We start from the raw sequence: 41,679 nt of genomic DNA, 5'->3' as shown, positions 1-41,679 counted from the left end.
CACGTCCGGGCACGTCCGCGAGGAGTCGATGATGAGCGAGTCGCAGGAGGTCGGCGCCCGGGGCCTCACCGCGCAGCAGGTCGCGGTGCTGCAGGCCCGGTGGGGGCCCAACCGGGTGCCCCGGAGGCCGCCGCGCGGCGTCGTACGCCGGGTCCTCGAGCAGCTGCGCGACCCGATGATCCTGCTGCTGCTCGGGGCCTTCGCCGTGGTGGTCGCGCTCGGCGACCTCAGCGACGCCTCGATCATCATCGCCGTCGTCGTCCTGAACACCGCGATCGGAGTCGTGCAGGAGGTGCGCGCCGCGAACGCGTTGGACGCCCTCGACCAGCTGGCGGCGCCTGCTGCGACCGCACTCCGTGACGGGCTGGTCGTCGTCCTGCCGGCGGCCGACCTGGTGCCGGGGGACCTGGTCCGGCTGGACGCCGGCGACGTCGTACCGGCCGACGTCCGGCTGGTCACCGCCGCGGGCGTCGAGGTCGACGAGTCCGCCATGACGGGCGAGTCGGTGCCGGTGGGTCGGAGCGCCGGCAACGAGCTCCTGGCCGGCACCGTCCTGACCCGGGGCCACGCCGAGGCGGTGGTGGTCCGGATCGGGACGGCCAGCGGACTCGGCGCGATCGCGGCCGCGGTGCTCGCCGCGGGCGTGCGGCCGACTCCGCTCCAGGTGCGGCTCGGGCGGCTCTCCGCCCAGCTCGTCTGGCTCACGCTCGGTCTGGCGACCCTGGTGCTGCTGCTCGGAGTGGCCCGCGGCGAGGACCCGGTGACCATGGTCGTGCTGGCGGTCAGCCTGGCGGTCGCCGCGATCCCGGAGTCGCTGCCGGCGGTCGTCACCGTCGCCCTCGCGCTCGGTGCCTACCGGATGGCCCGCCGGCACGCGCTGGTCCGGCGCCTGCCCGCGGTCGAGACCCTGGGCTCGGTGACCGTGCTCGCCTCGGACAAGACCGGCACGCTCACCGAGGGGCGGATGCAGGTGCGCGAGCTCTGGACCCCGGAAGGGCCGACCGGCCCGTCCCCGTCCGAGCTGCTCCGCGACCTCGTGCTGTGCAACGACGCCGAGCTGCGCACGCCCGTGGGCGCTGCCCCGGAGATCGCGGGGGATCCCACCGAGAAGGCCCTCCTGGTGGCCGCGACCGATCGGGACCCCGACGCCCTGTCCGCGCGCGAGGCCTGGGAGCGGGTCGAGGAGGAGCCCTTCGACAGCGCGGCGAAGCGGATGGTCACGCTGCACGCGGGACCGACCGGTCGCCTGGCGATCTGCAAGGGCGCCCCCGAGTCCGTGCTGCCCCTGATCGGGGAGGACCTGCTCGCCGCTCGCGTCTCCGACGCGGCGGGCCGCCTCGCGGCCGCCGGCCACCGGGTCCTGGCGGTCGCCGACCGTGCCGTGCCGGTCGCCGGACCCACCTGCCCTCCGCTCTCCGCGCTCCTCGATGACCCGCGCGACTGGGCGCTGCGGGGCCTGGTCGCGCTCGTGGACCCGCCGCGGGCGTCGGCGCGCGAGGTGGTGGCGGCGTGCCGCGAGGCCGGCATCCGCGTCGTGATGATCACCGGCGACCACCCGGAGACCGCTCGGGCGATCGCCCGGGAGCTCGCGATCGTCGACGGCGCGCCCGAGGTCGCCACGGGCCGCGACGTCGCCCGCGGCTGGCACCGCGAGCGGGTCGCCCGGATCGGGGTCTACGCACGGACCCGACCCGAGGACAAGGTCGACATCGTCGCCGCCTGGCAGGCGCGCGGCGACGTGGTCGCGATGACCGGGGACGGCGTCAACGACGCGCCCGCCCTGCGCAACGCGGACATCGGCGTCGCGATGGGCGGCCGTGGGACGGAGGTGGCCCGGCAGGCCGCGGACCTGGTGCTCGCGGACGACGACCTCCGGACGGTGGTCGTGGCGGTGGCCGAGGGACGCCGGATCTACGCGAACATCCGCCGGTTCCTGCGGTACGGGCTCTCCGGTGGTCTCGCGGAGGTGGCCGTCCTGATGGTCGCTCCGTGGATCGGCATGCCGGTGCCGCTGACCGCCGGGCAGATCCTCTGGATCAACATGATCACCCACGGGGTGCCCGGGGTGGCCTTCGGCGGGGAGCCGGGCGATCCCGCGGACATGGCCCGCCCCTCGCCGTCGCCCGAGCGCTCGGTCCTGGGCGGGCTGCTCGCGCCGATCGCGGTCACCGCGGCGCTGATCGCGGCGGCCTCCCTGGCGGTGGGCACCGCCGCCGCGACGACGGCCGTCCAGCAGACCTCGGTCTTCGTGTGCCTGGGACTGGCCCAGCTGTGGCTCGCGCTCGCGCTCCGGGCGCCTCGGGCCGGGCAGGGGTGGCGGGCGCGGGGCCTCGAGGCGGCGGTGACGGTCGCCGCGGTGCTGCTCCTGGCCGCGACGGCGTGGGCACCGCTGCGCGACCTGCTCGGCACGAGCGCGCTCGGCACCCAGCGGCTCGTGGCGATCGCGGTCGTGGCGGCGGCGCCCGCGATGGCGGTCCTCGCCCTCGATCGGTGGCGCCGGCGTCGCGATCGGGTTCAGGAGGGCTCCTCCGGGACCACGGCCACCGTCGTGTGAGCCCGCTCGACGACGGAGGTGGCGATGGACCCGATGACGACCCGGGAGAGCGAGGTCATCGGGTGCCGGCCGACGACCACCAGGTCCCAGGTCTGACCGCGCGGGGTCAGCGCCTCGTCCACCAGGCCGTGGTCGAGGCTCAGCGTCACCTCCACCTCGGGGTAGGTCTCGGCGTACCCGGCGATCGACTCGGCGAGCATCGCCTCGAGCTCGGTCAGGTCGGGCGCATCGACGTCCTCGCCGCGGGAGCGGTGGTACAGCGCGGCCGCGGCGACCGCGTCCCAGAAGCAGTGCCGGACCGTGAGCGGCAGCCCGTGCAGCGCCGCCTGCCGGTAGCCGAAGTCGAGGACCGGCCGCGACTCCGGCGTCCCGTCCGCGCCGACCAGCACCCCGCGCCCGCGAGGGCGAGGGTGTTCGTCGGGCCTGCAGACGACCACGGGGCAGGCGGCGTGAGCGACGACGTAGGCACTCACCGAGCCCAGCAGCATGCTGGACACGGGCCCACGTCCACGTGAGCCGACGACCAGCAGGTGCGCCCGGGCCGACAGGTCGGTCAGCACCTGGCGGGGGTCGTCGCCCGAGATCAGCGCGTCGATGGCCAGCTCGGGTGCCAGCTCGCGCACCCGGGCGACCGCCGCGGTCGCCACGGCCCTGGCGTCGTCGCCGGCCGCCACCAGCGTGAGTCGCCGACCCTCCGCCCGCGCCTCCTCGACGGCCCACGTCAGGGCACGCAGCGCGTGGTCGGAGCCGTCCACCGCGGCCACGATGGTGCCGGCCACGCTCTCCTCGGGCGAGCGTCCCACCGTCACGGCCGGTCCGTGACGTGCTCGCAGCCGATCATCCGGTCGAGGGGGTCGGGACGCGGGCCGACGTAAGCCGTGTCGTCGCCCGGCCCGCAGACGACCAGGTCGACCCGGTCGTCGACGCCGATGAAGACCGCGTCGCTCCCGCGACCGAGGTGCAGTCGGTCAGCTCCGGGACCCACGTAGGCGACGTCGCTGTCCGGGCCGCCGACCACGGTGTCGGCCCCACGGCGGTCCTCCAGCGTGTTGTCGCCCGGCCCGCCGATCAGCAGGTCCGCGCCGCGGCCGCCGACGAGCACGTCGAAGCCGGGGCCGCCGCGCAGGACATCGTCGCCCGGCCCGCCGAGACCCGTGTCGCCGCTCGGTCCCGGGCGCAGCGGGTTGGGTCCGAGCCGCAGCACGTCGTCACCTGCGGCGCCGAGCACGCGGTCGGCGCCGGCCAGGGCGCGCACCACGTCATCGCCCGCGAGGGCGTGGACGAGGTCGGGTCCCGGGGTGCCGACGAGGTGGTCGTCGCCAGGGGTGCCGTCGATGCCGGCCGCCCGGGCCGGTGTGGCCACCAGCGCGATCGGGACGGCGCAGGCGAGTGCCAGCAGGATGCGCAACGGTCGGGTGGATGCGGACATGGCTCCTCCTCAGTGGGGTCAGCGGTCGGCCAGCACGACGGGCGGCGACCGGTAGTAGAGGGACGGCTCCGTGGGCAGCGGCGTCGGCCAGGTCCGGCTCGCGCGCTCGCAGGCACCGGTGAGGTCGCAGCGCACGACGGCCGCGCCGCCGCTGTCGCCCTGCGCCAGGGTCAGGACGTGGTCGTCGTCCTCCCAGACCGCGTGCCAGTCGAGGCGCCCGGTGATCCGGGCCTGGCGCGCACCGTCGTGGCCGTCGACCACCCACCAGCGGTCGGTCCCGGCCGCATCGAAGTAGGTCCGGGTGGCGGCCGCGTGCGTCCCGTCGGGCGACCACGCGTACGGACCGGCGGTGCAGCTGCGCCACGAGGTGCGTCCCGGCGCCGCGATCGGAGCGACCCGAACGCAGGCGTCGTTCACCGAGGAGGTGCTGAGCACCACGTGGCCGCGCCGGGTGTCGGCGCGGATCGCGGCCTGATGGGCGACGGTGCGCAGGGAGTCGCGCTCGAGGTTCCACCACTGGGTGACCGGGTGGTGCCCGTGCAGGCGCCGCGCGAGCAGCACCCGGCCGCCCGTGACGGCGACGAGCGTCGCGAGCCGGAGCTCGTGCTCGGCGAGCACGCGTCCGCTGCGCGGAATCTCGACGCTCAGCAGGCTGCGCTGCCCCGCTCGCCCGGCGATCCGGCGGATCGCGACCCGACGTCCATCGGGGGAGACCGCCACGTCGATCCAGGCCCGTGAGCGCGCGACGGTCCGCAGCTTGCCGTCCCGGCCGAGGAAGACCACGCGCACCTGGTGATGCCGGCCGACGTCGTAGTCACGCAGGAGGTAGCCGCCGGCGACGGTCCAGAGGGCGTCGTGCCGGCCACGGGCGGTCGCCGCGAGACGGCGGTCGCCGTCGCGGAGCGTGTCGCGCACGAGTCGTGCGACGCCGGGGTCGGCGCCGCGCGGTAGCGCCGCCGGGTCGAGGTGCGCCGGGGCGGCGGCGGGCCGCGCCCGGGCCTGCGCGAGCGATGCCAGCCACTCGACCACCGGCGGACCGGCGACCTCGGCGGCGTAGATCGTGTCGTGGTCGGCGCCGGTCACCATCCGCACCGTGGTCCGGTGACCGCCGGCCTCGAGCGCCGCCGCGAAACCCTCGGTGAAGGACGGCGGCACGAGGTCGTCGTCGCGGCCGTGCAGCAGCAGGACGGGTACGGCGGGCCGCCGCGCGGCCTGCCGGACGGGGTTCGCTGCGGTCCATGCGGCCGGGTCCTCCTCCGGGGTGCTGCCGAGCAGCGTGACGGCCAGGTCCGGGACCTGCGCGATGTCGTAGGGGCCGCTCAACCCGATGAGGGCGTCGGGCCGGACGGCGGGCGCGCCGCAGGTCCCCGAGCGCTCGTCGCCGGTCAGCACGGCCAGGGCCGCGAGATGGGCGCCCGAGGAGTGCCCGAGGACGGCGACCGTCGTCGGGCGGACGCCACGCGAGCGCACCTCGTCGACGACGCCCGCGACCGCGCACAGCACGTCCCCGACGGGCGTCGGGTAGGTGACGCCGTCCTCCGCTGAGCGGACGTGCACGGTCGCGGCGGCCACGCCGTGGTCGGCGAGGTAGCCGGCCAACCCGATCAGGCCGGAGGGGTCCGCGGTCGCCCAGCCCCCGCCGGGCACCATCACCACCACCGGCACCCGCCGCTCGCCCTCGGGCAGGTAGACGGTGGCGGCGAGGCCCGGCGCGTAGGTCACCGTCGCCGACGCCGCCCGGGAGGTGTCACCGGTCTCGGCACCGGCACATCCGGTGGACGCGCCCACGAGGAGCACGAGGACGAGGACGAGGGCGCGCACCGCAGGTCCTCCTCGTCAGACGCCGGTGGTGGTCCGGCGGGCACCCTCCATGTCCGTCCGGTACCGGCCGTGGCGGGCCGCGCCGTTGAGCCAGGCGCGTTCGAGCAGCGCCTGCTGCGCCGCCTCGACGTTCTGCTCCTGGCCGGCCCAGGCGTCCAGCACCGGTGCCTGGAGGGCTCGCCCGTAGCTGAAGCTGAGCTGCCAGGGCTGGGGTGCACGCCGGTTGAGCGCGTCCAGGCGGGCGGTCGCCTGCTCCGGCGTCTGGCCGCCGGAGAGGAAGACGATCCCGGGCACCGACGCCGGGACCGTGTCCCGCAGGACCGCGAGCGTGCGGGCGGCGATCTCGTCGTCGTCGACGGTCTCGTGCGACGACGCGCCGGGCAGCACCATGTTCGGCTTGAGCAGCGTCGCGTCGAGGACGACCCGGTGCCGGGCCAGCTCGTCGTACACCGTGCGCAGCACCGTGGCGGTGACCGAGGCACAGGTCGGCAGGGAGTGGTTGCCGTCCATCAGGACCTCCGGCTCGACGATCGGCACGAGACCCGCCTCCTGGGCGAGGGCGGCGTAGCGCGCCAGCGCGTGGGCGTTGGCGGCGATGCAGCCCGGGGTGGGCAGCGCGGCCCCGATCCGGATGACGGCGCGCCACTTGGCGAACCGGGCGCCCAGGGCGGCGTACTCGGCGAGGCGGAGCCGGAGGCCGTCGAGGCCCTCGGTGACGACCTCGTCGGGGAAGCCGGCCAGCGGGCGGGTGCCCGCGTCGACCTTGATGCCCGGGATGATCCCGGCGTCCGCGAGCACCTGGGGGAACGGCGTACCGCTGGTGTCGTGCTGCCGGATCGTCTCGTCGAAGAGGATGACGCCGCTGACGTGCTCGGCCAGGCCGGGTGTCGAGAGGAGGAGGTCGCGGTAGCGGCGGCGTACCTGCTCGGTCGACTCGACCCCGATCCGGGAGAGCCGTTTCTCCATCGTGGGCAGGCTCTCGTCGGCGGCCAGGATGCCCTTCCCAGGGGCGACCAGCGCCTCGGCGGTGGCGTGCAGGGACATGGGGTGCATGACGACCTCCTCAGGGACGTCGGGGACGGGTCGAGGGGACGCCGGCGACGTGTCGCCCGACGTCGGGCCAGGTGAGGATGCCGACGAGCCGGCCGTCCTCGTCAACGACACCGATCGCGTCGGTCGCGGCATCGAGCATCGCGGCGACGGCGTCGGCGAGCAGCGCGTCGGCCGTGATGCGGAGCGGATCGGCGACGGTCACCGCGCCGACGGGCCACGACCGCGTGACGAGGCGGGCGAGCAGCGCCGTGGACAGCAGCTGGACCGGGATGACGTCGAGCAGCCGGCGCTCGCCGTCGACGATCACGACATGGGTGTGGCCGACGGCCAGGGTGCCGTCGATCGCGCTGCCGATGCTGGTCTCGCCGTCGACCGCGACGACGCGGCTGGTCATCGCGTCGCGCACCCGGGCGACGCGCCGGCTCCTGCTCGGCGCGGCGGTCATGGCAGCAGTCCTCGTCATGGCCGGGTCATCCGTTGAAGAGCGCGACCTTGAGCGCGCCGCTGTCGGCGGGACGTTCGAAGACGTCGTAGGCGTCCTGGATCTCGTCCAGCCCGAACCGGTGGGTCACGAGTCCCTCGGTGTCCAGGCGACCCTCGGCGAGCAGCCGCAGCAGCATCGGCGTCGACGAGGTGTCGACGAGACCCGTGGTGATGGTGACGTCCTTGATCCAGAGCCGCTCGAGGTGGAGCGCGGCGGGGGCGCCGTGGACCCCGACGTTGGCGACGGTGCCGCCGGCGCGCACCAGGTCGGTGCAGAGCTCGAAGGTCTCGGGGACGCCGACCGCCTCGATCGCGGTGTCGAAGCCCAGGCCGTCGGTCGCCGTCTTCATCGCGTCCAGCGCGGCGGCCGCGTCGGGGACGGCGAGGTCGGCCCCGGCCCGTTCGGCGGCCTCGCGGCGCCCGGGAGCGGGATCGACGACCACGATGCGCGACGGGGTCATCAGGCGCGCGGTGAGGACGGCGGCCAGACCGATCGGCCCGGCCCCGACGATGGCCACGGTCGAGCCCGGCGTGACGCGCCCGTTGCGGACGCCGATCTCGTACGCCGTCGGCAGGATGTCGGCGAGGAGCAGCGCCTGCTCGTCGCTGACCGAGGCGGGCAGGTGGTGCAGCGCGCGATCGGCGAACGGCACCCGCACCCGCTCGGCCTGGGTGCCGTCGATCAGGTGCCCGAGGTTCCACCCGCCACCCTGCAGGCACTGCCCGTCCAGGTTGTCCCGGCAGAAGCGGCACCGGCCGCAGCCCGCGACGCACGAGATGAGCACCCGGTCGCCGGCGGCGAAGCCGGACACCGCGGCACCGACGTCCAGCACCGTGCCGACCGCCTCGTGGCCGAGGACCCGGCCGGGCGTCACCTCGGGGACGTCGCCCTTGAGGATGTGCAGGTCCGTGCCGCAGATGGTGACCGCGTCGACCCGCACCACCGCGTCCTCGGGACCGGTGACGACGGGGTCGGGGACGTCGTGCCAGACGCGACGACCGGGGCCTTCGAAGGTGAGTGCTCTCATGACGTCCTCCTCCGTCCTGTGGCGACATCTCGAGCCTGCGCGCGATCCGGCGCGCGCGGCACGGCCGTGGGTCCCGTCGGCGTCGGGACGTTGTCCCCTCCCCGGCTGGGGCCGGCGGCGCGACCGTGGACCGGTCGACAGGAGGACGCCATGACCCACGACATCCAGGTCCACGACCTGCTCTCGCTCGACGGCGGGCTGCTGCCGTGACGGTCACCCGCGTCCCGGACTCCCTCGACCAGCTGCTCGAGCGGTGGGTCGAGGCAGGGGTGATCACGCCGGTACAGGCCGACGAGATGCGCGTCGTGGCCCAGTCGCCGGCGCCGCCGAGCCGGCGTACGCCGCTCGTGGAGGAGGCGCTGGCGTACGTCGGCGGCGCGGTCGCGCTCGCCGGGTGCGGACTGCTCGCGGCCTACTACTGGTCCGACCTCGCGTCCGGCGCCCGGCTCGGCGTCGTGCTCGGTGCCGCCGTGGCGCTGCTCCTCGGCGGTGCCGCCGTCCCCGACCGGCTGGGCAGCGCCGGCCGCCGGCTCCGGGGGGTCCTGTGGCTCGCGTCCACCGCGGCCTGGGCGGGTGCGGTCGCGGTGCTGCTCGGCGACGTGCTCTCGTCGGCGGACCTGCGCAACGAGACGGTCGTGGTCCTGGTCGCCGCGGCGACGCTCGCCTACGCGGCGGCGCTGTGGGCGGCGCTGCGCTACGGGCTGCAGCAGGCCGCCACCATGGCATCGGCGGCCCTCCTGGCTGCGGCCGTCGTGGATCGCCTCGACCTGCCGGGCGAGCCCGGCATGGGGGTGTGGGCGGTGGGTCTGCTCTGGGCGGCCCTGGGGCTCGCCCGCGTGCTGAGCCCGCCCGAGACGCCGGTGCTGCTCGGCGCCGGTACCGCCGTCCTGGGCGCGATGATGTCCTCGACCACGGACGCCGGGCTCGTCCTCGTGCTCGTCACGGTCGTCGGCGTCGTGGTCGCCGCCGTCGTCCGGCGCGATCTCGCCCTGCTCGCGCTCGGCGGCCTCGCGGCCCTGGTCAACGTCCCGGCGGCGATGGCGCGGTGGTTCAGCGACTCGACCGCCGCGGCGATCGCGCTCGTCGTCGTCGGTGCCGCGCTGGTCGCCCTGTCGGTGGTCATGGCCCGCCGCGGGGCCGGAGCCAGGTCCCCGGGGCCGGAACGATCGAGAGGAGCACGGTGATGGCCGACAGCGGATCGGGGGCCGCCGCGGGCGGTGGCGCCATCTACGGCCTGGGGATCTTCGGTGCGTGGGTGTGGTTCTGGCAGCAGGCCGACGGGTTCTGGTGGCACGTGCTGGCGGTGCTCGAGGGGCTGGTCTGGCCGGCGTTCGTGGTCCACGACGTGCTCGCGGCGCTCGACTGACGGGTCCCGACGAGGCGACCTGGCCGCGCCGGGCACCTGGTCCCCGCAGGCCCGGGCCCATCGGCCCTCGGCCGGCCCGGTGGTGCCTGCCTAGCGTCGGTGCATCCGATCAGCCCACGCCGATGTCGAGGAGTCGCACGTGAGCCACTCGTCCAGCAGCACCCCGTCCGCCCGGGTCATCCGGTGGCGCTACGGCACCGCCGTGCAGGCCGCCCGGATGCTCAACCGGATCGCCACCCCACGCCCGTGCGGCCCGCATGCGGCGGCGGAGGCCGGGGCGCGGCGCACGGTGTCCGCGCCCAACGACTGAGGGGTGCTCAGGGGAGCTGCACGTAGCCGTTGCGCATCTTCCACAGGAAGTAGCGCTCGAAGGCGACCTTCATCGCGTGCGACTGCGGCCCCGGGATGAGCAGGCCGTGCTTGCGGGGCGGCAGCATCTTGTCGGCCAGGATCACGACGCCGTTGTTGCCCGCGTCCATCACGCAGAGCGCCGGGATGTCCCCGAAGGGCTTCTCGTGGGTCGGCAGCTCGCCGCGCACCTGGGCGGCGATGTTCTCGGCCGCCGTCGCGGCCTGGGCCTCGGTCGGGAAACCGGTCTTCGGGATGCCGACCGGCACGGGGGTGGTCCACGGGACCTGCACTGCCGCGGCCACGCCGACGGCGTACACGTCGTCGAGCTTCTCGCTCTGGTAGGTCGGCCGGACCGGCACGAAGCCCTTCTCGTCGGTGAGGCCCTCGGTGCCGCTGAGGAACTCCTGGCCGAGGAAGGGCGGCACCACCATCCCGAAGGAGTAGGGGAGGACCTCGCCGTCGGCGAGCACCAGCGCGCCCTCCTCGACGTGGTCGATCGCGGTGGAGATCCGGGAGGCGATGCCCTGCCGCTCGAGGAACATTCCGAGCAGCTGCTCGCCGTGCGGCAGCCCACCGATGCCGAAGTGGCCGAGGAACGGCTCGGCGGTGACGTAGGTGAGCCGGACGTCGCGGTGCAGCCCGTTCTTCTTCAGCTGGTGGGCGGTGTTGAAGAGGAACTCGTACGCCGCACCGAAGCAGCCGGCCGACTGGGTCGCCGCGATCACGACGTCGCCCGGATCGGTGAGGAAGCGGCGCCAGGCCGTCAGCGTCTCCTGCGCCTGCGGCAGCGTGGTGATGGTGTGCGCGTGCTCGGCGAAGCCCGGAACGACGTTCTCGTCGTTGCGGTAGCCGGTGGCGATCACGAGGTAGTCGTAGGGCCGCGCCACGCCGTCCGCGGTGGTCACCGTGTGCGCGACCGGGTCGATCCCCGTCGCGGCGACGTGCACGAAGTCGATGTCGTGGTGCTCCAGGGTCGGGGCGACCACGAAGGTGATGTCATCGGTCGACCGCTTGCCGAAGGGCAGCCAGATCAGGCTCGGGGTGAAGAGGAAGCGGTCACTGGCGGCGACCACGGTGACGTCGACGTCACCGTGGAGCTCGTGCTTGATCTTGAGGGCGGCGGTCATCCCGCCGAAGTTGGCTCCCAGGACGATGATCTTCTTGCGCATGACTCCTCCTTCGTCAGGCCGGCTCGGCGACGACGGCGGGGTCCGACCCGCCGAGGTCGAGCCGGAAGGGTGGGTACTCGTCGGTCATCAGGGCGGCGTACGCCGCGACCCGCAGACCCCAGCGGTTGAGCCCGACGACGAGGTCGAAGATCGTGGCCGGGTAGGTGCCGGTGAAGAGCAGGGCGACGGCCGCGAAGAGGACGAGCAGCCCGACGAGACCCGCACTGCCGGCCTCGTGGACGCCGCCGAAGAACAGTCCGACGAGGAGGTACTGCGGAATCGCGAGGAGCCACCACTTGACGAGCACGAGCCCGCGCGACAGGTGCTCGGGATAGTCGATCTCGAGCCGCGCGGGGTAGTCGGGGTGCTCGCCGAGGCTGAACGGCGGGTAGCGGTCGGTGCCGAGGGCGTCGTACGCGTAGTAGCCCACGCGCCAGCTCCACCGGAGGACGCCGACGTTGAAGTCGAAGATGCCTCGCGGGTAGCGCCCCGTGAACAGGATCGCGAAGAAGGCCACGAGGCTGAGGACCGCGAAGGCGATCCAGAGGAACACCAGGACGATGCAGTGGGGGAGCGCCAGGATCCACTTCACCAACCACAGCCATCGCCGGAGATCGGTGTCCAGGTCGGCGTCGACCCGGACGGGGTAGGTGGTCGAGCTCATCGTCGGACTCCTTCCGCCGGTCGGTCGTTCCAGCGTCGCCGGAGGGCACCTCGACCGGCAGGGCACTAGGTCCCGGCCGCTGGGTGCCCGTCGGCCGTGGTCGCGAGGACCGCCGTCGAGCAGGGTGGGATCGGTGCACGAGGCCTGACGCCGAGAGTGAGGTGCCCGCGATGACCGCGGAAGTCGGTGACCGAGCGGCGGTGGACCTCGCGTACGCCGGCACCAGCCCGGACGTCCCGCTGCTGCGCCTCGAGCACCTCTCGAAGTCGTTCGGGGCCGTGCAGGCGCTCACCGACGTGACCCTCGACGTCCCGGTCGGGCAGGTGACCGCGCTGACCGGCGACAACGGTGCGGGGAAGTCGGTCCTGATCAAGTGCATCGCCGGCATCCACCGGCCGGACGAGGGCCGGCTGCTGTGGGAGGGGGACGAGGTGTCCTTCCGAGGCCCGCGGGATGCGGCCGCCCTCGGGATCGAGACCGTCTACCAGGACCTGGCGCTCTGCGACAACCTCGACGTCGCGCAGAACATGTTCCTCGGACGGGAGCGGCTGCGACACGGGCTGCTCGACCACGACGCGATGGAGCAGGCGGCGAGGGAGACACTCGCGAGCCTGTCCGTCAGCACGATCGCCTCGGTCCGGCAGCGGGTGGCGTCGCTCTCGGGTGGCCAGCGGCAGTCGGTGGCCATCGCGAGGTCCGTCCTGTGGCACTCCCGGCTCGTCATCATGGACGAGCCGACCGCGGCGCTCGGCGTCGCCCAGACCGCCGTCGTGCTCCAGCTGATCCGCCGGCTGGCCGGACGGGGCGTCGCCGTCGTCGTCATCTCGCACAACCTGAACGACGTGTTCGAGGTCGCCGACCGGATCGCCGTCCTCTACCTCGGGCGCCTGGCCGGCGTCCACCCGGTCGCGGAGCTCGACCGCCGGGCGGTCGTCGAGCTGATGACGACCGGACGCTCGGACCGCATCGGGTGACCCGGGACCGGGACGCGCAGCGCTCGTCTCAGTGCAGGAGGACCTTGAGCAACGCCACCAGCAGGCCGACGCCGGCGCCCGCGGCCGCGCTGGCGACCCGGCCCCCGAGGTCGAGCCCACCGCGCACGCCCGCGACGTAGCTGTAGGCGGTCAGCAGCGCGATGGTCGCGATGAGTGCCGCCCAGGCCGCGCCGCGCAGGTCGGCGCCGAGGAGCGTCGCGAGCAGCAGGACGACCAACGGCACGATCGAGGCGCCCAGGATCGGCAGGGTCTCCACCAACGCGTGCCGCAGAGCCGCGACGGGGTGGTGCCGATGGGTCAGCGACGACCCGATCGTCACCGCGTGGAGGTGCGCGATCCAGTAGACCGCGACGGTGCCGAGGATGGCGATGCTGAGCTGGCCGGTCGAGTCGACGTGCCCGGCGCCGTACGCGATGACGGCGGCGCAGACCACCGTGCCCGTGATCGCGCCCTCGCCGCCCCGCCGCAGGCCGAGCAGGTCGGGGCGGTCCGGGTCGCTAGGCATGCCCGAAAGTATCCAGCAGGGTCTCTCGTTCCGCAGGGGTCAGGTTGGTGCTGATCAGGGTGCTGTCGCGACCGTGGAAGCGCTCACCGAGCCGGTCGAGGTCGGCGTTCTCCGTGACCAGGAAGAGGGCGGAGGTGCCGGGCACGATCTCGGTGCGGATCCGGGCCAGGTCGTCCTTCGTGATCCCGGTCCCGTCGGTGGCCTTGGCGATCGCGCCGATCCCCGCGCCGAGGGCCGCGCCGGCGATCGGCACCATGAAGAGTGCGCCGCCGAGGATGCCCCAGAGGGCTCCCCAGCCCGCGCCCCGGGAGGCGCTGTCCCGCTTGTGCCGGGTGTCCGGCTTGTCGGCGCTCTCCGGCCAGGTGACCACCGCGTGGTCGACGATCGTCACCAGACCCTCGGTCTGCGCCGACATCAGGACCTTCTCGGCCCGCTCCGCGCCGTCGGGATCCTCGAACTTCCACACCGTGAACGCCGTCATCGCCCTGTCTCCCTCCGGCTCCCTCGAGGCTCCGAGCGTCCGGTCGGTGCGGGTGGGCGGTCGCCACCCGCTGGCGGGTGGTGGCTCTCAGCGAGCGGCGCCGGCGTGGTGCCGCCCGATCGGCAGCACCATCGGCCGGCCGGACACCGGATCGGGGACGACCTGGCTGTCCATGCCGAAGACCGCCCGGACCGTCTCGACGCTCAGCACGTCGGCGGGGTCGCCGGCCGCGTGCAGTCGTCCGTCGCGTACGGCGATGAGGTGGTCGGCGTACCGCGCCGCGAGGTTGAGGTCGTGCAGGACCATCACGATCGTGGTGCCGCGCTGCCGGTTGAGGTCGGTGAGCAGGTCCAGCACGTCGACCTGGTGGCTGACGTCGAGGAACGTGGTCGGCTCGTCGAGCAGCAGGATGTCGGTGTGCTGGGCGAGCGCCATCGCGATCCAGGTGCGCTGCCGCTGACCACCGGAGAGCTCGTCGACCGGCCGGTCCGCGAGCTCGAGGGTGTCGGTGAGGGTGAGCGCCTCGGCGACCGCCCGGTCGTCCTCGGCGCTCCAGCGGGACAGCACCCCCTGGTGCGGGCTGCGCCCGCGCGCGACCAGGTCGGCGACCACGATGCCCTCGGGCGCGATCGGCGACTGGGGGAGCAGGCCGAGGGTGCGCGCGACCTGCTTGGTCGGCAGCCGGTGCAGGTCCTTGCCGTCGAGGACGACCCGGCCGGTGCGCGGCGCGAGCAGCCGGGACATCGCCCGGAGCAGCGTCGACTTGCCGCAGGCGTTGGCCCCGACGATCGCGGTGATCCGGCCCGGCGGGACGGCGAGGTCGAAGGAGTCGACGACCACGCGGTCGCCGTACCCGAGGGTGACGTCCTCGACCTGGAGTGAGTGGTGTTCGGTCACAGCGAGCCTCCGGCCCGGTTGGTGCGGACGAGCAGGTAGAGCAGGAACGGCGCCCCGAGCGCACCGGTGATGACGCCGACGGGGTAGCGGTTGTCGAAGGCGAACTGCCCGGCCAGGTCGGCGCTCAGCACGAGCAGTGCACCGACCAGGGCGGCCGGGACCATCAGCGACGCGCCGCCGCCGACCAGCCGCGCGGCGATCGGCCCGGAGAGGAACGCTACGAACGCGATCGGCCCGGCCGCCGCGGTCGCGAAGGCGATCAGCGCCACCGCCGCGAGGATCGCCACCAGCCGGGTGCGCTCGACCCGGACCCCGAGCGCGGTCGCGGAGTCGTCGCCCTGCTGGAGCAGCGCGAGGCCCCGCGCCTGCGTCAGCAGCAGGGGTACGGCGAGCAGCATCGCGACCAGGAGGGGCCGGACGGTCGCCCACGACGCGTTGTTGAGGTTGCCGGTCAGCCAGCGCATCGCGGCCTGGATGTCCCAGACCGCGCCCCGCATCAGCACGTAGGCGATGACGCTGCGGAGCATGGCATCGACCCCGATGCCGATCAGGATCAGCCGGGTGCCGGCGACGCCGTCGCGGTAGGCGAGGACGTAGATGAGCAGCGCCGTGCCGAGCGCCGCCGGGATGGCGACGACGGAGACCGCGGTCGCGCCGAGCTCGTAGACGACGATCCCGATCACGGCCGCCGCGCTGGCGCCGGAGCTGATCCCGATGATGTCGGGGGAGGCGAGCGGGTTGCGCAGCATCGTCTGGAACGTGACGCCGCCGAGCCCGAACGCCGCGCCGGTCAGCACCGCCAGCGTCGCCCGCGGCAGCCGCAGCTCGCCGACGGTGAAGGACGCACCCGGCACGGTCTCGCCGCGGATCACGTCCCACACCTCGCCGGGCCCGTAGAAGGTGTTGCCGACCATCAGGCTGACGGCGTACACGCCGACGACCAGCAGGGCCAGCACGACCAGCACCACCAGGCGCCGCGTCGTACGCCGGCGGCGGCCGCGGGCGATCCGGCCCACCGCTGCGTCACGTGCTGCGTCGGGGTCGAGGACGGCGGTCACAGGGCACGCACCTTCTGCCGGCGGACGATCCAGATGAAGAAGGGCGCGCCGACGAACGCGGTGATGATGCCGACGTCGATCTCCTCGGGGCGGGCGATGACGCGGCCGACGACGTCGGCGACGGTCAGCAGGATGGCGCCCGCGACCGCGGCGAAGGGCAGCAGCCACCGGTGGTCGATCCCGATCAGCAGCCGGCACACGTGGGGCACGATCAGCCCGACGAAGGCGATCGGGCCCGCCACGGCCGTCGCGGCGCCGCAGAGGGTCACGGCGCCCACGAAGGCGAGCAGCCGGGTCGTCGCGACCCGTTCGCCCAGGCCGGCGGCGACGTCGTCGCCGAGGGCGAGCGAGTTGAGGCCCCGCGCGGCCGCCAGGCACACGGCCGCGCCGACGGCGAGGAAGGGCAGCACCTGCCCGATCCGCTCGTACGTCGCGCCGCCGACGCCGCCGATCTGCCAGTGCCAGTAGACGTTCATGACGTCGACCCGCGGCAGCAGGATCGCGCTGATCAGCGAGCTGAACGCGGCCGTGCTGGCCGCACCGGCCAGAGCCAGCTTGAGCGGCGTCGCCCCGCCGCGTCCCAGCGACCCGATCGCGTAGACGAACGTCGCGGCGAGCGCCGCCCCGGCGACCGCGACCCACAGGTAGGACGTGGGGGAGGAGAGGCCGAAGAAGACGATGCCGCTGACCACGGCGAGCGCTGCGCCCGAGGTGACCCCGAGGATGCCCGGGTCGGCGATCGGGTTGCGGGTGACGCCCTGCATCACGGCGCCGGCGAGGCCGAGGGCCGCGCCGACGAGGATCGCGAGCAGGGTGCGCGGGATCCGCTTGACGACCGCCGCCTGGCCGATGGTCTCCTCGTTGCCCGCGATGCCGTGGACGACGTCGTGCCAGCCGACGACGCGGGTGCCGAACGCGACCGAGGCCGCGCCCGCCAAGGCGAGCGCGACCAGGGCCACGAGCAACCAGGTGAGACGGGTGGTCACGCCTTCTCGGCCGCTGCCTCGAGCAGGTCGAAGTACTCGTCGATGCCCCAGCCGATCGACAGCGGCGACGGGTTCGCCGACGCGGCGAGCGGGGTCGAGTCCTCGAGGATCGCGATGGCGCCCTTCTTGATCGCGGGGATCTTCGAGAGCAGCGGGTCGTTCTGCAGCGTCTTGACCATGTCGCCGTTCGGGTCGCCGTACGTCACGAAGACGTCGACGTCGGCGAAGTCCTCGGGGTTCTCGGCGCTGCGGGTCACGTAGAACTCGTCGGTCTCGGCCGAGGCCTCCTCGACCACCTTCGGCATGGTCATGCCGACGCTCTCCATGAAGCCCGGGCGGGTGTCGTGGGTGGTGTAGAAGCCGACCTGGCTCAGGTCGTTGGGGTCGATGTAGGCGAACATCACGCTCTTGCCGGCGAGGGCCGGGTGCGCGGCGTAGGAGTCCGCAACCTGCTGGTCCAGGTCGGCGACGAGCTGCTCGCCCTCGGCGGACATGCCGAGTGCCTTGCTCTCCATCAGGATCATGTCCTCGACCGAGGTGCCCCACGCGACGTCGGGATAGGCGATCGTCGGCGCGATCTTGCTGAGCGTCTCGTACTCCTCCTTGGTGATGCCGGAGTACGCCGCGAGGATCACGTCGGGCTGGGTGTCGGCGACGGCCTCGAAGTCGATGCCCTCGGTCTCGTCGAAGAGCACCGGGGTGTCGGCGCCGAGCTCGGTGAGCTTGTCCTCGACCCAGGGGAGGACGCCGTCATCGTCGTCGTCGCCCCAGGTGGCCTTGCTCATGCCGACCGGCACGATGCCCAGCGCCAGCGGCACCTCGTGGTTGGCCCACGCGACGGTCGCCACCCGCTCGGGCTTCTCCTCGATCGTGGTCTCGCCGTACACGTGCTCGATGGTCACCGGGAACGCGTCGGTGGCCGCGGCGGTGCTCGAGTCGTCGGTCGCGCCGCTCGACTCGTCGCTGTCGCCGCAGGAGGTGAGCGTCAGGGCCAGGACGAGCGAGGCTGCCGCCGCCAGCAGGGTGCGCGTGGAACGCATCGTAGGTCTCCGATCATGATTAGGTTAGGCAAACCTAACGCATGGAGACGTCGTCGTGTCGATGTGCCCTCGGGTGGAACTCCTCACACGGAGCCCCGTCCGGCGTCCTGCGGCAGGATGGACCCATGGCCATCCACATCACCGGCGACGACCACGCCGACCAGGTCCTGACCGACGACCCGTTCGCGCTGCTGGTCGGGATGATGCTGGACCAGCAGTACCCGATGGAGCACGCGTTCCGCGGTCCGTCGAAGGTGCTCGACCGCTTCGGCACCCTCGAGCCGGCGCGGATCGCGGCGGCCGACCCGCAGGAGTTCGCGGCGCTGTGCGCCGTGCCACCGGCGATCCACCGCTTCCCGGGCTCGATGGCCGCGCGGCTGCAGGAGCTGGCCCGGATCGTCGAGGACGAGTACGACGGGCACGCGGAGCGGATCTGGGCCGAGGCGGCCGACGGCAAGGACCTGCTCAAGCGGATGCAGGCGCTGCCCGGCTTCGGCAAGCAGAAGGCGCAGATCTTCGTGGCGCTGGTGGCCAAGCAGCTCGGCGTACGACCGGACGGCTGGGAGGCGGCCGTCGGCGCATACGCCGAGGACGGCTTCCGGTCGGTCGCGGACGTCGTCGACGGCGCCAGCCTGCAGAAGGTGCGCGACTACAAGAAGGAGAAGAAGGCGGCCGCGAAGGCCGCTTCCTCCTGAGCGATCTCGCCGGACGGGCTGATTCGCGGGGGAGTGCGTGGATCTCAGGGTGCCCGTGGCAGAATGAGGTCCGCGGCTCTTGACGTCTCCGGGACGGGCCGCGCCCTGGATCGGTTCGACTGTCGTTTCACGAGAGGTGTTCGTGTCCTCGAACGCGCGCAAGATGCTCCCCGCCGAGGTGCTCACGCACCCTGCCATCGTGGCCCTGGTCGAGCGTGGCACCCCGACCGGCTCCATCAGCCCCGAGGAGGTCCGCCAGGCCAGTGAGGATGCCGCGGTCGCGCCGAAGCACCTCAAGGCGCTGCTCGGCCACCTCGCCGCGCTGGGGATCTCCGTGCAGCTGCCGGTGAGCACCGGCCGTGCCGTCGCCGCGACGCAGACCCGCAAGACCACCACCGCCAAGACGGCCGCCAAGAAGTCCGCGGCGCCGGCCAAGAAGGCCGCCGCTCCCGCGAAGAAGGCCGCCGCCAAGAAGGCCGCGTCGACCGAGGAGGTCGTCGAGGTCGAGGTGGAGGTGACCGAGGTCGTGATCGGCCCCGACGGCAAGAAGGTGCTGCCGGACGTCTCCGACGAGCAGTTCGAGAAGGACGTCAAGGCCGACCCGACGATCGAGGAGGACGAGAAGGAGGCCTCCTTCGTCGTCTCCGCCGCCGACGACACCGACGAGCCCGAGCAGCAGGTCATGGTCGCCGGCGCGACCGCCGACCCGGTCAAGGACTACCTCAAGCAGATCGGCAAGGTGCCCCTCCTCAACGCCGAGATGGAGGTCGAGCTCGCCAAGCGGATCGAGGCCGGCCTCTTCTCCGACGAGAAGCTCGCCAAGGGCTCCAAGGTGACCCCCAAGCTCCAGGAGGAGCTGGAGTGGATCGCCGAGGACGGCCGCCGCGCCAAGAACCACCTCCTCGAGGCCAACCTCCGCCTCGTCGTCTCGCTGGCCAAGCGCTACACCGGTCGCGGCATGCTCTTCCTGGACCTGATCCAGGAGGGCAACCTCGGTCTGATCCGGGCGGTCGAGAAGTTCGACTACACCAAGGGCTACAAGTTCTCGACCTACGCCACCTGGTGGATCCGGCAGGCGATCACCCGCGCGATGGCCGACCAGGCCCGCACCATCCGCATCCCGGTGCACATGGTCGAGGTCATCAACAAGCTCGCCCGCGTGCAGCGCCAGATGCTCCAGGACCTGGGCCGCGAGCCCACCCCGGAGGAGCTGGCCAAGGAGCTCGACATGACCCCCGAGAAGGTCATCGAGGTCCAGAAGTACGGCCGCGAGCCGATCTCGCTGCACACCCCGCTCGGCGAGGACGGCGACTCCGAGTTCGGTGACCTCATCGAGGACTCCGAGGCGATCGTCCCGGCCGACGCCGTCAGCTTCACGCTGCTCCAGGAGCAGCTGCACGCCGTCCTCGACACGCTCTCCGAGCGCGAGGCGGGCGTGGTGAGCATGCGCTTCGGCCTCACCGACGGCCAGCCCAAGACGCTCGACGAGATCGGCAAGGTCTACGGCGTGACCCGCGAGCGGATCCGCCAGATCGAGTCCAAGACGATGTCGAAGCTCCGCCACCCGAGCCGGTCGCAGGTCCTCCGCGACTACCTCGACTGAGCCGAGCCCCGCGCCATGACGGGCCGCACCGCGCAGCTGCGCAGTGCGGCCCGTTTCGCGTCCGGGCTCTACCTCGGCGAGGCCCGGGGCGCGTACGACGCCTACGTGCGCCGCAACCTCTTCGCCCGGCTGCGCTACGCACCCGGCCGTGACGACCCCTATCCGATCTACGAGCAGATCCGGGCGGGCGGCACCTTCTACACGACCGCGATGGGCAACCTCGCGACCGCCGACCACGCGGCCTGCAAGGAGATCCTGCGCAGCCGCCGGTGGGGCGTGCAGCCGGAGGGCGAGGACCCGCCGCCGGAGTTCGACCTCTCGTTCCTCGACCGCAACCCGCCCGACCACACCCGGCTGCGCCGGATCGCCGCCCCGGCCTTCAGCCCGCGCCGGATCGCCGAACTGCGCACCGGCGTCGAGAAGACCGTCGAGCGGCTCCTCGACGACGCGGAGCGCACGGAGGCGACCACGGGACGGTTCGACCTCGTTCCCACGCTCGCCGCGCCGCTGCCGATCGCGGTCATCTGCGACCTGCTCGGCATCCCCGACGCCGACACCGCGACGTTCAGCCGGTACGGCGCAGCGCTGGGCAGCGCTCTCTCGGGCATCCGTTCGCTCGGGCACGCCCGCGCCGTGATGGAGGCGGACGCCGCGATCGAGCGACTCTTCACCGATCTCTTCGAACGGCGTCGCCGCGAGCCGGCCGACGACCTGGTCAGCGAGCTGGTCGCCGCCGAGGACGCCGAGCAGGTGCGCCCGGCCGAGATGGTCCCGCTGTGCTCGCTGCTGCTGGTCGCCGGGTTCGAGACCACGGTCAACCTGGTCGGCAACGCCGTCAACGCGCTGCTCGACCACCCCGAGCAGTGGGGCGCGCTGGTCGACGACCCCGGCCTCGCCGGTGCGGCGGTCCAGGAGACCCTGCGCTGGGACGGCCCCGTCCAGCGCACCACCCGGGTCTCCTTCGACGACACCGAGGTCGGCGGCACCCCCGTCGCGCGCGGTCGCTGGGTCAACGTCCTGATCGGCGGCGCCGACCGCGACCCCGCGGTCTTCGCCCACGCCGACCGCTTCGACCTCACCCGCACCGACGGCGGCGACCACCTGGCCTTCTCCAGCGGCATCCACCACTGCGTCGGCCGGCCCCTCGCCGAGCTGGAGGCGACGGTCGCGATCCGGCAGCTCGCGGAGCGGATGCCGTCGCTGCGCCGCGCCGGCGCCGTACGACGGCGCAACGCGACCGTCATCCGGGGCCCGGTCGCGCTCCCCGTCGCGTGCCGCTGACCGGTCGTCCTGGCCGGCGCGCGACGATCGGTTGCAACCGGATCGGGGCTCGGGGAGTCTCAGAGGCATGAGTCTCGGGAAGCCCCTCCTCTCCGTCCTGGTCGCGGGCGCGGCGCTCGTCGCCCTCGTCGGCGCCCCGGCGGCCGCCGAGACCGCGGGCTACCGCGACCCGGCCGACGCGAGCGCCTCGCTCACCGACATCCGCCACGTGACGGTCCGTCACGGCGGCGACGGGATCGCGGTGGTGGTCCGCTTCACGGACCTGCGCCGCCGCTCCACCGGCGGGCCGGCGGGCCTGTCGGTCTTCTTCGACACCGTCGGCCGCCGGCGGGGGCCGGAGTTCCAGCTCGGCACCGGCCTCCAGGCGGGCACCGACTACCAGCTCGTGCGCTCGCGGCACCGCCGGGGCGTCGGCGACCCGATCGACTGCGACTACAGCGTCCGGCTCCGGTACGACGCCGACCGGATGGTCCTCCACGCCGACCGTGACTGCCTCGGCACGCCGGACCGGGTGCGGGTGGGCGTCCTGATGACCGACGAGTGGGACGGCAGTCACCCGGTCGAGGACTGGCTCGGCGAGCCGCGGTCGTGGACCGCCTGGCTGACGGCCGGCTGAGACGTCCTGGGCGGGCGGCTCAGCCCGCGGCGACGAGCGCGACCGCGACGGCACACAGCCCGAGCCCGACGCCCTGGGTGGCGTGGACGCGCTCGCGGAGCACCGTCGCGGCGAGCAGCACCGTGAAGGCGGGGTAGAGCGAGGTCACCACCGCCGCGACGGTCAGGTAGCCCTGGCGGGTCGCCACCTGGAAGAGGCCGGTCGCCAGCGCCCCGAGGGCGCCGCTGATGATCCCGCCCGCGGCGTACCGGTTGCGCGGCACCCAGTCCTGGCGCAGCGCCAGCGCGACGACGATGATCGCGCCGCCGGCGATGAGCTGGTTGAGGGCGAGCGGCAGGAAGCCCGCCTCCTCGGGGATCTGCGCGAGGGCGGCGAAGAGGGTGCCGAAGCCGAGACCGGCCAGGACGCCGTCGAGCAGGCCGGAGCCGATCGGAGCGTCATCGGGCTCGCGGGCGACCAGCCAGATGGCGGGGACGGCGAGGAGGATGCCGATCCAGACGGCCAGCTCGGGCCGCTCGCCACCCGCGACCCCGGCCACGACCGGGACCACGACGGCGCCGACGCCCGAGACGGGCGCGACCACCCCCATCCGGCCGCTGGCGAGGCCTCGGTAGAGGAAGGCGGTGCCGAAGCCGTTGCCGAGACCGGCGACCAGCGACCAGGCGAGATCGGTGCCGGTCGGGGAGCCGCCGTGGATCAGGGCGACGACGAGCACCAGGACCGTGCCGCCGAGCTGGGCCGTCAGCGAGACCGCCCACGGGCCGCCGCGCTTGGAGAAGAGGCCGCCGTTGAAGTCGCCGAGGCCGTACGACGCGGCCGCGAGCAGCGAGAGCAGGACGCTCACGTCGCCACCACCCCGGCGACCCAGACGAGGGTGGCGACGAGGGCGGCGGCGAGCTCGATGAGGATCGAGAGGCCGACCGCCCTGAGCGAGTGCAGCGTCGAGGGCCACGCCTCCCGGGCGCCGAGCCGGGCCGCCTCGGCCAGCCACACGCCGAGCACGAAGCCCAGGAAGAGGCCGACCACGGGGACGACGAAGAAGCCGACCACGCCCACCGCCACCCCGGCCCACTGGGTGGTGGCCGGGATGCCGGCGACCTGGAGGCGCCGGCCCGGGACGACGTACTTGACGACCGCCCCGGCGACGACGAGCGCGGTGGCCGCCGCGAAGACGGTCCACGCGGTCGCGCCGCCGGTCGCCCAGGCCCAGACGAGCACGCCCGCGACGACCAGGACCGATCCGGGCAGGATCGGGACGAGGATGCCGACCAGCCCCACCGCGACCAGGAGGGCGGCGACCAGTGTGGTGGCGGTCACGTCAGCACCCTCTCAGAGCAGCCACGCGCAAACACCGCGGCCCCGGACCGAGTGGTCCGGGGCCGCGGTGGAAGCGGGGGGAGTTGGGCTCAGCGCTCGTCGTCCGAGGCGCTGGCGGGGGTGTCGGACAGCTTGTGCGTCTCGTCGACGACGTTGGCGGCGATCTCCTTGAGCTTGTCACCGTGCTCGCGGGCGTGGTGGGCGCAGAAGAGGAGCTCGCCACCGGACTGGAGCTCCACACGAAGGTAGGCCTGGGCTCCGCAACGGTCGCAACGGTCCGCTGCGCTCAGCGCGGCGGCGCTGGGGGCAACTGCAGTGGTCACTTCGGCCTCATTTCTCTCACGTCGAGGACTGGTCCTCGGTGTCTGGCACAACGTACTGGTGGGTTCCAAGATTCCCCGGAAGGCCTTGTCGTCCAACGTCGTGTCAGTCACGTCATCCAATCATGGAGTCTCTTCCCCTATCGGCAGATTTCCATTCCTTGAAAGCCCTGCCGGTGAAGAAGATATGGTGCGGTTCAGGTGGTGCGTCGTGCTTCCGAGTCTGACGCGTGATGTCGTCGTCCCGTTGCGGATACCTCGACCCGAGACCGATCGTGTCCACATCGTGACGTGACCCACCGTCGTGGTGCTGCCCTGGTGCTGCTGGTGCGCTGCGCGGGTGCTGCTCGGGGAAGTGGCACTCACGCTAGACCTGCCGCAAGCAGGCGTGCCTTCATCGTGCCTCGGCGTGTCGCAGGTAGATTCGGAGGGCAGGTAAACATTGGATTTCGCCCCACCGTCCGCAGGAGCCCCACGATCGCCGACAACACGTACAGCGCCGCGCACCTCCTCGTCCTCGAGGGACTCGAGGCGGTCCGCAAGCGTCCCGGCATGTACATCGGGTCGACCGACACCCGCGGGCTCATGCACTGCCTGTGGGAGATCATCGACAACGGCGTCGACGAGGCGCTGGCCGGTGCGGCCCACCGCGTCGAGGTGACGCTCCATCCCGACGGCTCGGCCGAGGTCCACGACGACGGTCGCGGCATCCCGACCGACAAGGAGCCCAAGACCGGGCTCCCGGGCGTCGAGGTGGTCGCCACCAAGCTGCACGCCGGCGGCAAGTTCGGCGGCGGCTCGTACGTCGCCACGGGTGGTCTCCACGGCGTCGGCCTCTCGGTCGTCAACGCGCTGTCCTCGCGCATGGACATCGACGTGCAGCGCCCGCCCTCCGAGCAGGGCCTCTCCTTCCGCCACGGCGCCCCGGGCGTCTTCGCCGGCGACGGACCCGACGCGGCGTTCGAGCCCCGGTCGGGCCTCACCCGCAAGGGCTCCCGCGTGGCGAAGGGCAAGAGCGGCACCCGGATCAGGTTCTGGCCGGACACCCGGATCTTCACCAAGGACGCCACGTTCGTCTTCGACGAGCTGATCGGGCGGGCCCGCCAGACGTCGTTCATCGTCCCGGGGCTCGAGCTGGTCATCCGCGACCTGCGTGGCGAGACGCCGCGGGAGGAGAAGTTCCGCCACGACGGCGGCATCGCGGAGTTCGCCGACTTCCTCGCGCCCGACGAGCCGGTCACCGAGATCGTCCGCCTCCAGGGGGCCGACACGTTCACCGAGACCGTGCCGATGCTCGACGCCCAGGGCCACATGACGCCGCAGGAGGTCGAGCGCGAGCTGACCGTCGACGTCGCCGTCCGGTGGGGCACCGGCTACGAGACCGTGCTGCGCTCCTTCGTCAACGTGATCGCCACCCCCAAGGGCGGCACCCACGTCAGCGGCTTCGAGTCCGCGATCACCAAGACCTTCAACGACGCGATGAAGGCCAGCAAGGTGCTCAAGGTCAACGACGACGACGTCATCAAGGACGACGTGCTCGAGGGTCTCACCGGGGTCGTGACGGTGCGCCTCGCGGAGCCGCAGTTCGAGGGCCAGACCAAGGAGATCCTCGGCACGCCGGCCGCGCGGACCGTCGTGCGCCGCGTGGTGTCGGCCGAGCTCAAGAAGTTCCTCACCGCCACCAAGCGGGCCGAGAAGGAGCAGGCCAAGCGGGTCATGGAGAAGGTCGCCGCGGCGGCCAAGACCCGGCTGGCGGCCCGCCAGCACAAGGAGACGCAGCGGCGGAAGAACGCCCTGGAGTCCTCGGCGCTGCCCTCCAAGCTCGCCGACTGCCGCGCTGCCGACAACGACAAGACCGAGCTCTTCATCGTCGAGGGTGACTCGGCGCTCGGTACGGCGAAGCTGGCCCGCAACTCGGAGTTCCAGGCGCTGCTGCCGATCCGCGGCAAGATCCTCAACGTCCAGAAGGCCTCGGTCGGCGACATGCTGAAGAACGCCGAGTGCGCCTCGATCATCCAGGTCGTCGGTGCCGGCTCGGGCCGCACCTTCGAGCTCGAGGCCCGCCGCTACGGCCGGATCATCTTCATGGCCGACGCCGACTCCGACGGCGCGCACATCCGCTGCCTGCTGGCGACCCTCTTCTACAAGTACATGCCCGACCTGATCGCCGACGGCCGCGTCTACACCGCTGTGCCGCCGCTGCACCGGATCGAGATCTCCAACCCGCGCAAGGGCCAGGACAAGTACGTCTACACCTACTCCGACGCCGACCTGCAGCGGAAGCTGGCGGAGCTGAAGAAGAAGAACGTGAAGTGGAAGGACCCGGTCCAGCGCTACAAGGGCCTCGGTGAGATGGACGCCGACCAGCTGGCCGAGACCACCATGGACCCCCGTCACCGCACCCTGCGCCGCCTCACCGTCGACGACGCCGAGAGTGCGACCGGCGTCTTCGAGCTGCTGATGGGCTCCGAGGTCGCCCCGCGCAAGGAGTTCATCGTCCAGGGCGCCTATGAGGTCGACATGGAGACGCTCGACGCCTGACCCGGTTACGGTGAGGTGTGCTGATCACACTTCTCGGGGTCCTCGTCGGCATCCTGGCCGTCTTCGTCGTGCTCACGGTCGCCTACCGCGTCGTCCGCTACGCCGTCCGCGACGGCATCGTGGACGCCCAGCGTCGGATCGACGCCGAGCGGGACCGCGCGCAGGCGCGGTCGAGCGAGCCGACGACGCCGCGCTGATCAGCCGCGCTCGCGGCGGTGCTTCTCCTCCTGGTCGCGCAGGACCAGGGGCGAGGTGAAGATGTAGAGCGGCTCGCGGTCGCCCCAGGCGGGGACGACGCCGACGAAGTCGTAGCTCTGGTTGGTGGTGAGCTCGATCATCGTCGCCTCGACGTAGTGGTGCTCGGGCGCGCCCGAGCGTCCTCGGTAGTGGCCGCGTCCGACGGCGACCATGTCCGAGTGCGTGAGGAGGTTGTAGTCGGCCATCGGCTCCCTCATCGGCCGGGACGCCCGCGGGTTGAGGCGTGCGTCCCGGCCGACGGCTCCTACGCGACCGGCGGGCAGTGGACCCGCGGGTTCCAGTCGTCGAACAGCCCGGACGGGTTGTGCTTCCACGCCCACAGGTGGAGCTCGTAGAAGGGCGGCAGGCCGTAGCGGTTGTCGGCGCCCTGGAGCTCGAAGGCGCGGCCGAAGAGGTGCGGCTTGCCCGTGGGGTGGTGCTTGCGCCAGGCCGAGCGGAAGACGACGTACTCGACGGCGACCAGGCGCTTGCCCTGCTCGGTGGGCTCGTAGACGAGCGCCTCCGGGTGGCCCGCGCGGGCCTTCGCGTCCGAGACGGCGTCGCCGTCGACCAGGTGGACGCCCATCCCGCCTGCCGGGTCGTCGATGCAGGCGATGCCGGCGGCGTCCTTCAGGAGGGCGTACCCGTCCCGCTTCGCCCGGTGCGGTGACCGGTACTTCGCGGTCGCGTCGCGCACCTGCTGCACCTGGGCGTGCACGCCGCTCCGGCCCGCCGGCGGCTCGGGGAAGGGCATCGCGCTGGCGGCGGCCGGCGCGAGCACGACGGCGGCGGCGAGCGCGGCGGCCGTCCGACGCAGGGCCGTCATCACGCGCCCTCCGTGACCTGGTAGACCTCGTCCGCCACGAGCCCGTGCGCTTCGCGGTGCACGGTCGAGGCGGTCTCGGCGTCCGGCGCTTCGACGAGGCAGAAGATCTTGCCCTGGCCCTCGTCGACCCAGTAGCGCAGGTAGCTGACGTCGTACGTCCCCTGCGTCTGGAGGTCCTGCTTGTGGGCGTGGGCGACGTCGTCGATCGACACCCCGCCGCTGATGTGGTGCACATCCAGGTAGAGCGGCATCGGCCTGCTCCTCTCATCCGTTGTCTGACCGGACGAGACTCGCGCCGCGGCGGGGGTCGGCGAATCGGTGAGCCACCCCCATCTTGCGTCGGCACCTCCCTAGGCAGCTCCCTAGGTGACGCGGATGGGTCAGGCGCTGAGCAGGCCGAGCCGCTCGGCGGCGGCGGACGCCTCGACCCGGCTGGCCACGCCGAGCTTGCCGAGCACCGCGGACACGTGGTGGTCGACGGTCTTGGCGCTGATGTAGAGCCGCGCGGCGATCTCGGCGTTGGTCAGCCCCTCGGCCACCAGCTCGAGCACGTCGTGCTGGCGCTGGGTGAGGCCGAGCGGGTGCTCGCGGGTCGTCGGGCGCGGGCCTGCGGGGATGGAGCGGACGCCGGCCGAGCGCATCCGCCGGCGGACCAGCGCGGCGGCCGCGTCGGCGCCGAGGTCGTCGAAGCGGGTCAGCGCCTCGCGCAGGGACGCCTCGTCGCCCGCGTCGACGAGGGCGAGGGCGGCGTCGTACCCGCAGCCGAGCGCGTCCCAGCCGGCGGCGTCGTGGGGGAGCGCGACCGCGGGCTCCGGTGCCGGGCCGGCGAGCCGGTCCTCCCACCGCGCGACCTCGGCGTCCTCCCACGGTAGCCGGTCGTGGACACGGGCGCGGGCGGCGGCGAGCTCGGCGGAGGCGCCGTCGAGGTCGTCCGCGAGCCAGCGGGCCTCGGCGCGGGCGAGCCGGACCAGGACGACGTACGGCGGGTCGTCGAGGTCGTCCGCGGCGTCGAGCGCGCAGTCGAGCAGCTTGACCGCGTCGTCGTCGCCCTGGCGGGCGCGGAGCAGGCCGAGGCTGGTGAGCGAGGTCAGGTGGTTGGCGGGGGAGGCCGGGGTGGCGAGCACCAGCTCGGCGAGCTCCTCCGCCTCGGTCCAGCGACCCAGGTCGAGCAGCGCGAGCGAGCGGCGGCCGCGCAGGCAGGTGGAGTAGGTCGTGATGTCCCGCTCGTCGCTGTAGGCCAGCCCGTCGGCGTACCACTGCTCGCCCCGGGCGTAGCGACGCTCGACCTCGAAGAGCTCGTACGCCGACGCGTAGACCGTCGCGACCTGCTTCTCGAGCCGCTCGGCCACGGCGAGCTCCAGGGCGGCGCGCATGAGCGGCTCCCAGTCCGCGCCCGCGCCGGCCGCCCGCTGCGCCAACCAGACCCGGGCCGTCACCAGGGCGTCCAGGGCGCCGGTCTCGGCAGAGATCTCGGCCGCCAGCGCCAGCCGGTCGCCGAGCTCGCGGTCGTCGTCGAGGTCGCCGGCCTGCATCAGGTAGGCCCAGGCCAGCTCCGGGGTCGGCCCGAGCGGCTCGAGGACCGCGACCGCGGCGGCGGCCGCGTCGCTCGAGGCACGCCCCTGGCACAGGCGCCACCGCACCGACGAGAGCCAGCTGAGCGTGGCCCCCTCGCGCAGCGGGTCCCCGGCCTCCCGCCAGAGCTCGAGCGCCTCGGTGCGCGCCCAGGCGGCCTCCTCCCAGCGGTCGACGAAGGTGTCCTCGTGGCCGAGGGCGTCGAGCAGCTCGGCCCGCTCCCGCGACCCCAGGGAGTCGCCGTGCCGCAGGGCGCGGGCGTACTGGGCGGCGGCCTCGCGGTGCGCCCCGAGGGCGGCGGCGCGGTGAGCGGCCGGGACCGCGTGCCGGAGGACCGCCACGGGGTCGCCCGCGGCCTCGGCGTGGTGCGCGAGCCGCGCCTCGTCGTCGCAGCCGGAGTCGGCCAGCGTCGCGAGCACGGCGGCGTGCGCCGGCCGCCGGCGGTGGTCGGCGAGGCTCGTCTCGATCGCGAGCCGGGCGATCTCGTGGCGGAAGCGGAGCCGGCCGGGGCAGTCGTCGACGAGGATCCCGCAGCCGAGCAACTGGTCGAGCCCGGCGGTCGAGACGCCGGTGGCGGACACGAGCTCGGCGTGGGCGAACCGGGACCCGAGCACCGCGGCGACCTCGAGGGCCTCCCGCGCGGCCGGGTCGAGCGCCGCGAGGCGGGCGAGCACGACGTCACGCACGGAGGCCGGGACGTCGGCGCCCGCCTGGAGGACCTCGGTCACCAGGAAGGGGTTGCCCCCGGTGAGCCGGTGCAGCCGGTCCGGGTCGACGCCGGCGTCGACCGCCAGGCGGCGTACGGCGTCCGCGGTCAGCGACGGGAGATCGAGCCGGCGGGTGGTGCGCTGGGTGACCAGGTCACCGAGGGCCACCCGGAGCGGCTCGCCGGGGGCGAGCGCCTCGTCGCGGTAGGTCGCGATCACCAGCAGGGCGTCGTGCCCGATCCGGCGGGCCAGGTAGCGGAGCAGGTCGAGCGTCGCCTCGTCGGCCCAGTGCACGTCCTCGACGGAGACGACCACGAGCCCGTCGGCGGTGGCGGCGCGCAGGTCGGCGAGCACGCGGGCGAAGAGGTCGTCGCGGTGCTCGCTCGGGGTCGTCGAGGACCCCAGCGCGGCCGCGATCTCGAGGAACGGGCCGAGCGGTCGCGGCACGAACTGGCCGTCGCACGCGCCGGTGTACCAGCGGGCATCGTCGAGCTGCGCCCGCAGGGCGTCGACCAGTGTCGACTTGCCGACCCCGGCCTCGCCCGCAACCAGCACGAGACGACCGCTGCCGGTGGCGGCCTCGGCGGCGTACTCGCGCAGCGCGGTCAGCGCGGAGGCGCGCTCCAACAGCTCCACCCGGACATTCTGCGCCGCCAGGTGGCGCTCCGCACCGTCAATTCGGGCTATCGGCGGGTCAGTACTTCCGGTCGAGCAGGCCCGTGTCGACGTCGTAGATGAAGCCGCCGACCTCGACGGTCTCGGGAACGAGGGGATGCGAGGTGACGCGGTGGACGTCGAGCCCGAGGGTGGCGACCTGGTCCTCGATGACGTGGAAGCGCTGCCAGGTGGCGTCGACACCCGCCGACTCGGCGATCCGCTCCCGGATCACCTCCTCGGAGTTGGAGGCGACGGCGCAGCGGGTGTGCGGGACGACCAGCACGCGCTGCACGTTGAGCAGGTGGACACCCAGGACGATGGCCTCGAGGGCCGCCTCGGTCACCCGGCCGCCGGGGTTGCGGAAGATCTTGGCGTCGCCCGGCTCGAGGCCGATCATCCCGAGCGGGTCGATGCGGGAGTCCATGCAGGTCACCAGCGCGACACCGGCTCGGGCGACGCCGTCGAACCCGCCGTAGGCGAAGTCGGAGGCGAACTCACGGTTGGCTGCCAGGAGGTCGTCGAAGCTCACGCTGGCGACGGTAGCGGACGGGTCAGCCGGCGGCGCGGAGCAGGTCGCCCGTCGAGACCGCCCGGGTCGGGGCGGACCGGAAGAGGACCAGTGCGAGCAGGCCGGCGGCCACGGCGCAACCGGCCGCGCCGATGAAGACGGTGTGCTCCTGGGCGATGCCCGCGACCCGGAGCAGGTGGGTGAACTCCGGACACCGGCTGGCACCGCCGCAGACCTCGCGGGCGGGCGGTACGTCGGCCTGCTCGGCGTAGTAGCGGCGCAGCCCGACCGTGGTGAGCGCCGAGATGCCGACCAGCATCCCGACCATCCGGGACACCACGACGAAGGCGCTCGCCAGCCCGTGCACCTCGACCCGGGTGCTGGCCAGCACCGCGGCGTTGACGGGGGCCAGCGCGAGCCCGAAGCCGAGGCCGCCGAGCAGCAGGGGCACGGTCGCGAGCGGGCTGTGCAGGTCGTCGAGGTCCCAGGTGGCCATCCAGAGGAAGGCCGCGGCCGCGGCCGCCATGCCGACCGCGGTGACGACGCCGGCCGGGACCCGCCGGGTGAGGTAGCCGCCGACGACCGCGCCGACCGGCAGCGCGACCAGGAAGCGCACCAGCACCAGCGCCGCCGCCAGCTGGTCGCCGGGGTAGATCGTCGTGCGGGCGAAGAGCGGGATGTCGATGAGCGCGGCGATCAGCGCCGCGCCGACGAAGAAGCTGACGAGCATCGCGCCCCAGGCCGGCGTACGGCGCAGCGAGCCGGTCGGCACGAGTGGTGCCGGGGTGCGGCGGAGGTGGACGGCGAAGGCGAGGGCGGCCAGGGCGCCGGCGAGGAGGTACCAGAGGCCCTGGTCGGAGAAGACCTGGATCTTGGGGTCGGCGGTGGCGAAGGCGAGGATCACCCCGGCCAGGGCGAGCGCGAGGAGCAGCGCGCCGACGACGTCGGCCTCGCGCACCGTCGCCACCCAGGCCCGGAGGTCGAGGAGGGGACGCGCGGCCGTGCAGCACCGCAGCACCAGCAGGACCAGGGCGCCGATCGCGCTCAGGCCGAGCGGGGTGAGCCAGCGGCCGTCGCCGGCGACCGGGATGAAGAGCTGTCCCCAGGTGAGGTCCTGCATGAGCTGGGAGGGCTCGGTGAAGACGAGGATGCCCGCGGCCAGGGTGACGAGCGCGAGGAGCAGGCCGGGCCAGTCGAAGGCACGGGGTCTCGGGGCTCGCTGGGCTCCCCCCTCGACCGCCGTGGCGCCGCGGATCGCAGCCGCGAGGAGCAGGCCGACGGCGAGGTTGATCGCGAAGATCGTGCGCCAGTCGGCGACCGCGAGGACCAGGGCGCCGAAGAGCGGGCCGAGGACGCTGCCGATCTCCTGGACCGCCGAGACGACGCCGAGCGGGACGCCGCGGCGCTCGGCGGGGTAGAGGTCGGCGACCAGCGCGAGCGTGGCCGGCACCAGCCCGCCTCCGCCGACGCCCTGGAGGAAGCGGCCGGTGACCATCGTCGGCATGTCGTAGGCGAGCGCGGTGACCAGCGAGCCGAGCGCGAAGACCAGCAGCGCGGCGACCAGCACCGGCACCCGTCCGCGGAGGTCGGCGATCCGACCGATCAGGGGCAGCATCGCGACGTACCCGAGCAGGAAGCCGGAGACGATCGGCGCGGCCCGCTGCAGCTGCTCCACGGGTACGCCGACGCCGGCCATCATGTCCGGCAGCGCGAGGACGACGACGTAGGTGTCGGCGGCGGCGAAGGCCACCGCCACCGCTGCCAGCCCGAGGAGGACTCGCGGCGACCCGCTCACGGCGCCGTGATGTTCTTGTCGGTCCCGTAGTCGTCGAAGGTGACCGTGTAGGTCATGGGGTCCGAGTCCTCGTAGAAGACCCCGGTCAGGGTCGCGCTGCGCAGCTGGTCGTCGTCGCTGATCGTGTACGACGCGTCGAAGTCGCCGGTCGCGGTCGGGATCACGTTCTTCACCACGTCGGAGCCGACCGTGCCGGTGTAGGTGGTGAGGACCTCCTTGTTGTCCTCGCCGCCCCGCACGCTGTCGCCCTGCTCGAGGTCGGTGGTCGCCGGCAGCAGCGAGGAGAAGCCCTGGCCGGAGCTCATCAGCCGGGCCGGGTCGGGCGCGCCGTAGTCGGCCGGGTCGATGTCCTGCCAGCCGGTCGTGAGCGGCAGCTGGACGTAGACCTTCTTGTCCACGGCCACCACCGGCACCTGGAACGCCTGCCCGGTCAGGACCACGGTGATCGTCCCGTCGAAGGCCGGTGCGTGGGTGCCGACGCCCTCGGCCTTCTCGACGCCGGTGACGCCGTCGGGCAGGTCGTCGGTGGTCAGCCCGAGCGTGACACCGCTGGTGTCGTCGAGCGTCGTCTTCGCCGCCGCGAGCGCCTCCTCCGGGGTCTGGTCGGAGCCGCCGCCCCCGCCGTCGCTGCCGCCGCCGCAGGCGGTCAGCGAGGCGGCGAGCAGGGCGGCCGTCAGGCCGGAGGTCAGGCGGCGGGGGAGTCGCACGGGGTCACCCTTGCACACGCACGCGGGCCGCGACCGGACCGGCACAGGCCACGATCGGCTGGCTGCCGGGCTGGCCGGATCCGTCCCGCCTGCCGGTGGCCTCCGGCAGGTCCACGGGCGCGCCGCTGGCGGCCGCCGCCCGCGCGGGGGCGGCGCCGACCCAGGCGAAGACCAGGGTGTCCTCGCCCTTGAGGAAGCGGTGGCAGCGCACCCCGCCGGTCGCGCGGCCCTTGGGTGGGTACTCGGTGAACGGCGCGACCTTGACCGCGCCCGGCTCGGTGCCGGGCAGCGCCGTCGACGAGCCGGAGGAGGTCACCACGACGGATCCCTCGGGTGCGTCGGGATCGACCGCGCCGAACCAGACGACGCGCTCCCCGGACGTGAGCCGTACGCCGGCGATGCCGCCGCCCGTGCGACCCTGCGGCCGGACCGCGTCGGCGCCGAAGTGGAGCAGCTGGGCGTCGGAGGTGACGAAGCACAGCGTCTCCGACCCGGTGACGAGCTCGACCGCGCCGACGACCTCGTCGCCGTCGGCGAGCCGGATCACCTCCCACTCGTCCTTGCCGAGGACCTCGGGGTTGACCCGCTTGACCGTGCCCTGGCGGGTGCCGAGCGCGAGGCCGGGCCCGTCGGTGCGCAGGGTGCAGAGCCCGAGCAGCCGCTCGCCGGTCTCGAGGCTCAGGATCTCGCTGACCGGCAGGCCGCCCGCGAGGTGCGGGTCGTTGGCGGTGTCGGGCAGCTGCGGGAGCTCCAGGACGCCGATCTTCACCAGCCGTCCCGTGCTGGTCAGGCCGCCGACCTCGCCGCGGGCGGTCGCCGCGACCGCGGAGACCACGACGTCGTGGTTGGCCCGGCCGCCGCCGGAGCCGGGCTGCTCGGCGTTCGCCGTACGCGCCAGCAGGCCGGAGGAGGAGAGGTAGACGAAGCAGGGGTCGTCGGCCACCTCGAGCGGCACGGCGGCCGCGCTGACGGTGGTGCCGGCCGACTCGAGCAGGACGGTACGACGGGGCGTGCCGTAGGTCTTGGCGACCTCGGCGAGCTCGTCGGAGACGACCTTCCAGCGCAGCTGAGTGTCCTGGATGATCGCGTCGAGCTCGTCGATCGTCTTGCGGAGCTCGTCCTGCTCCTTCTCGAGCTCGATGCGGGAGAACTTCGTCAGCCGGCGCAGCGGCATGTCGAGGATGTAGTCGGCCTGGATCTCGGTCAGGTCGAAGACCGACATCAGCCGCTCCTTGGCCGCCGCGGCGTTGTCGCTGGACCGGATCAGCTGGATGACCTCGTCGATGTCGAGGATCGCGACGAGGAGGCCCTCGACCAGGTGGAGCCGGTCGGCGGCCTTCCGCCGCCGGAACTCCGAGCGGCGGCGGACGACCTCGAAGCGGTGGTCGAGGAAGACCCGCAGCATCTCCTTGAGGGAGAGCGTGCGCGGCTGGCCGTCGACGAGGGCGACGGCGTTGATGCCGAAGGAGTCCTCCATCGGGGTCTGCTTGTAGAGCTGCTCGAGCAACGCCTCCGGCACGAAGCCGTTCTTGACCTCGATCACCAGTCGCAGGCCGTTGTCGCGGTCGGTGAGGTCCTTGATGTCGGCGATGCCCTGGAGCTTCTTGCCCTGGACCAGGGTCTTGATCCGCTCGATGACCTTCTCGGTGCCGACGCCGTAGGGGAGCTCGGTGACCACGATGCCCTTGCGGCGGTTGGTGACCGCCTCGACCCGCGCGGTCGCGCGCATCCGGAAGGTGCCGCGGCCGGTCTCGTAGGCGTCGCGGATCCCCTCGAGGCCGACGATCTTGCCGCCGGTCGGCAGGTCCGGGCCGGGCACGAAGCGCATCAGGTCGTCGACCGAGGCGTTCGGGTGGCTGATCAGGTGGCGCAGCGCCTGCACGACCTCGACCAGGTTGTGCGGGGCGCAGTTGGTGGCCATGCCGACCGCGATGCCGGTGGTGCCGTTGACGACCAGGTGCGGGATCGCGGCGGGCAGCACGCTCGGCTCGTACTCGCGGCTGTCGTAGTTGGGCTTGAAGTCGACGGTGTCCTCGTCGATCGAGCCCGTCATCGCGACCGCGGGCGGTGCCATCCGGCACTCGGTGTAACGCATCGCCGCGGGAGAATCGTCAGGACTGCCGAAATTTCCGTGGCCGTCGACGGTCGGGAGCCGCATCGCCCAGGGCTGGGTCATCCGGACCAGGGCGTCGTAGATCGCGCCGTCGCCGTGGGGGTGCAGCCGACCCATGACCTCACCGACGACGCGGGCGCTCTTGACGTGGCCGCGGTCGGGCCGCAGGCCCATGTCGTTCATCGTGTAGAGGATCCGGCGCTGCACCGGCTTCAGGCCGTCGCGGGCGTCCGGCAGCGCGCGGGAGTAGATGACCGAGTAGGCGTACTCGAGGAACGACGACTCCATCTCCTGCTTGATGTCGGTGTCGAGGATGTGCTCCTCGAAGTCGTCGTCGGGTGGGCCTTGCTTCGTCGTACGCCGTGCCATGGGTCCGATTCTTCCAAGTGGCACCGACCGAACCGGTAGGGGCTCGCCGTGTCGGGCCCTCCCGGTAGATTTCGCCCCGTGACCGACGCGGAGCCCACGACCCCGGCGCCCAGCCACTGGGAGGCCGACGTCCTGCTGCGGGACGGGCGCACGGCCCACATCCGGCCGATCCGGCCCGAGGACCGCGAGGTCTTCACCGAGTTCTACGCCCGGGTCTCCGACCAGTCGAAGTACTACCGCTTCTTCTCGCCGATGCCCCGGCTCTCCGAGCGGGACACCGAGCGCTTCATCCACGTCGACAACGTCGCCCGGGTCGCCTTCGTGCTCACCCTCCAGGGCCGGATCATCGCCGTCGGCCGCTACGACACGATCAAGCCGGGGGAGGCGGAGGTCGCCTTCCTCGTCGAGGACCAGCACCAGGGCCGGGGGATCGGCCAGCTCCTGCTCGAGCACCTCGCCCAGGCCGGCCGCGAGCGCGGCGTCGAGCGGTTCGTCGCCGAGGTGCTGCCCGACAACGCCCGGATGATCCAGACCTTCCGCGATGCCGGCTACAAGGTCGTCAGCGAGTACGACGAGGGGGTGCTCCAGCTGGAGTTCTCCATCGACCCCACCGACACGGCGATCGGGCTGACCTACCAGCGCGAGCACAAGGCCGAGGCCGCGTCGATCGAGAAGTTCTTCAACCCCCGCTCGGTCGCCGTGATCGGCGCGAGCCGCCGCCAGGAGACGATCGGCCAGGCGCTGGTGCGCAACCTGATCACCGGCGACTTCACCGGCCGGGTCTACGCCGTCAACCCGACCTCCAGCGCGGTCTCCGGGCTCCCGACGTACAAGACGGTCGCCGAGATCCCCGACGAGGTCGACGTCGCGGTGGTCGCGGTGCCGGCCGAGTCGGTCCAGGACGTCGTGCTGGACTGCGCCGCCAAGGGCGTCCACGGCCTCATCGTGGTCTCGTCGGGCTTCGCCGAGACCGGCGACGAGGGCCGCGTGCGCCAGCGCAAGCTGGTCGGGCTCTCCCGCTCCTACGGCCTGCGCCTGATCGGCCCCAACTGCCTGGGCATCATCAACACCGACTCGTCGATCTCGCTCAACGCCTCGCTGTCGCCGCTGATGCCCCCGCGCGGCCGCGCCGGGTTCTTCTGCCAGTCCGGCGCCCTCGGCACCGCGATCCTGGAGAAGGTCTACAACCGCGGCCTGGGCCTCTCGACCTTCGTCAGCGCCGGCAACCGCGCCGACGTGTCGGGCAACGACCTCCTGCAGTACTGGGAGGAGGACGACTCCACCGAGGTCGTGCTCCTCTACCTCGAGTCCATCGGCAACCCGCGCAAGTTCTCCCGGATCGCCCGCCGGGTCTCGCTGCGCAAGCCGATCATCGCGGTCCGGTCGGGTCGCACCACCCAGGGCGTCCCGATGGGGCACGCGGTCCGCAAGATCGCGGCCCCGCCGGCCGCGGTCGACGCGATGTTCCGCCAGGCCGGCGTGATCCAGGTCGACACGCTCGACGAGATGTTCGACGTGGCCCAGCTGGTGGCCCACCAGCCGCTGCCGCGCGGCCGCCGGATCGCGATCGTCGGCAACTCCGACGCGCTCGGCCTGCTCGCCGCCGACTCGGCCGCCGCCGTCGGGCTCGTGGTCAACAAGCAGACCGCGCTCGGCGTCGACGCGGGCGCCGAGGACTTCGAGGACGCCCTCGACGCGGCCATCGACGACCCCGAGGTCGACTCGGTGGTCGCGGTCTACGTGCCGCCGATCAACGTCTCCGGCGAGGACGTCGCCAACGTGCTCGCCGCCGTCGGCGAGCAGTCCGACAAGCCGCTGGTCTCCTCCTTCCTCGGCGCCGAGGGCGTGCCCGAGCTGCTGCGCGTCCCCGACGTCGCCGGCTCGACGGCCGGCCGCGGGTCGGTGCCGTCCTACCCGGGCGTCGAGGCCGCGGTCCGGGCGCTGGCCCGGGTCGTCGAGTACGCCGTCTGGCTGCGCACTCCCGACGGTGCCCCGCTCGACGACGCCGAGGTCGACGCCGCGGCCGCGAAGGCGCTGGTCAACCGGCTCGTCGTGGAGAATCCCGCCGGCACCGAGCTCGATCTCGAGTCGCTGACGGCGCTGCTCGCGGCGTACGGCGTCGAGCTCTGGCAGACCCGTCAGGTCGCCACCCGCGAGGAGGCGCTCGCCGCGGGCGAGGCGCTGGGCTGGGACGTCGTACTCAAGGCGACCGCCGAGCACCTGCGCGAGCGGCCCGACCAGGCGCACGTGTGGCGCAACATCGACGACGTCGACGAGATGACCGACGCCTGGGACACGCTGACCTCGGTGATCCAGCAGCCCGAGAGCGCCGGCTTCGTGGTGCAGAAGAACGCCCCGCCCGGCGTCCCCGTCGCGATCCGCAGCATCGAGGACCCGCTCTTCGGGCCGGTCGTCTCCTTCGGGATCGCCGGGCCGCTCACCGAGCTGCTCGCCGACCGGTCCTACCGGATCCCGCCGCTCGGGGCGCGCGACGCCGCGGCGATGGTCCGTGAGATCAAGTCGGCCCCGATGCTCTTCGGCTACCGCGGCAGCGAGGTCGTCGACATCGCCGAGGTCGAGCGGCTGATCCAGCGCGTCGCGCAGATCCAGAACGACCTCCCGCAGGTGAGCGCGCTCGAGCTCTCGCTGGTCCTCGCGGGCGCCGACCGGTCGACGGTGCTGACCGCCGCGGCCCGGATCGACCCCGTGGTCGACCCGCGCTCGGACTGGTTCGTCCGCCGCCTGGCCCGGCCCGCTGGGGACACGCTGCCCTCCTAGAAGAGCCCCGTGACAGACTGACCGGCATGCGTAGCAGGACCACCGAGGACCGCGACCGGGCCCTCGAGCTGAGGGACGCCATCCACCGCACGGGCTACTACCCCGAGGTGGTCGCCGACGGCGTCGACGGCGCCGTCGCCGGCGAGGAGGTGGTGGCGTTCTACGTCCACCACGAGCCGACCTTCGACCGCGACGAGGTGCGCCGGCACCTCTCGGTCGTGGTGCTCACCCCGAGCCGGCTGATCATCGCCCACACCGACGAGCACGAGGGCGACGACCTGCTGCCCGAGCCCTACACCTCCACCTCCACCGAGGCGATCCGGCTCTCCTCGGTGAGGTCCGTGGTGGTCACCCGGATGATCGCCAACCCGACCGCGGGCCCGCACCCGCCGGTCGAGGCCGTGATGACCATCGGGTGGGGCGGCGTGAGCCGGGTCGACCTGGAGCCCGCCGGGTGCAGCGACCCCCAGTGCGACGCCGACCACGGCTACACCGGCGTGCTCGCCGCCGACGACTTCTCGCTGCGGGTCTCGGCCGCGGCCGACGGCGCCGACGCCGTGGCCGGGCTCCTGGCCTTCGCCGAGTCCCTGTCCGCGCGCACCCACGAGCACTGAGCAGCAGCGCGCAGGTGGGCGGGTTCCTCGAGCCGGCGTACGGCGACCGGTCGCTCGGCGACGTCGTGCCGGCGGTCGGCGCGGCCCTCGGCCTGCCCGTGCCGCACCCGCCGACCGGCCTCACGCTCCCCGATGCCCCGGCGTACGTCGTCTTCCTGGTCGACGGTCTCGGCGCCCGGCTGCTGGAGCGCTACGCCCACATGGCGCCCTTCCTCTCGACCCTGCTGGCCGAGCAGGCGCCCGCGACCGCCGGCGTGCCCTCGACGACGGCGACCAGCCTGACCTCGTTCGGCACCGGCCTGACCCCGGGCGCGCACGGGCTGGTCGGCTTCACCTCGCGGGTCCCGGGCACCGACAAGCTGCTCAACGCGCTCCTGTGGGACAAGGACGTCGACCCGCTCGAGTGGCAGCCGCACGACACGGCGTTCGGGCAGCTGCGCGCCCTCGGAGCGACCGTGACGGTGGTCAACAAGCGCGAGTTCCGGAGCAGCGGGCTCACCGTGGCCGCCCACCGCGGTGCCGACTACGTCGGCGCCGACAAGGCCGGCGAGCGGATCGCCGCGGCGGTCGCGAGCTCGGTCGAGCCCGGCTCGCTCACCTACCTCTACGACGGCGACCTCGACTGGACCGGCCACCGCCACGGCGTCGCCTCCAGTCCCTGGCTCCAGCAGCTGTCCATGGTCGACGCCGAGGCCGAGCAGCTCCGCGAGGCGCTGCCGCCGTCGGTGCGGCTGCTCGTGGTCGCCGACCACGGGATGATCGACTCGCCCAGCGAGAGCCGGGTCGACGTCGACGAGCGCACCGAGCTGCGCGACGGCGTCGCCCTGCTCGGCGGCGAGGCGCGCTTCCGCCACCTCTACTGCCACCGCGGCGCGCTCGCCGACGTGGTCTCGGCCTGGACCGAGGTGCTCGGCGACCGGGCGGCGGTCCTCGCGCGCGAGGACGCCGTGGCGCGGGGCTGGTTCGGCCCGGTGCTCCCGGGTGTCCTGCCCCGCCTGGGCGACGTGGTCGTCGCCTGCCACGGCGACACCGCGATCCTCTCCTCGGTCGACTTCCCCTACGAGGCCACCCTGGTGGGCCTGCACGGGTCGCTGACGCCCGACGAGATGCTGATCCCGATGCTGCTCAGCTGAGCTAGTTGAGGGACATCCTCGGCTCGCCGTTCACCAGCCCGGTGCCGGCGATCGTGCACTTCCCGCTGCGCGGGGCGCCGCCGTTCCAGGCCTGCCGGACGCACGAGCGAGCGGCCAGCTGCGCCCAGTAGTTCGGGTGCAGCGACTCCTGGATGTAGTAGGGGCTGTTGGAGCAGCAGGTGCTCACGGTGCGGATCTGGTTGATCCACTCGGTCTGGTCGACCGCGCCCGCGGAGGTCCAGCTCGCGAGGCCCTTCTCCTCGTAGAGCCCGACGGTGCTCTCGCAGAGCCGGCGGCCGTTGTACGCCGAGGACAGGTCGAGCGTGCGGGTGTTGGTGAGCGCGGTGTCGGCGACCGCGCCGAAGACCGCGTTGTTGATGGTCGGCAGGGCGGTGTCGTTGGCCCAGTCGGCGTCCTTGTTCCAGAAGCCGCAGCCGCCGGTGCTCTGCCGGGTGTAGCCGCTCTCGGCGTAGCGGAAGCCGGAGCCGCGCGGGATCGGGCTCGGGTAGTTCTGCACCAGCAGCGTCCACTGGCTGTCGGCGTACCCGGCGTTGCGCATCGCGGTCGCCACGTTGAGCAGCGCGTTCTTGATCCGGGCGCGGACGGCCGCGACGTTGGCGCTCGTGAAGTTGGCCTTCACCGAGCTGTCGTCGTAGCAGTAGTCCTTCCACCACGTGGGGGAGGCGAGGAAGTCGGCGACGCAGGAGGTCACGACGTCGGCGAACTTGAAGTCGTTGCCGCCGATCGAGACGACGACCATGCCGACCCGGTGGCTGGCGGCGAAGGTCTGGAGCATCGCGGCCTGGCCCCGCTTGCCGGCCCCGTTGTCGTAGAAGTCCAGGCCGGGCTTGAAGTTGTCGCCGTCGCTGGTCGCGGTCGTCGCGCCGGAGCAGGCGAGGTTGTAGCCGTTGACGCCGCCGCCGATGTAGGCCTCGGCGGACTTGCTGCGGTGGCAGCGGTTGATCGTCTCCGCCGTACCGCTGGCGTTGTCGAAGTACGCCGTCGGGCCGAGCGCGTCGGCCCGGGTCGAGGAGGCGTTGCTGCTGCCGGCCCACCGGCCGGCCTCACCGCTGATGTAGGAGTCGCCGAGGGTGACGACCCACGGGGTGCCCACGCCGGGGCCGTCGGCCGAGGCCGGCGACACCCCCACGAGCAGACCCGCGGTCGACGCGGCGAGGACGGTCAGGACAGAGAGGAGGGCTCGAGCCCGAGATGTGACCACGGTCACGCACCCTAGGGCTACCGGCCGGTAGCAGGGAAGGGGCTAGGTGAGGCCGACTAGCTGTAGTTCCTCATCAGGTTGTGAACGGCGAGGCGTAGACGAATAGCGAGGACCTCCAGTACGGAGGGGGTTACCACACCTACCCACCTACTGGAGGTCCTCGTGACTCACGCTAACGCGCCCTTGGC

40 protein-coding genes are annotated in these 41,679 nt (G+C 73.1%); 14 read left to right on the top strand and 26 right to left on the bottom strand.

Annotated elements, in window-relative coordinates:
• A partial coding sequence (locus K8U61_RS23920; protein ID WP_224125526.1) for a cation-translocating P-type ATPase occupies nucleotides 1-2,554 on the top strand: 2,554 nt, incomplete at its 5' end.
• Here K8U61_RS23920 and K8U61_RS23915 read toward each other — a convergent pair.
• From K8U61_RS23915 to K8U61_RS23890, 6 genes are read right to left on the bottom strand one after another with little or no spacing between them, the layout of a single operon-like run.
• Complete coding sequence (locus K8U61_RS23915) at nucleotides 2,515-3,363, bottom strand: universal stress protein (RefSeq protein WP_224125525.1); 849 nt, start codon at nucleotides 3,361-3,363, stop codon at nucleotides 2,515-2,517. The genes K8U61_RS23920 and K8U61_RS23915 overlap by 40 nt on opposite strands.
• Entirely contained in the window at nucleotides 3,360-3,983 is a 624-nt protein-coding gene (locus K8U61_RS23910; RefSeq protein WP_224125524.1) for a calcium-binding protein, read from the bottom strand. Before K8U61_RS23910 ends, K8U61_RS23915 begins: the two co-directional genes overlap by 4 nt.
• 18 nt (nucleotides 3,984-4,001) lie before the next feature.
• Nucleotides 4,002-5,804 (bottom strand): alpha/beta hydrolase, encoded by a 1,803-nt coding sequence (locus K8U61_RS23905; RefSeq protein WP_224125523.1) that lies wholly within the window; start codon nucleotides 5,802-5,804, stop codon nucleotides 4,002-4,004.
• A 15-nt stretch (nucleotides 5,805-5,819) separates the two neighbouring features.
• Nucleotides 5,820-6,857, bottom strand: a complete 1,038-nt coding sequence (locus K8U61_RS23900; protein ID WP_224125522.1) for a class I fructose-bisphosphate aldolase — start codon at nucleotides 6,855-6,857, stop codon at nucleotides 5,820-5,822.
• Between the two features lie 10 nt (nucleotides 6,858-6,867).
• Nucleotides 6,868-7,302 (bottom strand): CBS domain-containing protein, encoded by a 435-nt coding sequence (locus K8U61_RS23895; protein WP_224125521.1) that lies wholly within the window; start codon nucleotides 7,300-7,302, stop codon nucleotides 6,868-6,870.
• A gap of 25 nt (nucleotides 7,303-7,327) precedes the next feature.
• Entirely contained in the window at nucleotides 7,328-8,368 is a 1,041-nt protein-coding gene (locus K8U61_RS23890; RefSeq protein ID WP_224125520.1) for an alcohol dehydrogenase catalytic domain-containing protein, read from the bottom strand.
• A 206-nt stretch (nucleotides 8,369-8,574) separates the two neighbouring features.
• On the opposite strand from K8U61_RS23890, the gene K8U61_RS23885 reads away from it, so the two are divergent.
• From K8U61_RS23885 to K8U61_RS23875, 3 genes are all read left to right on the top strand, one after another.
• Nucleotides 8,575-9,552 carry a DUF2157 domain-containing protein gene (locus K8U61_RS23885; protein WP_224125519.1) on the top strand — a complete coding sequence of 326 codons (978 nt, stop codon included), beginning with the start codon at nucleotides 8,575-8,577 and terminating at the stop codon, nucleotides 9,550-9,552.
• On the top strand, nucleotides 9,552-9,734 hold the full coding sequence (locus K8U61_RS23880) for a hypothetical protein (RefSeq protein WP_224125518.1): 183 nt from the start codon (nucleotides 9,552-9,554) through the stop codon (nucleotides 9,732-9,734). The genes K8U61_RS23885 and K8U61_RS23880 overlap by 1 nt, the downstream gene beginning before the upstream one ends.
• Before the next feature lie 139 nt (nucleotides 9,735-9,873).
• Nucleotides 9,874-10,044 (top strand): hypothetical protein, encoded by a 171-nt coding sequence (locus K8U61_RS23875; RefSeq protein ID WP_224125517.1) that lies wholly within the window; start codon nucleotides 9,874-9,876, stop codon nucleotides 10,042-10,044.
• A gap of 7 nt (nucleotides 10,045-10,051) precedes the next feature.
• Here K8U61_RS23875 and K8U61_RS23870 read toward each other — a convergent pair whose 3' ends face one another.
• Both K8U61_RS23870 and K8U61_RS23865 read right to left on the bottom strand, forming a co-directional pair.
• The gene (locus tag K8U61_RS23870) at nucleotides 10,052-11,254 is read right to left on the bottom strand and encodes an NAD(P)/FAD-dependent oxidoreductase (RefSeq protein ID WP_224125516.1); all 1,203 of its coding nucleotides are present in this window, start codon (nucleotides 11,252-11,254) and stop codon (nucleotides 10,052-10,054) included.
• A gap of 13 nt (nucleotides 11,255-11,267) precedes the next feature.
• The gene (locus K8U61_RS23865; RefSeq protein ID WP_224125515.1) at nucleotides 11,268-11,918 is read right to left on the bottom strand and encodes a DUF4389 domain-containing protein; all 651 of its coding nucleotides are present in this window, start codon (nucleotides 11,916-11,918) and stop codon (nucleotides 11,268-11,270) included.
• Between the two features lie 170 nt (nucleotides 11,919-12,088).
• Between K8U61_RS23865 and K8U61_RS23860 the strand changes: the two genes are divergently transcribed.
• Entirely contained in the window at nucleotides 12,089-12,892 is an 804-nt protein-coding gene (locus K8U61_RS23860; protein ID WP_224125514.1) for an ATP-binding cassette domain-containing protein, read from the top strand.
• Between the two features lie 28 nt (nucleotides 12,893-12,920).
• Here the strand turns inward: K8U61_RS23860 and K8U61_RS23855 are convergent, their stop codons facing one another.
• From K8U61_RS23855 to K8U61_RS23830, 6 genes are all read right to left on the bottom strand, one after another.
• Nucleotides 12,921-13,418 (bottom strand): hypothetical protein, encoded by a 498-nt coding sequence (locus K8U61_RS23855; RefSeq protein WP_224125513.1) that lies wholly within the window; start codon nucleotides 13,416-13,418, stop codon nucleotides 12,921-12,923.
• Entirely contained in the window at nucleotides 13,411-13,899 is a 489-nt protein-coding gene (locus K8U61_RS23850) for a DUF1269 domain-containing protein (protein WP_224125512.1), read from the bottom strand. Before K8U61_RS23850 ends, K8U61_RS23855 begins: the two co-directional genes overlap by 8 nt.
• An 87-nt stretch (nucleotides 13,900-13,986) precedes the next feature.
• Nucleotides 13,987-14,796, bottom strand: a complete 810-nt coding sequence (locus K8U61_RS23845) for an ABC transporter ATP-binding protein (RefSeq protein ID WP_224125511.1) — start codon at nucleotides 14,794-14,796, stop codon at nucleotides 13,987-13,989.
• Nucleotides 14,793-15,854, bottom strand: coding sequence for a FecCD family ABC transporter permease (locus K8U61_RS23840; RefSeq protein ID WP_224125510.1), 1,062 nt, complete (start codon nucleotides 15,852-15,854; stop codon nucleotides 14,793-14,795). Before K8U61_RS23840 ends, K8U61_RS23845 begins: the two co-directional genes overlap by 4 nt.
• The gene (locus K8U61_RS23835) at nucleotides 15,851-16,840 is read right to left on the bottom strand and encodes a FecCD family ABC transporter permease (RefSeq protein ID WP_224125509.1); all 990 of its coding nucleotides are present in this window, start codon (nucleotides 16,838-16,840) and stop codon (nucleotides 15,851-15,853) included. The genes K8U61_RS23840 and K8U61_RS23835 overlap by 4 nt, the downstream gene beginning before the upstream one ends.
• Nucleotides 16,837-17,880, bottom strand: a complete 1,044-nt coding sequence (locus K8U61_RS23830; RefSeq protein ID WP_224125508.1) for an iron-siderophore ABC transporter substrate-binding protein — start codon at nucleotides 17,878-17,880, stop codon at nucleotides 16,837-16,839. The genes K8U61_RS23835 and K8U61_RS23830 overlap by 4 nt, the downstream gene beginning before the upstream one ends.
• A gap of 125 nt (nucleotides 17,881-18,005) precedes the next feature.
• Here K8U61_RS23830 and K8U61_RS23825 point away from each other — a divergent pair, with 125 nt between their 5' ends.
• The 4 genes from K8U61_RS23825 to K8U61_RS23810 all read left to right on the top strand — a co-directional run bounded on the left by K8U61_RS23825 (nucleotide 18,006) and on the right by K8U61_RS23810 (nucleotide 22,075).
• Entirely contained in the window at nucleotides 18,006-18,575 is a 570-nt protein-coding gene (locus tag K8U61_RS23825) for an HhH-GPD-type base excision DNA repair protein (RefSeq protein WP_224125507.1), read from the top strand.
• A 136-nt stretch (nucleotides 18,576-18,711) separates the two neighbouring features.
• Entirely contained in the window at nucleotides 18,712-20,178 is a 1,467-nt protein-coding gene (locus tag K8U61_RS23820) for an RNA polymerase sigma factor (protein WP_224125506.1), read from the top strand.
• A 15-nt stretch (nucleotides 20,179-20,193) separates the two neighbouring features.
• The gene (locus tag K8U61_RS23815; protein WP_224125505.1) at nucleotides 20,194-21,459 is read left to right on the top strand and encodes a cytochrome P450; all 1,266 of its coding nucleotides are present in this window, start codon (nucleotides 20,194-20,196) and stop codon (nucleotides 21,457-21,459) included.
• 67 nt (nucleotides 21,460-21,526) lie between these two features.
• Nucleotides 21,527-22,075 (top strand): hypothetical protein, encoded by a 549-nt coding sequence (locus K8U61_RS23810; RefSeq protein WP_224125504.1) that lies wholly within the window; start codon nucleotides 21,527-21,529, stop codon nucleotides 22,073-22,075.
• Nucleotides 22,076-22,094: 19 nt separating this feature from the next.
• On the opposite strand, the gene K8U61_RS23805 is transcribed toward K8U61_RS23810, so the two are convergent.
• From K8U61_RS23805 to K8U61_RS23795, 3 genes are all read right to left on the bottom strand, one after another.
• Nucleotides 22,095-22,919: an EamA family transporter gene (locus K8U61_RS23805; protein ID WP_224125503.1), complete on the bottom strand. Its 825-nt coding sequence runs from the start codon at nucleotides 22,917-22,919 to the stop codon at nucleotides 22,095-22,097.
• Nucleotides 22,916-23,392 carry a DUF456 domain-containing protein gene (locus K8U61_RS23800; protein ID WP_224125502.1) on the bottom strand — a complete coding sequence of 159 codons (477 nt, stop codon included), beginning with the start codon at nucleotides 23,390-23,392 and terminating at the stop codon, nucleotides 22,916-22,918. The genes K8U61_RS23805 and K8U61_RS23800 overlap by 4 nt, the downstream gene beginning before the upstream one ends.
• A gap of 89 nt (nucleotides 23,393-23,481) precedes the next feature.
• Nucleotides 23,482-23,715 carry a DUF7455 domain-containing protein gene (locus tag K8U61_RS23795; protein ID WP_224125501.1) on the bottom strand — a complete coding sequence of 78 codons (234 nt, stop codon included), beginning with the start codon at nucleotides 23,713-23,715 and terminating at the stop codon, nucleotides 23,482-23,484.
• A gap of 549 nt (nucleotides 23,716-24,264) precedes the next feature.
• Between K8U61_RS23795 and K8U61_RS23790 the strand changes: the two genes are divergently transcribed.
• Both K8U61_RS23790 and K8U61_RS23785 read left to right on the top strand, forming a co-directional pair.
• Nucleotides 24,265-26,253 carry a DNA gyrase/topoisomerase IV subunit B gene (locus K8U61_RS23790; protein WP_224125500.1) on the top strand — a complete coding sequence of 663 codons (1,989 nt, stop codon included), beginning with the start codon at nucleotides 24,265-24,267 and terminating at the stop codon, nucleotides 26,251-26,253.
• A gap of 17 nt (nucleotides 26,254-26,270) precedes the next feature.
• Nucleotides 26,271-26,450, top strand: coding sequence for a hypothetical protein (locus K8U61_RS23785; protein WP_224125499.1), 180 nt, complete (start codon nucleotides 26,271-26,273; stop codon nucleotides 26,448-26,450).
• On the opposite strand, the gene K8U61_RS23780 is transcribed toward K8U61_RS23785, so the two are convergent.
• From K8U61_RS23780 to K8U61_RS23745, 8 genes are all read right to left on the bottom strand, one after another.
• On the bottom strand, nucleotides 26,451-26,696 hold the full coding sequence (locus K8U61_RS23780; protein WP_224125498.1) for a hypothetical protein: 246 nt from the start codon (nucleotides 26,694-26,696) through the stop codon (nucleotides 26,451-26,453).
• A 59-nt stretch (nucleotides 26,697-26,755) separates the two neighbouring features.
• The gene (locus tag K8U61_RS23775) at nucleotides 26,756-27,316 is read right to left on the bottom strand and encodes a hypothetical protein (protein WP_224125497.1); all 561 of its coding nucleotides are present in this window, start codon (nucleotides 27,314-27,316) and stop codon (nucleotides 26,756-26,758) included.
• Nucleotides 27,316-27,567, bottom strand: coding sequence for a DUF4242 domain-containing protein (locus tag K8U61_RS23770; protein WP_224125496.1), 252 nt, complete (start codon nucleotides 27,565-27,567; stop codon nucleotides 27,316-27,318). The genes K8U61_RS23775 and K8U61_RS23770 overlap by 1 nt, the downstream gene beginning before the upstream one ends.
• Before the next feature lie 129 nt (nucleotides 27,568-27,696).
• The gene (locus K8U61_RS23765; protein WP_224125495.1) at nucleotides 27,697-30,231 is read right to left on the bottom strand and encodes an ATP-binding protein; all 2,535 of its coding nucleotides are present in this window, start codon (nucleotides 30,229-30,231) and stop codon (nucleotides 27,697-27,699) included.
• A gap of 58 nt (nucleotides 30,232-30,289) precedes the next feature.
• Nucleotides 30,290-30,781, bottom strand: a complete 492-nt coding sequence (locus K8U61_RS23760; RefSeq protein WP_224125494.1) for a beta-class carbonic anhydrase — start codon at nucleotides 30,779-30,781, stop codon at nucleotides 30,290-30,292.
• Nucleotides 30,782-30,803: 22 nt separating this feature from the next.
• On the bottom strand, nucleotides 30,804-32,555 hold the full coding sequence (locus K8U61_RS23755) for an MFS transporter (protein ID WP_224125493.1): 1,752 nt from the start codon (nucleotides 32,553-32,555) through the stop codon (nucleotides 30,804-30,806).
• On the bottom strand, nucleotides 32,552-33,262 hold the full coding sequence (locus K8U61_RS23750) for an LppX_LprAFG lipoprotein (protein WP_224125492.1): 711 nt from the start codon (nucleotides 33,260-33,262) through the stop codon (nucleotides 32,552-32,554). The genes K8U61_RS23755 and K8U61_RS23750 overlap by 4 nt, the downstream gene beginning before the upstream one ends.
• A gap of 4 nt (nucleotides 33,263-33,266) precedes the next feature.
• Nucleotides 33,267-35,744, bottom strand: coding sequence for a DNA gyrase/topoisomerase IV subunit A (locus K8U61_RS23745; RefSeq protein ID WP_224125491.1), 2,478 nt, complete (start codon nucleotides 35,742-35,744; stop codon nucleotides 33,267-33,269).
• Nucleotides 35,745-35,822: 78 nt separating this feature from the next.
• On the opposite strand from K8U61_RS23745, the gene K8U61_RS23740 reads away from it, so the two are divergent.
• The 3 genes from K8U61_RS23740 to K8U61_RS23730 are packed head-to-tail and all read left to right on the top strand — an operon-like array spanning nucleotide 35,823 to nucleotide 40,269.
• Nucleotides 35,823-38,522, top strand: coding sequence for a bifunctional acetate--CoA ligase family protein/GNAT family N-acetyltransferase (locus K8U61_RS23740; protein ID WP_224125490.1), 2,700 nt, complete (start codon nucleotides 35,823-35,825; stop codon nucleotides 38,520-38,522).
• Between the two features lie 26 nt (nucleotides 38,523-38,548).
• On the top strand, nucleotides 38,549-39,136 hold the full coding sequence (locus tag K8U61_RS23735; RefSeq protein WP_224125489.1) for a DUF5998 family protein: 588 nt from the start codon (nucleotides 38,549-38,551) through the stop codon (nucleotides 39,134-39,136).
• 14 nt (nucleotides 39,137-39,150) lie between these two features.
• A complete protein-coding gene (locus K8U61_RS23730) occupies nucleotides 39,151-40,269 on the top strand; it encodes an alkaline phosphatase family protein (protein ID WP_224125488.1) in 1,119 nt (372 codons plus the stop codon).
• Nucleotide 40,270: 1 nt separating this feature from the next.
• Here K8U61_RS23730 and K8U61_RS23725 read toward each other — a convergent pair whose 3' ends face one another.
• The gene (locus K8U61_RS23725; RefSeq protein WP_224125487.1) at nucleotides 40,271-41,491 is read right to left on the bottom strand and encodes an SGNH/GDSL hydrolase family protein; all 1,221 of its coding nucleotides are present in this window, start codon (nucleotides 41,489-41,491) and stop codon (nucleotides 40,271-40,273) included.
• Nucleotides 41,492-41,679: the final 188 nt, after the last annotated feature.

The sequence above is a fragment of the Nocardioides mangrovi genome (genome assembly GCF_020073815.1).
GTDB classification, from domain to species: domain Bacteria; phylum Actinomycetota; class Actinomycetes; order Propionibacteriales; family Nocardioidaceae; genus Nocardioides; species Nocardioides mangrovi.
This window is presented reverse-complemented; position numbering and strand designations above follow the sequence as displayed.

Excerpts from the sequence above, each read along its gene's own strand:
- K8U61_RS23895 (WP_224125521.1), bottom strand. The coding sequence starts at position 7,302 with ATGACCGCCGCGCCGAGCAGGAGCCGGCGCGTCGCCCGGGTGCGCGAC.
- K8U61_RS23790 (WP_224125500.1), top strand. The coding sequence starts at position 24,265 with ATGTACATCGGGTCGACCGACACCCGCGGGCTCATGCACTGCCTGTGG.
- K8U61_RS23815 (WP_224125505.1), top strand. The coding sequence starts at position 20,194 with ATGACGGGCCGCACCGCGCAGCTGCGCAGTGCGGCCCGTTTCGCGTCC.
- K8U61_RS23890 (WP_224125520.1), bottom strand. The coding sequence starts at position 8,368 with ATGAGAGCACTCACCTTCGAAGGCCCCGGTCGTCGCGTCTGGCACGAC.
- K8U61_RS23850 (WP_224125512.1), bottom strand. The coding sequence starts at position 13,899 with ATGACGGCGTTCACGGTGTGGAAGTTCGAGGATCCCGACGGCGCGGAG.
- K8U61_RS23865 (WP_224125515.1), bottom strand. The coding sequence starts at position 11,918 with ATGAGCTCGACCACCTACCCCGTCCGGGTCGACGCCGACCTGGACACC.
- K8U61_RS23910 (WP_224125524.1), bottom strand. The coding sequence starts at position 3,983 with ATGTCCGCATCCACCCGACCGTTGCGCATCCTGCTGGCACTCGCCTGC.
- K8U61_RS23830 (WP_224125508.1), bottom strand. The coding sequence starts at position 17,880 with ATGCGTTCCACGCGCACCCTGCTGGCGGCGGCAGCCTCGCTCGTCCTG.
- K8U61_RS23780 (WP_224125498.1), bottom strand. The coding sequence starts at position 26,696 with ATGGCCGACTACAACCTCCTCACGCACTCGGACATGGTCGCCGTCGGA.
- K8U61_RS23825 (WP_224125507.1), top strand. The coding sequence starts at position 18,006 with ATGGCCATCCACATCACCGGCGACGACCACGCCGACCAGGTCCTGACC.
- K8U61_RS23775 (WP_224125497.1), bottom strand. The coding sequence starts at position 27,316 with ATGACGGCCCTGCGTCGGACGGCCGCCGCGCTCGCCGCCGCCGTCGTG.
- K8U61_RS23735 (WP_224125489.1), top strand. The coding sequence starts at position 38,549 with ATGCGTAGCAGGACCACCGAGGACCGCGACCGGGCCCTCGAGCTGAGG.
- K8U61_RS23880 (WP_224125518.1), top strand. The coding sequence starts at position 9,552 with ATGGCCGACAGCGGATCGGGGGCCGCCGCGGGCGGTGGCGCCATCTAC.
- K8U61_RS23900 (WP_224125522.1), bottom strand. The coding sequence starts at position 6,857 with ATGCACCCCATGTCCCTGCACGCCACCGCCGAGGCGCTGGTCGCCCCT.
- K8U61_RS23870 (WP_224125516.1), bottom strand. The coding sequence starts at position 11,254 with ATGCGCAAGAAGATCATCGTCCTGGGAGCCAACTTCGGCGGGATGACC.
- K8U61_RS23855 (WP_224125513.1), bottom strand. The coding sequence starts at position 13,418 with ATGCCTAGCGACCCGGACCGCCCCGACCTGCTCGGCCTGCGGCGGGGC.
- K8U61_RS23860 (WP_224125514.1), top strand. The coding sequence starts at position 12,089 with ATGACCGCGGAAGTCGGTGACCGAGCGGCGGTGGACCTCGCGTACGCC.
- K8U61_RS23810 (WP_224125504.1), top strand. The coding sequence starts at position 21,527 with ATGAGTCTCGGGAAGCCCCTCCTCTCCGTCCTGGTCGCGGGCGCGGCG.
- K8U61_RS23770 (WP_224125496.1), bottom strand. The coding sequence starts at position 27,567 with ATGCCGCTCTACCTGGATGTGCACCACATCAGCGGCGGGGTGTCGATC.
- K8U61_RS23745 (WP_224125491.1), bottom strand. The coding sequence starts at position 35,744 with ATGGCACGGCGTACGACGAAGCAAGGCCCACCCGACGACGACTTCGAG.